Below are 57,671 nucleotides of genomic sequence, written 5' to 3' on the forward strand. Positions count from 1 at the left end.
CGCGCAGCCGCAGGTACAACACCGGGATCGGGGTCAGGATCAGGCCGGAGGCGAGCAGGGCCGTGCGCAACGACGTACGGCCGACGGCGCCGAGCGGCGGACCGCCGACGACCTGGCCGATCGCGTTGGCCTGCGACACCATCGAGATGACGGTCGCCCGGGAGCGGGAGTCGACGTGCCGGTTCAGCCAGGCGGCTTCGATCGGCGCGGCGAGCGTGCCGGCGATCGTGCGCAACCACATCGCGGCCAGCGCCAGCCAAAGGTGATCGAGCAGGGCGAAGGCGACCACGCCGGCGACCTGGAGGAGGGCGAGCAGTCCGAGGACGCCGTTCGGATGCGTGGCACTCAACCGTTGTGGCGACAGCTTGTTCAAGGTCACCGAGGTGATCAGCGACAGCAACGTGCCGACCAGGGCGAGCACCGTGAACCAGAACGCCGGGTCCGACGTGCCGAAGACCGTCGGAAAGCTGAATTCCAGGATCTTCACCGACCACAACCGGTCGAACGCTTCGCTGGACAGTCCGGAGATCAGACTGATCAGCACCAGCGTGCGTACGACGGGACGCCGCCGCGCGACCCCGAGTCCGTGCTTGAGCGTCTCGGCCAACTGCCGGAACGTCTCGCGCTCGGCCTTCGGAGTCCGATGGAAGTTGTCCTCGCGCATGAACACCGCCAGCGCCAGTCCGAGCAGGATCATCCCGGCGCCGGACAGCGTCATCGGCAACGGCAGGCTGATCAGGCCGAGCGCGCCCGCGCTGACCGTGCCGGCGATGGTCGCGACCAGGCCGACCTGCTGGGCGCGGACGAACACGTGGGCGGTCCGGTCGGCGCCGATCTCGTCGGTGATCCAGGCCTGGTCGGCTCCGGAGGTGAAGGTGTAGCCGACGCCCCACAGGACCTGGGCGGCCAGGATCGCGAGGAACGACGGCACCAGCCCCTGCAGCAGGAAACCGGACCCGATCAGGACGAACCCGATGATGATCGACAGTCGGCGGCTGTACAGGTCGGCGACGATGCCGGTCGGCACCTCGAACAGGAAGCAGGCGAGCTCGAGAGTGGTCCCGACCAGAACCATCTGGAGCGGGTCCAGGCCGGCGTCGCGGACGTAGTACACCATGCTCAGCGTGAACGTCAGCGCGCCGAGGAACGCCCAGGCGCCGTTGTAGGCGTAGTACGTCCGGACCGGGTCGGCCGATCGGTAGGCAGGAAGAAGCATCGCGGATGGCTCCCGAAAGCGTGTGCGGGCATGACCAAGCGTGACCTGGGGAGGTCAAACGCGTGACGTGACGCACGACGGCGGCCGACCCGGTGGGCAGGTGGCGGAGGTGCGCTTTCAGGAGCGACGTTGCATGCCGCCAGGGTAGGGCAAGATCCGGCGAGTCCGCCGGTGAATTTTCCGGCCACTGCTGGTGATCGGAGGTACCATCGAAGTGCCTGGCCCGGCCGTTCCCCCGTGATGGTCGGGTCAGGTTTTTTCCTGCGCCGATGTAGAGAATCGCGTGGTGGCTCCGTCGCTGGTGTAGACCCCGACGAGAGGAATCCACCATGTTGCTCCAGGACAAGACGGCGATCGTGTACGGCGGCGGCGGCGCGATGGGCGGCGCGATCGCCCGGGCGTTCGCGGCCGAGGGGGCGAAGGTGCACCTGGCCGGCCGGACCCTGGCCAAGCTGGAGAAGGTCGCCGCCGAGATCGACGCTGCCTCGGTCGCCGTCGTCGACGCGTACGGCGCGGACGCGGTCAACGCGCACGTCGCGTCGATCGAGGGCCGGATCGACGTCGTCTTCAATGCCGTCAGCGTCCGGGTGAAGCAGAACGTGCCGCTCGTCGACCTGGCGGTGGACGACTTCGTCCGGCCGGTCGAGGACGCGGCGCGGACCAACTTCATCACCGCGACCGCGGTGGCCCGCCGGATGATCGCGCAGCGCGGCGGCGTCATCATGATGCTGTCGTCATCGGCCGCCCGCGAGTCCGGCGCCGACTTCGAGATGGGCGGCTTCAGCCTGGCCTGCGCGTCGATCGAGTGCCTCACCCGGGCACTCGCCGGCGAGGTCGGCCGGTACGGCGTCCGCGTCGTCGCCCTCCGCCCGAACTTCACCCCGGACACGCACCCCGAGTGGAACATCCCCGAGGACGGCCTCGACCACCTGATCAAGGGCACCGCACTCCGCCGCCTGCCCCGGATGACGGAAGTCGGCGCGACAGCCGCCTTCGCCGCCTCCGACCACGCCGGCCCGATCACCGGCGCCGTCCTCAACCTGTCCTGCGGCGCCGTCGTGGACTAGCCCACTTCCGGGTCGCCGGCCGGGTCTTGACAGCACCGGCCGGCGGCGGGTTGACTGCGACATAGTTCACAGAGGAAATAAAATAGGAATCGGTCCGGAGTCGGTGGCTCAGAGCGACTCCGGGCTGGACTGTGGTGTGCCCGGATCCGGTGGCGTGGCCATCGGATCAGCTGGCGTTCTCTGGGTATTGGTTGCTGGGGGCAACTCGGGAAATCCCTTGTGAACAAGGTGTTCCCGGCGTTCGGTCAACATCTGATCTCGGGCCGGTCGAGGCTCTTCCGCTCCACGAGGTTCTGTGTCATCCTCCCGGAAGTAGGACCCGGGATCCTATCGGATATCGGGTTGGAAAGGATGGGGAGTGAGCACAACACTGAAGCCGGCGGCGCCGCCCAGCCCGGCCCGCCCCGAGGCGGTGAAACCCGCCCGGTTACCACGCGCGAGCCGCCGCACCCAGGCCCGGCGCAGCCTGCGCCGGCACTGGCAGCTGTACCTGCTGGTGATCGTCCCGCTCGCGTACTTCGTCATCTTCAAGTACATCCCGATCGCGAACGCGGTGATCGCGTTCAAGAACTACAGCCCGGTCAAGGGGCCGTGGGGCAGCGAGTGGGTCGGGTTCCGCAACTTCGAGCTGTTCTTCGCCAACCCGGTGTTCTGGACGCTGGTGAAGAACACCTTCATCCTGGCCGCCTACACGGTGCTGGCCAGCTTCCCGATCCCGATCGTCCTGGCCATCGCGCTGAACGAGATCCGCAACGGCCGGTTCAAGAAGACCGTCCAGCTGGTCACCTACGCGCCGTACTTCATCTCCACTGTGGTGGTCGTCTCGATGACGATCCTGGTGCTGTCGCCGCGGCTCGGTTTCGTCAACGACGCGATCGGGTTGTTCGGTGTGCCGGCGGTCGACTTCCTCGGCAACCCGGACTACTTCCGGCACATCTACGTCTGGTCCGACGTCTGGCAGACCACCGGGTACTCGGCCGTCATCTACCTGGCCGCGCTGGCCGGGATCGACCCGGCGCTGCACGAGTCGGCCAAGATCGACGGCGCCAGCCGGCTGCAGCGGATCTGGCACGTGGACCTGCCCGGCATCATGCCCACCGCGGTGATCATCCTGGTGCTCGGCGTCGGCAACATCATGTCGATCGGGTTCGAGAAGGCGTTCCTGCTGCAGAACCCGCTGAACCTGGCCCAGTCCGAGATCATCGCCACCTACGTCTACAAGACCGGCCTGCTGAACGCCGACTTCAGCATGGCGACGGCGATCGGGCTGTTCAACTCGGTGATCAACCTGTTCCTGCTGCTCGGCGTGAACTTCGCCGCCAAGCGCATCACCGGAAACGGACTCTGGTCATGACCATTTCGCTGCCGGGATTCCGCCGTACGACGGAACGCCCCGAGTCCACCGTGATCGCGGAGACCAAGACCGACAAGATCTTCCTGCTCGGCGTCAAGGTGATGCTGTGGATCGCGCTGGTCCTGGTGCTGGTGCCGATCGTCTACATCGTCGCGAACTCGTTCAGCAGCGCGTCCGCGGTGAGTGCCGGCCGGGTGCTGCTGTGGCCGGTCGAGCCGAGTCTGCAGGCCTACAAGGTGGCGTTCGGCGACCCGCAGATCATGCGGGGCTACCTGAACTCGTTCATCTACGCGGCCGGCGGCACGCTGATCAGCGTCACCCTGACGATCGCGATCGCCTACCCGTTGTCGCGCCGTACCTTCTTCGGCCGCAACGTGATCATGAGCCTGCTGATCTTCACCATGCTGTTCTCCGGCGGCCTGATCCCGACCTACCTGGTGGTGCAGGACCTGGGCATGCTGAACACCCGGTGGGCGATGGTGATCCCGAGCGCGATCGGGGTCTGGCAGGTGATCATCGCGCGCACGTTCTTCCGGTCGACCATCCCGGACGAGCTGTACGAGGCGGCCACCATCGACGGCGCCAGCGACCTGCGGTTCCTGTGGTCGATCGTGCTGCCGCTGTCGAAGCCGGTGATCGCGGTGATCGCGCTGATGTACGCGATCTTCCAGTGGAACAGCTACTTCGACGCCCTGGTCTACCTGAAGGACCCCAGCCTGTACCCGCTGCAGATCGTGCTGCGGAACGTGCTGATCCTGAACACCGTCACCGGTGGCTCGACCACCCAGAACCTGGCCCAGCAGCTCGAACAGCAACAGCTGGCCAATGTCCTCAAGTACGCGCTCATCGTCATCTCGAGCCTGCCCGTACTGATCATCTACCCGTTCGTCGCCCGCCACTTCACCAAGGGCGTGATGGTCGGCGCGGTCAAGGGTTAATCCGAGAAAGGGAACGAAGAAATGCGCTCAACCATGAGCAAAATGGCCGCTCTGGCAGTGGCCGGCACGCTCGCCCTCGCGGCGTGCAGCTCGGACAAGTCGGCGCAGGGGGCGGCGAACGAGACCACGGCCGACGGCAAGGTCATCATCGACACCTTCACCCCGGCCGACCAGAACTCGAACCTGGACACCAACCAGGTCACCAAGATCATGAGCGACAAGTTCAAGATCCAGTTCCGCTGGCAGAACACCACCTACGACGCCGGTCCGGCCAAGGAGAAGCGGCAGATCGCGCTCGCCTCCGGCGACTACCCGGACCTGTTCTTCCTGATCCCGTGGGTCGACGCGTTCACCCAGGCCGAGGTGCTGAAGCTCGGCCAGCAGGGCGTCGCCGTACCGCTGGAGGAGCTGATCAAGGAGCACGCGCCGAACATCCAGAAGGCGCTCGACTCCAACAAGACCTACAAGGAGATGTCGACCGCGCCGGACGGGCACATCTACGCGCTGCCGCAATGGGCCGACTGCTACCACTGCACGTACCCGGACAAGCTGTGGATCAACAGCGCCTGGCTGAAGAAGCTCGGCCTGCAGATGCCGAAGACGACCGAGGACCTGCGTAAGGTGCTCACCGCCTTCAAGACCCAGGACCCGAACGGCAACGGCAAGGCCGACGAGATCCCGATGACCACCGACGTCCAGGACAGCAGCCTGATCGCGTACCTGATGAACGCGTTCGCCTACGACCCGGTCGGCGCCAACAACGGCGTCCGGTCGCTGCTCACGCTCGACGGTGACAAGGTCGTGACGCCGGTGACGTCGGCGGCCTGGAAGGAGGGGCTGAAGTACATCAACTCCCTCTACAAGGAAGGCCTGATCGACCAGGCCGCGTTCACCCAGAACGCGCAGGCGCTGCAGGCCCAGGGCAACAACCCGAAGGCGGTCGTGCTCGGCTCGGTGCCGGTGCTCTGGCCGGGCATCTTCGTCCAGCTCGACTCCAAGGACGGCCGCGACAAGCAGTACGACGCGGTGCCGCCGCTGACCGGTCCCGAGGGCAAGAGCTACACCGGCCTGAACTACCCGACGTCCACCGGCTACACCTTCATGCTGACCAACAAGGCCAGCAAGGAGGCGCAGGTCGCGGCGATCAAGATGCTGGACTGGATCTACACCGACGAGGGTCAGATGATCACCAATATGGGCCCGGAGGGTGTCGGCTGGACCAAGCCCGGCCCCGGTGACATCGCGCTCGACGAGAAGGTCAAGCCGATGTACAAGCCGAAGCAGAACGCGCCGAAGAACATCAACTGGGGCGCGCTCGGGCAGTACAACAACACGCTGGCCTACCGCAACGCCCAGGTCGTGCCGGCCGACATCTACACCGGCGCCGGCCTCGAGCGACGGCTGTTCCAGGCGACCAAGCTGTACGAGGGCAAGGAGGACAAGGCGCAGTGGTTCCCGCAGACGTCGGTCTGGCCGGACCCGAGCCTGAGCGGTGAGCTCGCCACCCTGCAGACGAACCTGAACAGCTACGTGAACCAGAACCAGCTGGCCTTCATCACCGGCTCGAAGAACATCGACACCGAGTGGGACGCCTACGTGAAGGGCCTGGACAGCACCGGGATGCCCAGGTACCTGGAGATCAACCAGCAGGCCTACGACAAGTACAAGTCCGGGAGCAAGTAACCCCCATGTCCCACGACCTGTGGTTCACCAGTGCCGCGCCCGACTGGTTCGAGGCGTTGCCGCTCGGCAACGGGCACCTCGGCGCCAAGGTGTTCGGCCGGATCGGGGCGGAGCGGATCGCGCTCAACCTCGACGACGTCTGGTCGGGCGACGGCCCGCGCACGCTGACCGTGACGGACGGTCCGCAGGCGCTGGCCGACGTACGGCGGCTGTTGCTGGCGGACGGTGATCGGCTGGCGGCGACCGAACGGACCCGGGCCCTGCAGGGGCCGCTGGTCGAGTCGTACCAGCCGCTCGCCGACCTGCTGATCCGTGAACGACAGGACAGGGAACCACAGGACTACCGGCGGAGCCTGGACCTCCGTACGGGGACCGCCGCCGTCGACTACACGGTCGACGGCGTGCGGTTCCGCCGGGAGACCTACGTCTCCACACCGGATCAGGCAATGGTGTGGACGATCACTGCCGACCGGCCGGGGTCGATCGACCTCGACCTGGAGCTGACCAGCCAGCACCCGATCCGGGCGCAGGTTGCCGACGGCATCTATGGAGTGGTCGGGCACGCGCCGTCGGACCTCACGATCGAGTACCGGCAGAGCCCGGAACCGATCCGGTACGAAGAGGGACGCGGCATCGGCTTCGGTGTCGCGCTGCGGGTCCACAACACCGGCGGCACCGTCGCGGTGGGCGAGGAAGGCGTGCGCGTCCGCGGCGCCGACAGCTTGACGGTGTTGTTGTCGGCGGCAAGCACGTTCGCCGGCTGGAAGGTGCCGCCCGGACGGGATCCGCTGGTGGCGTTGCGCGAGGCAACCGAGGTGCTCGGCAACGTCAGCCTGGAGAGGGTGCGGGAGCGGCACCTCGACGATCACGTTGCGCTCTACGAGCGAGCTGAGCTCCAGCTCGGCGAGTCGAGCGATCTACCCACCGATCAGCGGATCCGGGCGGTCGCGGCCGGAGGGAACGATCCGGATCTGGTCGCGCTCACGGTCAACTTCGGCCGCTACCTGCTGATGGCGTCCTCCCGCCCCGGGACGCAGGCGGCCAATCTGCAAGGCATCTGGAACCAGGACCGCCGGCCGATGTGGGCCAGCGACTGGACCAACAACATCAACACCCAGATGAACTACTGGCTCGCCGATCTCACCGGCCTGGACGAGTGCTTCGACCCACTCACCGACCTGATCGAAGGCCTCGCCGAGTCGGGCGCGGAGACCGCCCGGATCCTGTACGACGCACCCGGCTGGGTGTCGCACCACAACGCCGACATCTGGCGTGCGACCTGGCCGGTCGGCGAAGGCGGCGACGACCCGGTGTGGGCGATGTGCGCGACCTGTGGTGTCTGGCTGACCGCGCACCTGATGGAGCACTACCGTTTCCAGCTGGATCTGGACTTCCTGCGTGACCGCGCCTACCCGCTGATCGCCGGTGCGGCCGAGTTCGTGCTGGCGATGCTGGTCGAGGACCCGGACGGACGACTGCAGTTCATCCCGTCGACCGCGCCGGAACACCACTTCGTCCTGCCCACCGGCGAGAAGGCGTCGGTCGATCTCACCTCGACGTACGACATCTGGCTCATCCGCGAACTGTTCGCCAACCTGCTGGAAGCCGAAGCGGCGCTGGGGCTGGGCAGCGACCTCGCAGCACGCGCACGCCAAGCCCGCGAACGCCTTCCGGAGATCGGTACGACGTCCGACGGCCGGCTGCTCGAATGGCCGACGGACTGGCAACCGTCGGAGACCGACCACCGCCACCAGTCGCACCTGTACGGCCTGCACCCGGGCGCCGAGATCGACCCGTCGCGCACGCCGGAGTGGGCCGCGGCGGCACGTGCTTCGCTGGAGCTGCGGACCAAGGGCGCGACGAACGGCGGCTGGACGGCCGCCTGGCTCGTGGCGCTCTGGGCGCGGCTGCTCGAGCCGGAGAAGGCGTCCGCGGTGATCCAGGACTACCTGAGCCGGCTGGTCTCGGACAACCTGCTGCACCGCGACGGCGACATCTTCCAGATCGACGCGAACTTCGGCATGACCGGCTGCATCCCTGAGCTCCTGATCCAGAGCCACACCGACACCATCCGGCTGCTGCCGGCGCTTCCGGCCAACTGGCCGGACGGCTCGTTCCGTGGTCTCCGGGCTCGTGGTGGGCTGGCGTTCGACGTCAGCTGGCGGGGCGGAGTACTGGCCGCTGCGTCGGTGGTTGCTTCGCAGTCCGGTACGTACCGGATCGCGCTGCCGTCCGGGGAGCGGACAGTCTCGCTGGAGGCCGGTCAGAAGGTGGACCTCGTTAGGGCTGCCTAACCAAAGTTGTTGTATCCTCGCGTCCGTGAAAATGCGCATCGTAATAGCCGTTACGACCGCCCTGCTGGTGCTGGCCGGGTGTGGTGGCAACGAAACCGGATCCGCCGACACCGGCGTCGGCGACACCGAGGTGGCGACCGGCGGACGGTTGTTCAAGACCGCGGACCAGGAGACCGCCAAGCTGGGGTCGGACGCGCAGCCGGGCGCCTTCCCGCGGACCGTGAAGCACGCGCTCGGCGAGACCAAGCTCGAGAAGAAGCCCGAGCGGATCGTCGTGCTGGACAGCGGTGAGCTCGACGACGTGCTCGCGCTCGGCATCACACCGGTCGGGATGGCCACGACCGCGGGCCAGGCCGGCGTTCCGTCGTACCTGGCGGACAAGGCGCAGGGGATCAAGACCGTCGGCGGGATCAGCGAGCTGAACCTGGAGGCGATCGCGGCGCTGAAGCCGGACCTGATCCTGGGCAGCAAGCTGCGGGCCAACGACCTGTACGACAAGCTCAGCGCGATCGCGCCGACGGTGTTCAGCATCCGGCCCGGGTTCCCGTGGAAGGAGAACTTCCTGCTGGTCGCGGACTCGGTCGGCGAGGAGGACAAGGCCACCGGGATCCTGAACGACTACCAGAAGCGCGCCGACGAGGTGAAGTCGAAGGTGCAGGGGACGCCGACGATCTCGCTGGTCCGGTTCCGGCCGGCCGAGATCCGGCTGTACGGCAACCTGTCGTTCATCGGCGTGATCCTGAAGGACATCGGGCTGCCGCGCCCGAAGATCCAGGACGTCCAGGACCTCGCGGTCGAGGTGTCGCAGGAGAACATCGGGCAGGCGACCGGAGACTGGATCTTCTACTCCAGCTACGGCAAGCCGGAGACCACGGCCGAGAACGTCGTTGTCAACGGCAACCTCTGGAAGGCGCTGCCGGCGGTGAAGGCCGGCCAGGTCGCCCGCGTCGACGACGAGGTCTGGTTCCTGGGCCTCGGCCCTCTCGGCGCCATGGACGTCCTGACAGACCTGGAGAAGCTCCTCGGCCCCAAGGGATAAGGGAGGAAACCCGCCCCTCCGCTTCGCTCCGGGGCGGGGAGGTGTGAGAGCCCCACCCCCGCGTGGGGTGGGAGCCCGCCCCCGGGTGGGTGGGCCGGCGGTGGGGCCGGGTGGGGGCTTGCGGTTAGTTCGGGACTCGGCCTCGGTTGGTTACCTGGACGTGGGGGGCGTAGCGGGCTACGGCCGTCACGAGGTCGTCGTACGGGAGTTCGCGGCCGAGGATTTCGACGGTGCCGGGCCAGGGGCGGGACGGGCCCCAGGACTTGGAGTTGTGGGGGAGGGCGTCGGCGTCGTGGAGCACGACGACCAGGTACGGCGACCACGACTCGCCGCCGTCGGGGTTCACGTCGTGCCGCTCGATCCGGCAGACGCCGCGGACGTCCGCCCACGGAATAGTCCGCGGCTGCTCACCACCGAGGTAGATCCCGGCCTCGTCGATCGTCAGCAGCACGTCCTCGTCGTCGGCCTCGCGGGACTCCTCGAACGCCGTCACGGCGCCGACCAGCAGCAGCACCGGCAGCCCGACCGCGAAGATCAGCGGCATCCCGCCCCAGGACAGCCAGACGGACTCCAGCGGCTCGCGGATCGACCCGCCCTTGACCAGCTGGACCACCACCGTCAGCGCGGTGAGCAGCACCATCAGCCCGAACAGCAGCGTGCCGAGGTACAAAGCGGTCTTCGTCGTGCCGAGGCCGCGGCGCTTCACGACGAACGGCTGCGTGGTCTGCTCGGGCGGCATACCGGCATTGTCGGGCGCATCCGCCGTACGCACCAGCACCCCTCACACAACCCTAATCATTTCGGTCCGTACCACTCGTCCGTAGGGATGAAAAGCGCTCCCGGACCGGGTGCGGACTTTGGTACGGCGCAGGTGTCCGCAAGAATCGCTGCATGCCGGACCGCCAGACCGCCGTCGCCTCCCGGAAGCCGCCGACGCGCAACACAGCCCGCCGGCGCCGGAAGGGCAGTATCTGGCGCCGCGGCTGGCTGATCGCGTTCCTTGCGGTGCTGTCCGCCCTGCCGCTGTTGTTCCACCGCTGGGTGCCGAACTCGATCGGCAACCTCGGCAGTCTGCTCGACACCTTCCTGCCCTGGGTCGGCCTCGCCGTGCCGATCCTCGCCGTCGCCGCGCTGGTACGCCGTTCCGCCACGGCCGGAGTCGCGTTGCTGCTGCCCACCGTCGTCTGGGGCCTGATGTTCGGGAACCTGCTGATCCCGGGCAAGGGTGGCGGGGCGTCCGACCTGCGAGTGCTGTCGCACAACGTCGACGCGGCCAACCCGGATCCGCAGCGGACCGCGCAGGACCTGCTGGAGGCCGACGCCGACGTGATGGCGCTGGAGGAGATCACCGCGGCGGACATGAAGATCTACAAGGCGGCGTTCGCGAAGGAGTACCCGTACGAGGTCTCCCGGGACACCGTCGCGCTCTGGTCGAAGTTCCCGGTCGACGAGAGCAAGTCGGTCGACGTCGGGTTCAAGTGGACCCGGGCGCTGCGGGCCGAGGTCAGCACGCCGGAGGGCAAGGTCGCGGTGTACGTGGCGCACCTCGCGTCGGTCCGGGTCGGCGCCAGCGGCTTCACCTCGGACCAGCGCAACGACACGATCAAGGCGCTCGGCCGGCAGATCGCCGACGAGAAACTGGCCGGCGTGGTCGTGATGGGCGACTTCAACGGTACGGCGACCGACCGCAGCCTGGCCCCGTTGACCGCCGGACTGCGGTCGGCGCAGGGCGCGGCCGGCTACGGGTTCGGGTTCACCTGGCCGGCGAAGTTCCCGATGGCGCGGATCGACCACATCATGGTGCGCGGCGTCACCCCGACGAAGGCCTGGGTGATGAGCAACACCGGCAGCGACCACCGCCCGGTCGTCGCCGAGCTCCGGGTCTAGTTCTCCACGATCCCTTTGCGGTACGCGTAGCGGACGGCCTCGGCGCGGTGCCGGGCACCGATCTTGGCGAAGGTGTTGTTGATGTGCGTCTTCACGGTCGCCTCGCTGATGTAGAGCCGCCCGGCGATCTCCGGGTTGCTCAGTCCCTGCGCGATCAACCGCAGTACCTCCGTCTCCCGTGCGGTGAGGCCGTCGGTCTCCTTGGCCCGGCCGGGGCTCAGCCCCGCGACGAGCCGGCGGGACACCTCGGGGTCGAACGTGGACTGACCGGCCGCGGTCGACCGGAGCGCCGCCCCGATCTCGGCCCGGCTCGCGTCCTTGGTGAGGTACCCGCGGGCGCCGGCGCGCAACGCGGTCGCGATCGAGTCGTCGTCGGCGTACGTCGTCAGCACCAGGACGGCGACGTCCGGGAAGCCGGTCGTGATCCGGGCCGTCGCCTGGACCCCGTCGAGGACCGGCATCTTCAGGTCCATCAGCACCACATCCACGTTGCCCTGCGCAACGAGGTCGACCGCCTCGACGCCGTTCGCGGCCGCGCCGGTGACCTCGATCCCGTCCAGCAGTCCTAGCAGTGCGACCAGTCCCTCCCGGACCACCTGCTGGTCGTCGGCCACGACCACCCGGATCACGTCACTCATGAGGCACCTCCGCGACCACCAGCCAGTCGTCCCCATCGGGGCCCGCCGTCAGCGTCCCACCGATCAGGGCCAGCCGTTCCCGCATCCCGGCCAGCCCGAACCCTTCACCGGCCGTCACACCCTTGTTCCGCACCGCCAGCCGGACGCCGTCCGCATACCTGAGCTCGACGTCGACACGATGGCCAGGTGCGTGCTTCGCCGCATTCGTCAGCGCCTCCCGGGCAGCGTTCAGCAGCGCGACCGTGACACCGGACTCAGTCTGTGCCGCTCCTTCCACGGACAGCCGGACCGCGACCCGGTGATCCGCCTCGTGCTGCTCGGCCAGCGCCGCAAGCGCCTGCGGCAGCTCGGGTACGTCGTCCGCCCGCAACGCAGCCACCGCGTTCCGCGCCTCACTCAACCCTTGTACGGCGAGCCGTCGCGAGCGCCGGATGTGGTCGAGGGCAGCGGCCCTGTCGTCACGTTCGTCCAGCAACGCCTCGGCCAGTTCGAGCTGCACGCTGAGCGCGCCGAGCGAGTGCGCGAGCACGTCATGGAGATCCCGTGCGATCCGCCCGCGCTCCTCGAGGGCTGCCGCTCGGGACTGCTGGCTCTGCGCGCGGCGCGTCTGTTCCAGCAGTTCCTCCGTCTGTCGGACCTGGACCTCGTACTGCCGCCGGTTCAGGCCGAACGCGGCCAGCACCGCGGTCCACAGCAGTTGGCTGAAGTACCAACTGTCCGGCTGATCGAACCACGCGGCCGACAAGGCGAATGCGACCACGACGCCGGTGCCGACACCGACGATCGGCCGATTGCTGTTCCGGCAGCCGGCCGAGTCGCCGCGCCGGCGGAAGTCCATCACGGCGATGTCTGCCACGGCGACCAGGACCAGCACGAGGGCGTTCGAGCCCTCCATCCCGGCGATCAGGGCGTTGCCGACGGCAACGGACGCGAGGAGCCCGTACGCCAGGCCCGGACGCACCGTCATCAGGACGGTGCCGGCCAGGAAGACCGCGAGGCCGCCGCCCAGCACGAACCAGGCCCAGGGCTCGACCGGCCGGGAGGTCGACAGTACGGCGACCGCGACCACCGTGGTCAGGCCCCGGCCCAGCCAGCCGCTCTCCCCGTGCAGGGCGAGGCGCCCCAGCTTCCGTGCCGTCACATCGGCACCCTACGCAGCCGGGCACTGGGCCGGACCGGCCACGGGGTGGAGATCCGGGTGGAGATTTTGATTGAAAACACAACCGACCGGTGATGTGGCTGTGGGTACCGCCGGAGTAACGTTCCTGAGCGGTAACACCACGCTGCGTCACGATCGACGATTCGGAGGGCCGATGCTTGCGCAACAATCCATCCTGAGGCTGGACGCCACGGCGATCGACTACATCATCATCGCCTTGTACTTCGCCTTCGTGCTCGGCATCGGGTACCTGGCCAAACGCGCGGTCTCCAACAGTCTCGACTTCTTCCTGTCCGGGCGGTCGCTGCCCGCCTGGGTCACCGGCCTGGCGTTCATCTCGGCGAACCTGGGCGCGATCGAGATCATGGGCATGTCCGCGAACGGCGCCGAGTACGGCATGCCGACCGTGCACTACTTCTGGATCGGCGCCGTCCCGGCGATGCTGTTCCTCGGCGTCGTGATGATGCCGTTCTACTACGGCTCCAAGGTGCGCAGCGTGCCGGAGTTCATGCTGCGCCGGTTCGGCCAGCCCGCGCACCTGGTGAACGCGATCAGCTTCGCCGTCGCCCAGGTGCTGATCGCCGGGGTGAACCTGTTCCTGCTGGCCACCATCGTCAACGTGCTCCTCGGCTGGCCGATCTGGGTCTCGGTCATCGTCGCCGCGGTGATCGTGCTCAGCTACATCACCCTCGGCGGCCTGTCCGCGGCGATCTACAACGAGGTGCTGCAGTTCTTCGTGATCGTGGCCGCGCTGCTGCCGCTGACCATCGTCGGTCTGCACAAGGTCGGCGGCTGGCAGGGCCTGACCGAGAAGGTCACCGCCTCGCCCGGCGGCGCCGAGCAGATGAGCGCCTGGCCCGGCAACGCGCTGAGCGGCTTCACCAGCGACTTCCTGTCCGTGATCGGGATCGTCTTCGGTCTGGGCTTCGTGCTGTCCTTCGGCTACTGGACGACGAACTTCGTCGAGGTGCAGCGGGCGATGGCCTCGAAGAACATGTCTGCGGCCCGGCGGACCCCGATCATCGGCTCGTTCCCGAAGATGTTCGTCCCGTTCATCGTGATCATCCCGGGCATGATCGCGGCCGTGATCGTGCCCGAACTGGCCCAGTTCAAGGCCGACGGCAGCGGCGAGGTGGACTACAACGACGCCCTGCTGCTGCTGATGCGCGACCTGCTCCCGAACGGCATGCTCGGCCTGGCGATCACCGGTCTGCTGGCCTCGTTCATGGCCGGTATGGCGGCCAACCTCAGCTCGTTCAACACGGTCGTGTCGTACGACCTGATCGAGCGGTACGTGATCAAGGACCGGCCGGACGACTTCTACCTGCGCACCGGCCGCTGGGTCACCGTCGCGGGCACGATCATCGCGATCGGCACCGCCGCGATCGCCTCCGGCTACAGCAACCTGATGGACTACCTGCAGCAGCTGTTCTCGTTCTTCAACGCGCCGCTGTTCGCCACCTTCATCCTCGGTATGTTCTGGAAGCGGATGACCGCGACGGCCGGCTGGGTCGGCCTGGTCAGCGGTACGGCGACCGCCGTGCTGGTGTTCATCCTGTCCGAGAACGGCGTCATCGACCTGCCGGGTCAGGGCGCCAGCTTCGTCGGCGCCGGCGCGGCCTTCGTGGTCGACATCCTGGTGAGCGTGCTGGTCAGCCTGGCGACGGCGCCGAAACGCGACGAGGAGCTGGTCGGCCTGGTCTACTCGCTGACGCCGAAGGAGCAGCGGACCGAGGTGACCGTCCGCGGCGACCACGGCTGGTACCGCAGGCCGGTGCTGCTGGCCGGCATCTCGCTGGCGATGACCATCGCCCTGAACATCATCTTCGGCTGACCAAGGAGCATCTGAGATGGCTGCGCAGACCAAGAAGTCCGGGGCGTTCGACATCCGGGTGGTGATCGCGGCGCTGATCGCGATCTACGGCCTGGTGCTGACGATCCTCGGTGTCATCGCCGACCCGGCCGAGGTGGCCAAGGCGGCCGGGATCAACATCAACCTGTGGGGCGGGCTCGCGATGCTCGTGGTGGCCGCTCTCTTCGTGCTCTGGGCCCGGCTGCGGCCGATCGTCGTACCGGTCGGCGACGATACGGAGGAGTAACCGCAGGGCCGGCGGCTCGTTGTGAGACCAGTAACCGACTGGTCCCACCGGAGGACGCATGATCCGTGCTCAAGTCCTGTCCAGACGAGCCTTCCTGGCTCGCATCGGGGTGCTCGGCGCGGCGCTCGGCGGTGGTGGGCTGGTGGCCCGCAGCCTGCTGTCGCCCGCCGGCGCCGCGACCAACCCGGTCCTGCCGACGACGGTGGACCTGATCCGGCCGGTGCTCGCCGAGCTCGCCCGGGACACCCTCAACGGGCTGACCGTGTTCGCGATGCCGGGCCGCGATCCGTACTCCCGCACCCAGGGCACACCGAGTGGCACGCCGGGCGCGATCGAGGCCGGCGCGACCGACTTCATCATCGACTCGCTGGACAACTTCGTGCCGTTCCCGGACGCGATCGCCCAGCCGGTCGGGGCCGCCCTGGTGACCGGCCTCGCCGACTCCGGGATCGCGCTGCCGGGCCTCGAGGTGCTCCCGGTCGAGCTCCGCCGGCTGGATCGCGCGCTGGCGGCGTACCTGCAGAGCGACGAGACGATGCCGCTGTCGTTCCCGATCGCCGGGCTGCTGAACCTGATGGCGACCCAGGTGAACCCGCTGGCGGTGAATGGCCCGCACCTGTCGCCGTTCGCGCGGCTCTCGTACGCCGAGAAGGCGCAGGCGTTCGAGCTGATCGAGCGGACCGACGCCGACCTGGTGGCGCTGCTCGACGTGCAGTTCCCCGAGCCGTTGAAGGGCTCGGTTTCCGGGCTGCTCAAGTTCGTGGGCGGCGCGCTGATCGAGTTCGCGACCTTCGGCGCGTACGGCGAGTCCGCTGTCTACGACAGGGTGAGCAAGACGCTGCGGGCCCGGCCGGTCGGCTGGAACCACACCGGCTACCAGCCGGACGGCCCGGTCGAGGGCTGGGACGACTTCATCGGGTACTACCAGGGCCGGCAGAAGGTGAGCGACTGATGCGCGACGTGATCGTGATCGGGGCCGGCGGCGGTGGCCCGGTCGTGGCCAAGGAACTGGCCGCCCAGGGTCTCGACGTACTCCTGCTCGAGGCCGGGCCGCGGCACGCGAAACCGCGGGACGAGTGGACGACGTTCGAGGACGACGCCAACAACCCGCTCACCGGGTACCTGCGCTGGGGTCCGTCGGACCGGTCGAAGCCGGCCTGGTTCCGCGAGTGGCCGCAGAACTCCTTCGTCTGGCAGCTGTCCGGAGTCGGCGGCACCACGCAGCACTTCTACGGCAACTACCCGCGCGCCTACCCAGGTGTCTTCGAGGGGTACGACGGAGCCGACAAGTCCGGGTACGACGTGAATCACCGCTTCCCGTTCACGTACGGCGAGCTGGTGCCCTACTTCGAGTGGGTCGAAGCCACCATGCCGGTCATGACGGCCGCGATGGGACACAAGGAACAGACGTTCTTCCGCGGCGCCGAGACCCTCGGGCTGCCGGTGCAGACCACGAAGACCACGCACCGGCCGTCGTACCGGCCGCAGGAGAACGCGATCCTGCAACCGGGCGGGACGGCCGGGAAGACGTCGTCCGCGGACCTGCTGGTCTATCCGAAGGCGACCGGGTGCACCTTCTGCGGCTACTGCTTCCAGGGCTGCTTGCGGCCGAACGGTGCCCCGCGCAACCAGTTCGCCAAGCGGTCGACGGACAACAGCTACGTGCCGATGGCGCTCACCGCGGACGTGTGGTCGCGCGGCGGTCGTCCGGTCGAGCTGATCGCGGACGCCTTCGTCACCCGGGTCCACGCCGAGAAGCGGCACGGCGTACTGACCGCGACCGGGGTGACGTGGCGGTCCGGGGGAGCGGAGCACCGCGAGGACGCCCGGGTCGTGGTGATGTCCGGCGGGTGCACCGAGAACCCGCGGCTGTGGTTCAACAGCGGGCTGCCGAACCCGAACGGCTGGGTCGGCCGCGGCTACACCGACCACTTCTTCGACTGGGTGTTCGGGGTCTTCGACGACTACACCGGCAACCCGAAAGGCGTCGGCTCGAGTGCCCGGCTCGACTATCCGCCGTACGGCGGCCTGGAGAACGTCGGCCTGCCACCCGCGCTGATGGCCTTCTCCGCAACGCTGTCGGACAGCGGGATCCGCGGTCAGTACAAGAACGGGCGCGGACGTGGCGGACCGTGGGACGGGCCGGCCGGCCGGGTGATGGGGCCGGAGCTCAAGGAGGTCCTGTCGCACGGGCTGGACCGGCTGCTCAGCGTGCTGGTGATCACCGACGACGACGTCGAGGCGCAGAACCGGGTCACCCTCTCGGCACTGCCCGCGGACGAGAACGGGCCGATCCCGAAGGTCACCTTCAAGCAGCGGCAGCGGACCGCGCGGACGCTGCGGAACCGTGAGTTCATGGCCCGCAAGGCGGCTGAACTGCTGCGTGGGGCCGGCGCTCGCAAGGTCTACCGGATCGACTGGGCGCCGCTGATCCTGCACGTCCAGTCGTCGATGCGGATGGGGTCGTCGGAGCGGAACTCGGTGCTCGACCCGCGCGGTGAGACCCGGGCGGTGAAGCGGCTGTTCGTGGCCGACAACTCCGCCCTGTCGAACGGGCTCGGCGGGCCGAACCCGACGCTGACCTCGCAGGCGCTGGCGACGCGCACTGCCGAGAAGATCTTCAAGACCTACTTCGACGGCGATCCGTGGGTGCGCTCGAGCTCCCCTGTGGTGTCCACGGATCCACGGATCAGCGTCCGGCTGGGGCAACTCGGGCTCTGACTGCGGACCGCCAGGCCATCACAACGACGCCACCGGCGCCGGCGCACGCTCACTCGGCGCGCCGACGGGGAATTGTGATGGCCTGGCGGTCCGTGTCCGTTTGACGAACATCGGCGTCCGGCCGGGTCCTCCCTCCTCGCGTGCGACGTTCGTAGGCTCGAAGTACCCGATCAGGAGGACTTCGAGATGACGATGACATCGAGCGGCGCGGACCTCTCGACGCTGGCCCAGCAGTACGCCGAGGACGGGTTCGTGCTCGTGAAAGGCCTGCTCAGCAAGGAAGAAGCGGCCTACTACCGGCAGCGCAGCCACGACCTGCTGGCCCAGCTGAACCGCAAGGACGACCCGACCTGGAAGTCGGCGATGGGCCTGTCCGACGGTGCGACCCGGTTGCAGCACCTGCACGACGCGCAGTTCTACGACGCGGCCTTCTCCCGGCTGCTGGTGGACCCGCGGTTCACCGACGTGGCCGCTGCGGTGATGGGTGTCGAGGGTGTGCAACTGCACCACACGAAGCTGTTCGTGAAGCCGCCGGAGAACGGGTCGCCGTTTCCGCTGCACCAGGACTACCCGTTCTTCCCGCACAAGTACCACCGGGTCGGCGCGGCCATCTTCCACTTCGACGACGCGCCGGTCGAGAAGGGCTGTGTGCGGGTCATTCCCGGCAGCCACAAGGCCGGGCCGCGCGAGCACGACCCGGAGGGCTCGTTCCACCTGACCGACGTGCCGTTCGAGTCGGCGACACCGCAGCCGGCCGAGGCGGGCGACGTACTGTTCTTCACCTACCTGACCGTGCACGGGTCCGGGGTGAACGTGAGCGACGAGGCGCGGACCACCTGGCTGGTCCAGTACCGCGACCCGGGAGACCCGCCGACGGTCAAGACCCACGACCACTCGCTCGGTCAGGGCATGATGCTGCGAGGAGTCGACCCGACCGGCAGGAGCGCTTCTTGACCCTGGAGTCCGTTGCTGCAGCGGACCGTTTCGTCGACCTCGCGGGACTCCTGGAGTCCTGCGAGGTCGACGGCTTCCGCGCGGACTTCCTGAGCTGGGGGCACTACCGCCCGGAGTACTGGCGCAACTACTGGCACACCCACTCCTTCCACGAAGTCTGCCTTGCCTACACCGGCACCGGCCGCTTCAACTCCGGCCCTTCGCAGTACGAGGTACACCCGGGCTCCGTCTTCCTCGCTCGCCCAGGCGACGTCCACGAGATTGAGTCCAGCCACACTGACCCCTTGGGCATAGCCTTCTGGGGCTTCACCTTCCGCCCCGCCACCACCGTCCCCCGCCAGGCTGCCGATGCCCGTCCGGCTGGTTCCCGCCAACCGGGGGCTGTGTCTCCGACGGGTGCTGGACCGGCGCCCGACCCGGCGGGATCCGGCTGGTGGGCCGGCCTCACCCGGCCGGATGGGCCGGTGATGTCCGATCGGGTTGGCTCGTTGCCGGCTCTCATCATTGCGTTGACGGCTGAAGCGGCTGCTCCCGTGTCCGGCTACAGCAGCGCGTTGGCAGCGCTGGGGTCGACGCTGGTCATGGAGACCGCCAGAGCATTCGCCCTGGACGACGACCTCGCGGTGGAACCGGTACGGCGCGACCGCGGACCACTCGTGGTCGAAGCCATGCAACGCCACCTCCGCGACAACATCTCCCGCCCGATCACCGTCCGAGATGTAGCCGCCGTGGCCCACCTCTCCGAACGGCACGCCGAACGCCTCTTCCACCAGCAGACCGGTGCTTCGATCATGTCCACCCTGCGCCGCCTACGCCTCGAACTTGCCGCCCAACTCCTGCTCGACCCCTCGCTCACCGTCACCGACGTAGCCCGAGCCTGCGGCTACTCCGACGTACGCCCCTTCTCCACCGCCTTCCGCCGCCGCTACGGCCGCACCCCGGGCAACCACCGCCGCACCGGCGGCACCGAGTTCATGTGACCGCTTCTCGAACTGACTGGCGCTACCCCGAGTAATCAAACGACTCTCTGGACACGGCAGACGGTGACTGCTCAAATGCATCCAGGTATTCCGCCGTACTCCTGGAGGAGATATATGAGGGGTCGCCTCAGCCGTATCGCCGGCGTCATCGCGCTGGCGCTCGGCCTCGCAGCCACATCCCTGGTTCCCGCGTCCGCCATCACCGGAGGCGAGCCGGACGGGAACGGCCATCCGAACGTCGGCCTGATCCTGTTCTACATGCCTGACGGGCGCTTCCGCTGTACGGCGACCCTGGTGTCGCCGACGGTGCTGGTGACCGCGGCACACTGCACGAAGGGCACGCTGGGCAAGACGCTCGTCACGTTCGACTCGGTGATCGCCGAGCAGCCGCCGTCGCCGTTCCCGGTCGCGGCGGACCCGTCGAAGGGCTACACCCAGGCCGAGCTGGAGAAGGCCGGCTACAAGTCCGGTACGGCGGCCACGCACCCGCAGTACTCCGACTTCACCGATCTGAACAACTGGAACGACGTCGGGGTGATCGTGCTCGACCGGCCGGTGACGAACATCGCGCCGGCCAAGATCGCGCCGGCCAACTACCTGAACGCCTACCAGCAGCCGAAGCTGAACAGCACCATCTTCCTGTCGGTCGGCTACGGCACCGAGGTCCGCAAGGCCGAGTCCGGCCCGCAGAAGCCGACGCCGATGTCGTACCCGATGCTGCGCCGCTGGGCCGAGGAGCCCGGCCAGAAACTCACCCCGCAGATCCTGCAGGTGAACGGCAACGAGAACGACAACCGCGGCACCGGCGGCACCTGCTTCGGTGACTCCGGCGGCCCGACCTACCACGGTGGCTACGTGGTGACCGTGACCAGTTACGGCTACACGCAGAACTGCCGCTACCTCGACGGTCTGCAGCGGATCGACATCAAGGTCGTCCAGGACTGGCTGAAGACGTTCGGCGTACCGATCGGCTGACGCCCGCTGCTACTGGTGCCGCGACCCGTGTCCATGGGGTCGCGGCACCAGTGCTGTCCGGCCGCTACCGACGTCGCCACACGCCGGCAACGGCCACCAGCCCTGCCAGTGACGGCAGGAAGCCGATCACGCCGTGCAGTGGCGGCACGATCGTCGTGTACGCCTCCCCGCCGACGGACAGCCCGATCAGCTGGACCGTCGCCCCGACGACGAACAGCGTGGTGCAGATCGCCCGCAACCGACGCGAGCCCCGAGCCACAGCCACGATCGACCACACCCAGCCGACAAGCCCGAGCAGGCCGACGGCGACCAGGTAGATCGTGATCGCGTTCCGGTCCTCGGCCACCGCATCAGCCGACCAGTCCGGGTACGCGGCCCGCACGTGATCCCCGATGGTGTCGACCGTCATGAGGTCGACGACCGGGGCGAGGGTGGCGACCACAGTCAGCAGCAGCCCGCCGTACAGCGCCCGCCGGACGTAGGACGCCGTCTGCGGCGGCGCGGTGATGGTGCTCATCCGAACTTCCTCCCCAAGGCATTCTTACAACGTAAGATTGACTCTATACTTACGCTGTAAGAATCTTCAAGCGAGGAGCATCGAGTGAGCGGTCGCCGTACCCCTGGTCAGCGCGTCGGCCTCACTCGCGAGGCAGTGCTGCGGGCCGCACTGACACTCGCCGACCGCGAAGGGCTGAAGGCGCTCTCGATGCGCCGGCTCGGAGCAGAGCTGGACGTGGAGGCGATGACGCTCTACCACCACGTGCCGAGCAAGGACGCGCTGCTGGACGGTCTGGTCGAGTTGCTGGTCGCTCCGATCGCCCCACCGGCGTTCGAGGCGGCGTCATGGCGGGACGCCCTGCGTGCATACGCGCGCGAGCTCCGCACCACCCTGCTCGCGCACCCGAACGTCATCCCCCTGGTCGCGTCCCGGCCTGCTGTCACCGCACAGAACCTGCAGGTGATGGAGGCCGCCCTGGAGAGCATGCGAGCCGCCGGACTGCAGCCGTCCGACGCTCTGGACGTGCTGTACGCGGTGACCGGCTTCGTCCTCGGTCACGTCGTCACGTCACCCGAGGGCGACCCCGTGGACCAGTTGGACGCGCTAGACCCGGCTCAGTACCCACTGCTGGCGGAGGCGGTCAGCAAGACTGCGCCTAGAGGCACCGAAGCGCGCTTCGAGTTCGCCCTCGATGCCTTGCTGAACGGACTCGAACCGAACGCGCTAGACTGAGCACATGCGAGTGAGCCTGCTCCTTAGTTAGCCGTACTGGCATCGAGGCGCCGAGCGCCGGTCAGTGCGGCGACCCCTCCTGTGCGAGGGGCTTTTTCATTTCTAGGTATGCCTTCTGGCAGATTTAGGCTCAACCAACACACGAAACATGGAGTAGGACCGTGAGCGAGCAGGTGGAGGACGCCCCGATCGACCGGGGTGGGTACGACTTCAACGTCCTGCAGGCCAAGTGGCGGCCGGTGTGGGAGAAGCTGGACCCGTTCAAGACGCGCGACGACGGCTCGGCGGAGCGCCGGTACGCGCTCACGATGTTCTCCTACCCCTCCGGCGACCTGCACATGGGCCACGCCGAGGTGTTCGCGCTGCACGACGTGCTGGCGCGCTACTGGTTCCAGCAGGGGTACGACGTCCTGAACCCGATCGGCTGGGACTCGTTCGGGCTGCCGGCCGAGAACGCGGCGATCAAGCGCAACGAGCACCCGGCGACGTACACCTACGGCAACATCGAGACCCAGGCGGAGTCGATCCGGCGCTACGGCCTGAGCTTCGACTGGTCGCGCCGGCTGCACACGTCCGACCCGGAGTACTACCGGTGGACGCAGTGGCTGTTCCTGCGCTTCTACGAGCGCGGTCTGGCCTACCGCAAGGCGTCGTTCGTGAACTGGTGCCCGAACGACCAGACCGTGCTGGCCAACGAGCAGGTGGTGCAGGGTCGGTGCGAGCGGTGCGGGCACGAGGTCACCAAGCGCGAGCTGACCCAGTGGTACTTCAAGATCACCGACTACGCGCAGCGGCTGCTGGACGACATGGAGCTGCTGCAGTGGCCGGAAGAGATCCTGCTGATGCAGCGCAACTGGATTGGCCGGTCCGAGGGCGCGTTCGCGGACTTCCAGGTCGAGGGCCGCGACGAGCCGATCCGGGTGTTCACCACCCGTCCGGACACGCTGTTCGGCGCCACCTTCATGGTGGTCGCGCCGGACGCGAAGCTGGCCGCCGAACTGGTCACCCCCGAGCAGCAGGAGGCCTTCGACACCTACCTGGCGAAGGTCAAGGGTGAGACGGAGATCGAGCGGCTGAGCACCGAGCGGGAGAAGACCGGTGTCTTCCTGGGCTCGTACGCGATCAACCCGGTGACCGGTGAGCGGATCCCGATCTGGGCCGCCGACTACGTGCTGGCCGACTACGGCACCGGCGCGATCATGGCCGTGCCCGGGCAGGACACGCGGGACTGGGAGTTCGCGGAGAAGTTCGGCCTGCCGATCGTGCGGACCGTGCAGCCGGAGGAAGGCTTCGAGGGCAAGGCCTACACGGGCGAAGGCCCGGCGATCAACAGCGCGAACGACGAGATCAGCCTGAACGGGCTGGGCGTCGTCGAGGCCAAGGCGCGGATCAGCGACTGGCTGCAGAGCAAGGGCCTGGGCGAGAGCACCATCAACTACCGGCTGCGCGACTGGCTGCTGAGCCGGCAGCGGTACTGGGGCTGCCCGATCCCGATCATCCACTGCCCGTCGTGTGGCGAGGTGCCGGTCCCGGACGACCAGCTGCCGATGGAGCTGCCCGACCTGCGCGGCGCCGACCTGGCGCCGAAGGGTGTGTCGCCGCTGGCGGCCGCCCGCGAGTGGGTCGAGGTCGACTGCCCGAAGTGCGGCGGCAAGGCCGAGCGGGACACCGACACCATGGACACCTTCGTGGACTCGTCCTGGTACTTCCTGCGCTACCTGTCGCCGGACTACACCGAGGGCCCTTTCGACCCGGCCGCGGCCGAGCGCTGGATGCCGGTGTTCCAGTACGTCGGCGGCAAGGAGCACGCCGTACTGCATCTCCTGTACGCGCGGTTCTTCGTCAAGGCGCTGCACGACATGGGTCTGCTGACCGCGGTAGAGCCGTTCACCCGGCTGCTGAACCAGGGCCAGGTGATCAACCAGGGCAAGTCGATGAGCAAGTCGCTGGGCAACGGCGTCAACCTGGGCGACCAGATCGACCTGTACGGCGTCGACGCGGTCCGGCTGACCATGGTGTTCGCCGGTCCGCCGTCGGACGACATCGACTGGGCCGACATGTCGCCGGGTGGCGCGCTGAAGTTCCTGCAGCGGGCCTGGCGGCTGGCGGGATCGGTCGAGGCGCCGCTGGGCTCCGACCCGGCGGCCGGTGACGTCGAGCTGCGCAAGATCACCCACCGGACGGTGGCGGACGCGGCCGAGCTGGTCGACTCGTTCCGGTTCAACGTGATGGTGGCCCGGATCATGGAGCTGGTGAACGCGACCCGGAAGGCGATCGACGCCGGCACGGGTGCGGCCGACCCGGCTGTCCGCGAGGCGGTCGAGACGGTGGCGGTGCTGCTGAGCCTGGTCGCGCCGTACACGGCCGAGGACATGTGGGAGACGCTGGGCCACGAGCCGACCGTCGCCAAGGCCGGCTGGCCGAAGGTCGACCCGGCCCTGCTGGTCCAGGACACGGTCACCTGCGTGGTCCAGATCGCCGGCAAGGTGAAGGACCGGCTGGAGGTGTCCCCGGACATCGCCGAGGCCGACCTGGAGCAGCTGGTGCTGGCCTCCGAGGCGGTCCAGAAGGCGCTGGACGGCCGCGGTGTCCGCAAGGTCATCGTCCGGGCGCCGAAGCTGGTCAACATCGTTCCTGCTTAGACACCGCTAGGCTGCTCAGATGCGTTCTGAGCTGATCGATGTCGCGACCGGCGGCAGCGAGGTCGTCTTCGACCTGACGAGCAAGTGCGAGCAGTTCGTCGACCGAGAGGCCCACCAGGCCCAGGGCGACGGACTGCTGCACGTGTTCGTGCCGCACGCGACCGCCGGGATCGCGATCCTCGAGACCGGTGCCGGCAGTGACACCGACCTGCTGGCGGTCCTCGAGGACGTGCTGCCGCGGGACTTCGGCTGGCGGCACCGGCACGGTACGCCGGGGCACGGTCGCGACCACGTGCTGCCGGCGCTGATCCCGCCGTACGCCACGATCCCGGTGCTCGACGGCCGGATGATGCTCGGGACCTGGCAGTCGATCTGCCTGGTCGACACCAACGTGGACAATCCGCGCCGGCAGGTCCGGCTTTCCTGGCTGCCCGGTTAATGGACCACCCGGTAACAAGGGGCTGAGGAATTCTTGTGACTTATCGTGATGTTGCGGGTTGCGTTACGCATGCGAAACACGATTCCTGTTGAATTGCGGTCATGGCAGCGCTTGACACTCTTCGGGCCCAGTGGGCGGGGCTAGGCACCGAACTCCTGATCCGCGCCACGCGCGGTATCTGCGACGGGAGCCTGCTGAATGCCGAGACCGGTCGCGCCGACACCAGCGCGCGGCTCGAGGACTGGGCCGGAGTGCTTTCTCTCTACACCGGTGAAAATGACTCCGCCTCGGTTCGCGCGACTGCTTGAAACACTTATTTCTGCGCCCGCAGTGATTTCACCCTGAATCATCTCGTTGCTTTTGACAACGGATTCGTGTGATCCAGGCCGCGTTCCGCGCGCCGGTCAGGTCCGCCAAGTTCAGTCCCGTCACGCTATGTTGTGTCAGGAACGTGGGGCCTCAAGAGGGGTGACGGGCTGTGGCGGACGCGGATGGCCGGGCTGACGGCGGGCGGAGTTTCGCCGGTCTGCTGCTCGACTTGAGGGTCCACGCCGCGCTGTCCCAGGAGGAGCTGGCCGAGCGGGCGGGGCTGAGTGTGCGCTCCATCCGCGAGATGGAGGCCGGCCGCGTCGCGCGCCCCCGGAAGGACTCGGTCCGCCTGCTCGCGACCGCCCTCGGGCTGGAGGGCGAGCACGCCGACAACTTCCTGGTCGCGGCCGGGCACGGTAGTCCCCGGCCGGTGATCTCGGTGGCCGCCCCTGCCCCGACCGGACTGCGCTGGCGTGGCACCAGACCGATCCCCGACGGCCTGGTCGGCCGCGAGCAGGAGCTCGTGGAGCTGGAGGGCCTGCTGCGGCAGAACCGGCTCGTCACGCTCGTCGGCCCCGGTGGCGTCGGCAAGACGGAGCTCGCGCTCGCTGCGGCCGACCGATTCTCCGGCGCCGACACGACCGTCGTGGTCGTCGACCTCACGACGGTCCAGCGCGATGCCGCCGTACCGTCGGCCATCCTGGACGCCTTCGGCACCGCACCGGGTACGTCGGACCTGGACGACGTGCTGTCCGGACGCAAGCCGGGCGACCTGGTCATCGTCGAGGACAACGCCGAGCACGTGCTCGACGGGGTGGCGACGGTCGCGAACCGGATGGTGCGCAGCTTCCCGGGGGTCGGCGTACTGGTGACGTCGCGGATCCCGCTCGGGCTGCCGGACGAGGTGGTCCGGCGGGTCGCCGTACTCGACGTGCCGGCCAACGACCAGGACTTCGCCGAGATCAAGGCCAGCCCGGCGGTGGAGATGTTCTGCCGGCGCGTGGCCCGGGTCCGGCCGGGCTTCAGCCTGACCGAGGAGAACGCGCCGACCGTGGCTCGGCTGTGCCGTCGACTGGATGGTCTGCCGCTCGCTCTGGAGCTGGCGGCCGCGCGGGCGGGCTCGCTGTCGGTGGAGACGATCCTGGCGGCGCTGGACGACCGGTTCCGGCTGCTGTCAGGGCCGAGGCGGTTCGGTGCGCCGCACCAGCGCACGCTGGCCGACACGATCGCCTGGAGCGTCGACGCGCTCTCCGACGCCGCTCGGCAGCTGCTGTACCGGGCGTCCGTGCTCGGGTCGCCGTTCACGCTGGACGCAGTGGCGGGCGTGTGCACGGGCGATCCGATCGACGCGTTCGACGTACCGATGCTGCTGGCCGAGCTGGTGGAGAAGTCGCTGCTGCAGCCGGTCCACGAGTTCGAGCAGCTGTACGGCGCCCGCTACAAACTGCTGGAGACGATCCGGGAGCACGCCTACGCCGGTCTGTCGTCGCAGGCGGACGACCTGACCGAGTTCCGGGACCGGGCGGTCGCGTGGTGTTCGACGTACGTGCAAGGGCTCGAGGGCGCCTGGTCGTCGCCGGACCGGGATCGGCGCTACCGGGCGGCGCACGCGAACTCTGCGCTGTTCGAGGTCGCGCTGGAGCGTGCGGCCGAGCTGGGGCAGTGGGACGTCGCCGCGCGGATCGTGCTCGGGTTCCGGATCGCGTGGCAGTACCAGGCGAGCGTGGCCGAGAGTGGCATCCGCTGGGCGACGCTGTGCGCGGAGAACGTCACGGACACCGAGGTCAGTGGCAGGCTGCTGACGATCGCCGGGCGGCTGTCCAATCTGACCGGTGACGTGCGCGGAGCTCGTCGGTACTACGGTCAGGCGCGGCAGCTCATTCCAGGCGAGACAGAGATGGGTCTGCTCGCCCGCAGCGGCTGGGTATCGTCCGGCTCGTACCTGCTCGACACACAGAGCCTGGCCGAGATCCCTGGGCTGGTCGAGGATGCCCGCAAGCACGGCGACGTGCAGCGGTCCGCGACAGTCCAGGGCACCTGCGCCCTCGCCCTGATGCGTTGGGGCCGCCTGACCGAGGCCAAGGAGCTGCTGCTCTCCTGGGAGGCCGAGCTGGTCAACCCGGGCGTCTACCCGGACGAGATCGCCTACATGGCGCTCAGCCGGCTGGAGGTCGAGCTGGGCAACCTGACCGAGGCTCGGCGGCGGGCGTTGCTCGCCCGCGAGGTCCAGGCGTCCGACGACCCGGAGCGCACCAAGGTGGCCGGCTGCCTGGCCATGGTCGAGTACCACGAGGGCCGGTACGACGAGGCGCGGGCGCTGCTCGACGACGCCGCCGCCGACATCCGCGGGCACCGGGGGTACTTCGACTACGTGGTGATGCTCTACCGGTCCCGGCTGGCTCGTGAGGCCGGTGACGCGGAACAGGCGAGGGTCTGCATCCGGGACGCGGTCAATCGGCTCCTGGCCGAAGGGCGGGTCGTGTACCTGCTCGACGTACTCCCAGAGGCCGTGGCCGTGCTGCACGCGCTGGGGAAGTCGGCTGCCGGTGACGTCCTGTGTGGTCAGCTGCTGGCCTGGCAGCGGACGATGGATCCGCCGATGGCGCCGACGGCGTGGGCGGTCCTGCAGGAGTCGTGCGACAGCGCATCGGTCGCCGACGGGTGGCCTGAGCCCGACCCGGCGGCCGCCTTGCAGCGGCTGGCGAACGACGTACTCACCGCGCTTTCGTGACGCGGATCCGCTGAAGCTGCCGGGTAACTGCCGGTCCTTCTGCCTCGTCCTGACATGCCCGCCGGCCGAAGAATTACAGCCGTAGGACAGGTTCGACGAAGCAGAGACCGAAGCCGGGCAGGCAGGGAATGGGCGGTGAACCGTGATGAGGCCATGGTGCTGCGCTGGACTGCCGAACAGCTTGGGGGAGGCGACGCGGAGGGCATCCGGCGGCCGGACGGTGGGGGCGCCGATCGGCTGTCGAGAGCTCCGGAGTGCTGCGACGTGCGGATCTGTCCTGCCTGAACCGGGTGCCGTGCACCGTCAGGGCACCACACCCGGGGCGGGGTCCCAGCACTGGACCAGGCACACGACACAGGGGACGAGTGTCGGTCTGGCTGACACCGGGAAGCCGGCGGGTTTGGTCACCCGCCGGCGGGGTCAGCCGCTGGGGCCTCCCGGGACCTCGACGAGCTCGCGGTCAGACCGGTCCTTCGGGGAACCGGTACGGGGAGTAGCTCGACGAGGACTGAACTCGGCTGACAACGAGGGGGAGTCAGCAATGCACCAAACGCCGGCCACAGGGGAGCCGGCGTGCAGAGGTTAAGCGCCGGGTCTCGGGGGAACTGGCGTGCAGGGGTAAGCGCCGGGTCTCGGGGGAACTGGCGTGCAGGGGTAAGCGCCGGCCGTCGGGGGGCCGGTGTGCGGCGTCGGGCACAGGGGAGCCGGCGTCAGTGGGGTGAGCATCGGCTAGTCGGCGCTGGGATCCAGCGCCGGCTCGCCGGTGTGAGTGCGGCGGCGATGAGGCGGTGCGGGGGAGCACCGGCGAGGCGGCGCTAGTGAGGTGAGCGCCGGCTGACCGGTGCGAGACAGCAGGGCCGACGGGACGGCGCGCGGGGTGAGCGCCGGCGGCACCCGCACGGCCGCGAACGCGGCGGCGGGACATATGTGTCGGCTTCGGGGAGCCGGCGTAGTGAGGCAACGAGCTGACTCATCGGGGAGGTCAGCACAGCGAGGTGAGGGCCCCGGAGGGGTAGGCCTTCACCTCGCTAGCCCGTTGCCGGCTACTTCTTCTTTTTCTTCGCGCTCTTCTCCTCGGCCTCCGCGAGCAGCGCCGCGCGGTCGCCGTACCCGACCATCCACGACGGCTGGAGCCGGCAGTACACGATGTCCGGCCCCCAGCTCGACGGCGAGCTCCCGTAGTACTTGGTCAGGTATGCCTCGATCTCGGCGAAGTCCGGGTGCGCTGGGGTCAGGAACTCCACGTCCCCGTGACTGAACACGCCGATCCGCTCGCCGTCGACGTACGAGATGCTCGCCGCCGGCCTGGCCCGCAACTGCCGCGCCTTCGCCGCCGAGCCGGCCGTGCTGAACACCCAGCGAGCGTGCAGGAAGTGCCCGTCGACCGCACTGATCCGCGGCTCGCCCCGCGCGGTGACGGTGGCGACGTTGAGCGTGCACATGCCGGTCAGAACCCGCACCAGCGCCTCGGCATCCAGCCGGCGGGGGCCCGTGATGATGCTGCGCAGATGCTCCGTCGACCGCTGGTACGCCGCGTCGAGGAGCTCCTGCAGTTCAGTGATCTCCGCTGCTGTCTCCTTCATCTTCCGGAGTCTGACACCGCGCGCAGACAAAAACTGTCCGGTAACCTCGCTTCATGTCAGCCCGCGTGCACGTCGTCACCGACTCCACGGCCGGTCTGTCCACGCACGAGGTGCTCCGCCTGCCGCTGACGGTCGTACCGGTGCAGGTCGTCATCGGCGGTACGTCGTACGACGACGGCGCCACGTCCGCCGACGCGGTCGCGGAGGCGCTCAAGACGTTCACGCCGGTGTCGACCAGCCGCCCGGCGCCGCAGACGTTCGCCGACACGTACGCCGCCTGTGCCGCGGCCGGAGCCGAGTCGGTCGTGTCGATCCACCTGTCCGGCGACATGTCAGGCACCGTCGAGGCCGCCATGATCGGGGCGAAGGAGTCGCCGATCCCGGTCCGGGTAATCGACTCCCGGTCCATCGCGATGGGCCTCGGCTTCCCGGTCCTGGCCGCCGCAGCGGCTGCCGCCACCGGGGCGGACCGGGCCGCCGTCGAGGCCGCCGCCCGGGTCCGGATGTCCTCGATCTCGGCGTACTTCTACGTCGACACCCTCGAGTACCTCCGCCGCGGCGGCCGCATCGGCGCCGCCCAAGCCCTCCTCGGTACGGCGCTCGCCGTCAAACCACTGCTCACGATCAGCAGCGGCCGGATCGTCCCGCTCGAAAAGGTCCGCACCTCGAGCCGCGCCATCGCCCGGCTGGCCGACATCGCCGTCCAACGGGCCGGCGACGGCCCCGTCCAGGTCGCCGTCCACCACCTGGCCAACCTCGAGAAGGCCCACACCCTCGCCGACGGCCTGGCCGACCGCCTGCCCAACGCCGACGAGATCGTCCTCCGAGAGGTCGGCGCCGTCATCGGCGCCCACGTGGGCCCCGGCCTCCTCGCGGTCGTCATCGCCCCGCACTGAGCCTTTTCCACAGGTTTGAAGTCGGCGTTCCAGGGCGGCTCCAGACTCGTACTTTCTCTGGCGTGAAGGTCTTCCGCCGTGCCGCCGGCCCCGACCCGGGTGCGCGCGAGCGTGCGCTGGCACGTCTTGCCGCCAGCGCACCTCGGCACGGCGCAACCGACAGAGAACTGGAGGAGCGTGATGAGGAGGTGCGAGGTGGATGGATCCCCGAAGCCGTCCGGCCCGAGCGACTACGTGATGCCCGGTGGACCTTGTCCCCACGGCACGTCGTGGTCCTGGCCGCCGTACTGTCCATCGGCCTGGCCTGGGCCGCGTGGACAGTGTTCCGAGCCCGCCCCGAGACCCTCCCCGACGCCCGCTCACCGACCACCCTCACGTCTGGCGTTCCGGTCAACCAGCCCTGTCCCGGCGGCCAGCCCTGTCCATCTGCTACTCAACCCTCAACCGGCGCCCAACCCTCATCCGGCGCCCAGCCATCACCTGGCGCCCAGGCATCGCCGGGCGTCCCTGGGCAGGCCGCCGGCACTGTCGTCGTCCACATCGCTGGCAAGGTCCGCCGTCCCGGCCTGGTGCGCGCGCCCACCGGCTCCCGCGTCGCCGACGTGCTCACCCTCGCCGGCGGCCCACTCCCAGGCGTCGACCTCACCACCCTCAACCTCGCCCGCCAGGTCACCGACGGCGAACAGATCGTCGTCGGCCAGCCAGGTGGATCCGTTCCCTCGTCCGCGCCTCCCGGGACCACCCCCAACCCGGCCGCCCCGGCCGGCACACCCGTCAACCTCAACACCGCCACCCTCGACCAACTCGACACCCTCCCCGGCGTCGGCCCCGTCCTGGCCCAGCGCATCCTCGACTACCGCACCCAGAACGGTCCGTTCACCACCATCGACCAACTCCAGGAGGTCCCCGGCGTAGGCCCCAAGAAGTTCGACTCCTTAAAGCCCCATGTCCGCATCTGACCCGACCACCGAGCGGCCCGACGGGCAGTCCGCCGAGCGAGCCGACGGGGAGACCGCCGACGGGGCTGACGGGCTGCCTGCGGACCGGGTCGACGAGCCGCCTGCCGAGCGGACCGACGAGCAGGTCGACGACGAGCGTCGGGAGCGACTCGACGTGCGACTGCTGGCTCCGGCTGCGGCGGGCTGGCTGGCAGCGGTTCTGCTGATCGCTCACCGACCGCTCGTCGGCCTGCTCACCTCAGCCGTCGCCCTCGCCCTCGCCGCCGCGACAGCTCTCCTTGTACGCCGTGCCACCCGATCGACGCCCGGTTGGGCAGCAGTCGGCGTGCTCGTCGTGGTCGCCGGGATGGGCGTGGCCGCGGCCTTGCAGGTCGAGGGTTTACGCGCCGGCCCGGTGACCGGATTGGCGGCCGACAGCGCGACCGTCGGCGTGACGCTGAAGATCGACGGCGATCCGTCAGTACGACGAAGTCCGGGCAGCCGGCGTCCGCCGTACGTAGTGGTGAAGGCAACGATCGAGGAGGTGCGTGCAAGAGGGACCGTGACCCGGGTGAGTACGCCAGTGCTCGTGATCGGCTCGGAGCAGTGGCGACAGGTTCGGTACGGCCAACGAGTCGACACGAGCGGCCGGCTCGAGGCGGTTGAGCAGGGATCCGACGTCGCCGCGATGCTCTCGGTTCGCCTGGCTCCGCGGTTCGTGGACCAGCCGCCGTGGTGGCTGCGTGCTGCCGAGCAGGTCCGCGCCGGCCTCCGCGAGTCCGTCGCCAACCAGCCGGAGGACGTACGCGGTCTCGTGCCCGCCCTCGTCATGGGCGACGAGTCCGGCCTACGCGCCGAGCTGACCGAGGACTTTCAGACCACAGGACTGACGCATCTGTCCGCGGTGTCCGGGACCAACCTGACCCTGTTGCTGGCGTTCGTGCTTCCGATGGCCCGGCTGGTCGGCGTGCGCGCCCGTGGTCTGACAGCGATCGGGCTGATGACGGTTGTCGTGTTCGTGATCCTCGCCCGACCGCAGCCCAGCGTCCTCCGTGCGGCCGCGATGGGGTTGATCGCCCTGGCAGCGATGACGAGCGGCGGGTCGCGTCGCCGGGCCGTGCGGAGTCTGGCGGTCGCCGTGATCGCGTTGCTGCTTCTGGACACGTCGCTCGCCAGGTCGGCCGGGTTCGCGCTGTCCGTGCTCGCCACGGCGGGAATCGTGCTGCTCGGACCGGGGTGGCGGGACGCGCTCGCCAAGTGGATGCCGACCTGGCTTGCGGACGCGATCTCGTGCCCGCTGGCTGCGCAGCTCGGCTGTACGCCGGTCGTCGCCTGGTTGTCCGGCGAGGTCTCGTTGGTTGCCGTAGGCGCCAATCTGCTGGCCGGTCCAGCGGTGGGTCCGGCGACGATCCTCGGGTTCACCGCGGCCGGCGTCGCGCTGGTGAGCACCGAGGCGGCACAGTTGGTCGGCTGGGCTGCGGGTTGGCCGGCCCGCTGGATCATCCTCATCGCCCGCGAGGGCGCCGACCTTCCCGGCGCCGCCAACGCGTGGCCCGCGACTGCGGTCGGCGTCGCCGTACTGACCTTGCTCTGCGTTGCACTCGTGTTCGGCCTGCACCGCATCCTGGCCCGCCCGATCGCGATGGTGACCGCGGTCGTCTTGCTGGCGGTCGTCGTACTGCGTCCCGTCGGTTCGCTCGGCTGGCCGCCCGACGACTGGCTGTTCGTCATGTGCGACGTGGGGCAAGGAGATGGTCTGGTACTGCGAGCCGGCGACGAGGCAGCCGTTGTCGTCGACACCGGTCCTGACCCGGCCGCGATGGATCGGTGTTTGCGCGACCTCGGCGTCGAGTACGTGCCGGTCCTGGTGCTGAGCCATTTCCATGCCGATCACGCCGGCGGGTTGGCCGGCGTACTGAAGGATCGAAAGGTCGACGAGATCGAGGTGACGCCGTACTTCTCGCCACCCGCCGAGTACAAGCGAGTCGTCGACCTCGCGGCACACCACGGCATCGTCCTGCGCACCGTCACCTACCAGGAGAAGCGCGAGGTCGGCTCACTCAGCTGGACCACGCTGTGGCCCGCCCGCGTCCCCGCGCTACCGCCGCCCGGCACGTCCTCAGCGACCTCCACCGACGAAGGATCGCCCGAGAACAACGCCAGTATCACCATGATGGTCGAGCTGTCCGGCCTCCGCATCCTGCTCACCGGCGACCTCGAACCCGAGTCCCAGCGCGCCATCCTCGCCACCGGCGCCGACGTCCGCGCCGACGTCCTCAAAGTCCCCCACCACGGCTCCGCCCAACAAGACCCAGCCTTCATCGCCGCGACCAACGCCCGCCTGGCGCTGATCTCCGCCGGCCAAGACAACGACTACGGCCACCCCGCTCCCAGAACCCTCAGCCTCCTGTCCCACCAATCCACCAAAACGGCCACCACCCTCACCCAAGGCCCCCTGACCATCACCAACCCTGACAACCACCTAACCCTCACCTCCGGTCACCAACCCCGGTCAGGCTGACGAGGCAGTAAAGGTGACGGAGGTGGTGGGGATGGTGGTTTGGGCTTGGTTGCCTAGTGCCCAGGCGGCGACTCGGGAGACTGTGCGGGCCGGGACGGGGTCGCTGACGCCGGGTGCTGCGGGGATGTCGTAGGTGGCGTGCGCGTCGTACGGGAGAACTACGCGGTAGCCGCGGGCGAGGGCTGTGCGGGCGGTTGCTTGTACGCACATCTCTGACATCAAGCCGCAGATCGCGACCGAGCGGACTCCGGCAGCAACAAGAACCTCGCCGAGCGGCGTGCCGTCGAAGCCGTCGTCGCGGGGCTTCCGGATCACTCGCTCGCGTGGCCCGTCCTTGACCGCCAGGTACAGCTCCCAGCCAGGCGTGTCCGGCTCATCGTCCGCGCCTGGAGCCCCGTCGTTCTGCAGATGTACGACGACGGCGCCCGCCTCCCGTGCGCGCTCCAGCAGCTCACCCACCCGCTCGAGCAATCCCTCCGCATCAGGGACGGCGTCCGTCCCGGAGACAAACGCGGTCTGCACATCCACCACAACAAGCGCATCCACAGGCGCCACTAGGTCAGTCACACCCCCCATCCTCACCACTCAACGCCACCCCTTCCAACGAGTTTCCGCCAGCCCAGGCCGCGCGGGGCGTGGTGGGAAGGAGGGGCGGGGGTGTCGCGGGTGGGAGGAGGGCGCAGGGTGGGGGTGTGTGGCGGGTGGATGGTTATCGGGCGTGGTTGCGGGAGGTGGGGCGGGTGGCGGCGAGGAGGGCTACGGCGGCCACTACGCCGAAGGGGATGGCTTCCCATTCGTGGACTACGCCGACCTTGAAGGCGGTGAAGTAGAGCATCCAGATTGCGTAGACGATGACTCCGATGCGGCCGAGGTAGTGCCCGCGGGCGAAGGCTACGGCGGCGACCAGGCCGCAGAGCGAGATGAACTCGTACGTGACGACGAAGGTCGCGCCGGCGAGATCCCAGCCTTCTAGGCCGGTGAAGTAGATCGCGCCATACGCCCCGAACGCAGCAGTCAGCCCAGTCAGCACCGCCGCAACCAACACACTCACCGGCAAGCGCCCCGCCCGCACCGCCTCTGCACTGCCGGCGGTGGTGTGGGTCGCACCGCGAGCCCCGGCGGGGCGCGCCTGCGCGTCGTTGGCGGGAGCACCGGTGGTGGCCGGCTGCATGCTCCCGGCATGTCTGGGGGCGGTGGTCCTGGTAGGGGTGGCGGGTTGGTGCCTCAGGTTCTCGGTTGGTGTTGGCATGGCTTGGCCTTGGGGGTTGGGGGATGGGGGTTGGTTGTTCTGGGTTGTTGTCATGGGTTCACGGTGCGGGTTGGGGTGTCCCGGGGGACACGGGTGTGGGTCTTGAGTTGGGTCGGGACTTGGTGTCCCGTGACGGGGGGACATTGGGCCGGGATGATGCGGGTATGGGGGTTGTTCTTGGTGGGTTGGCGGTGGTGGCCGGGATCGTGGCTGCGGGGTTGCATGCGGTCAATGCGGCGGCGGGGCGGAGTAGTGAGCCGTCGTTCTGGTTGATGGGGGTTGCGGCTGCGGTGGCCTATGGGGCGGCCGGGTTGCTGGTGCGGCTCAGCGGTGCAACAAGGGTGCGGCTGCTGCTTGTGCTGATCGGCGTCACCCAGGGGATCGCCGTACTCAGTCAGGAGGTTGCGCTGCTCGTGCCGGGCTCCGGAGTCGGGCACTGGCTGATGTGGTTGGGCTCATGGATGTGGGCACCGGGGTACGCCGCCATCGCCGTACTGCTGCCGCTGTTGCTGCCGGACGGTCGGCTGCCGACGAACCAGTGGCGGCCCGTGCTGTGGCTGACGTGGGCTGCGGTCGTGGCGACCGGGGTTGTCTGGGCGCTGACGCCGTACGAGTCGCAGGACTTCCCGGAAGCGTTGCAGGGGTTGACGAACCCTACAGGTGTGGCAGCAGTCGCGGAGCCAGCTGTGTGGAGCGTGGTCGGCGTGTTGCTGGTCGCGGGCGTCGTCGCGGCGTTCGCGTCCTTGCTGGTGCGGTGGCGGCGGGCCGCCGACGTGGAGCGGCAGCAGCTGAAGTGGGTGCTGCTCGGCTACGCGTGCACGGTGGTGCTGTTCGTCCTCGCCAGGTTGGTGCCGGTCGAGGTCACCGGTCTTGTCGCTGGCCTCGCGATGCTGCCACTGCCATTGGCCATCGGCATCGCGGTCATGCGGTACGGGCTGTGGGACGTCGAGGTCGTCATCTCCCGGGCGCTGGTGTACGGCGGCCTGTCCGCACTGGTCGCCGGTCTGTACGTCGCGGCGGTCTGGCTACTCGGCAACCGCCTAGGCGGCACGACGGGAGCGCCCATCCTCGCCACCACAGTCGTTGCCCTGGCCGCACTACCACTCCGCTCCTGGCTGCAACGACACGTCAACCGCCTCGTCCACGGCGACGTCGACGAGCCGTACGCCGTACTGGACCGCCTGGGCGATCGCCTGGCGGCAGCAACCACTCCCGACGACCTGTCCGAACGCATCCTGCCCTCAGTACTCGATCAGGTCGCCCGCTCCCTCCACGCGAGGCAAGCCACCATCACCCTCCGGGACGGCCTGGTCGCCACGTCTGCCGGCTCCACAGTGGAGGGGTACAGACTGTCCGTGAGGTTGGAGTTCGGCGGGGAGGGGCTTGGGGAGCTGACTGTTTCGCGGGGGAGCGAGTTCGACGGGTTCGAGCAGCGGGCGCTGGGCCGACTGGCGGGGCAGGCGGCGGTCGCGGCTCACACGGTGTTGCTGGCGAGAGAGAGCCGGCGGGCCCGGGAGGCGATCGTCGTTGCGCGGGAGGAGGAGCGGCGGCGGCTTCGGCGGGACCTGCATGACGGCGTGGGGCCTTCGCTCGCGGCGCTGGCGTTGCATGTCGAGACAGCGCGGGACATCGCGGGCGATGACCCGGAGGCGGCTCGGGAGTTGCTCGATCGGCTGGTTCCGCGGCTCAACGCGGCGGTAGCCGACGTACGGGCGCTCGTGCACGAGCTGAGGCCGCCCATGCTGGACGAGTTGGGGCTGGCGGACGCCGTACGCGAGCTGGGCGATCGGCTGTCGACCGGTACGACGAGGGTGCAGGTGGAGGTGGACGACATCGCCGCACTGCCCGCCGCGATCGAGGTTGCGGCCTATCACATCGCGGGAGAGGCAACGGGAAACGCGGTTCGGCACGCGGGTGCTGGGACCGTGGCTGTGCGGGTCCAGGAAGCCGATGGGTGTCTGCGCATCGACGTCGTCGACGACGGCAGCGGGCTGCCCGAGCAGGTGAAGCCTGGCGTCGGTACGTCATCGATGCGTGAGCGGGCCGAGGAGCTCGGCGGGCAGCTGACCATCGACTCCGGCCCGGCCGGTACCAGGGTGACCGCGTTGTTGCCGAGGGGAGCGTCATGACGGTCCGTGTGCTGGTTGTCGACGATCATCCGCTGTACCGGGAAGGCCTGGTCACCGCGATCTCGACGATGACCGGCAAGGAGGTCGTGGGCGAGGCAGGCGATGGGGCGGAGGCGGTTCGGCTTGCGGCCGAGCTCGTTCCCGATGTGGTCGTGATGGACCTGCACATGCCGGTGATGAACGGGGTCGAGGCGACTCGGCACGTGACCGGTGAGAATCCGGCGATCGCCGTACTGGTGCTGACGATGCTGGAGAACGACGAGTCGGTGTTCGCGGCGGTGCGGGCCGGGGCGCGGGGGTATCTGCTCAAGGGAGCTGATCGGGCGGAGATCGGGCGGGCGCTCGACGGAGTCGCGCATGGCGAGGTGGTGTTCTCGTCCGCGATCGCGAGCCGGGTCTTGTCGTACTTCGCGGCAGGCCGGGCGGGGGCGGAGGTGTCGCCGTTCCCGGAGCTGACCGAGCGGGAGCGAGAGGTGCTCGATCTGGTGGCTCGCGGGCTGACGAACGCTGCGATTGCCAGGCAGTTGGTGGTGAGCGACAAGACGGTCCGCAACCACGTGTCGAACGTCTTCGCGAAGCTCCACGTCGCGGGTCGGGCCGAAGCCGTAGCCCGTGCGCGGGACGCCGGCCTCGGCCGGTGACACGGGTGGAGGTACGGCGAGGGGGTGTCGGTGGGGTGTGGGAGGGTTGGGGCGTGGCTGCTCGTAGGGGTTCTGCGCCGAAGCTGGGCGATGTGCTGCTGGTGACCGGGGCCGAGGCGTTCTTGGCGGATAGGGCGGTGCGGTCGGCGATCGGGGCGGTGTCGAAGGGCAGCGCCGAGGTCGAGGTGACCGAGGTGGATGCGTCGACGCTGGACGTCGGGGTGTTCGCGGAGCTGACCGGGCCGTCGTTGTTCGCGACCGAGCGGGTGCTCGTGCTGCGGATGCTGGAGAACCTGCCGTCCGAGATGGCGCCGCACCTGATCGAGTACGCCGGCTCCCCGGCGGACGACGTACTGGTCGTGCTGGTGCACTCCGGCGGGCAGAAGGGCAAGGCCGTCCTCGACAAGTTGCGCAAGGCATCGGTCAACGAGGTGGTCGCGACCGCGCCGAAGGCGTGGGAGCTGCCGCAGTTCGTGGCCGGGGAGATCCGGTTGCACGGCGGGACCGTGGACGAGCGGGCGGCGTCGGCGCTGGTCGACGCGGTCGGGCACGACCTGCGGGCGCTGGCCGGGGCATGTTCGCAGCTGGTGTCGGACTCGGGCGGCCAGGCGGTCACGGCGGAGCTGATCGGTCAGTACTTCGGGGGTCGCGCTGAGGTGACGAGTTTCGCGGTCGCGGACGCGGCGATCGCGGGGCGGACGGAGCCGGCGCTGGAGCAGTTGCGGTGGGCGCTGGACTGCGGGGTCGCGCCGGTGCTCGTCACGAGTGCGATGGCGGGCGGGTTGCGCGGGCTGGCGAAGTACGCGAGCGCGCCCAGCGGTCTGCGGGAGGCGGATCTGGCGCGCGAGGTCGGCGTACCGCCGTGGAAGCTCAAGCAGCTGAAGCAGCAGTCCCGAGGGTGGACACCCGGTGGGCTGGCGACCGCGATCAAGGCCGTGGCGCAGGCCGACGCGGACGTGAAGGGCGCCTCGGGCGACGCCGGGTATGCCCTCGAGCGGATGGTCATCACCGTCAGCCGCTCCCACGGCCGCCGCTAGCCGGACGGCGAACCCGACGCAGGAAACCCCAGCTGGAATCAGCTGGGGTTCGGGTACGCAAAAACGATCGGCCTGCCCAGTGGGTGGCCGATCGTTTGGCGTTGCCTAGAGGGAGGCGGCCTTCTTGAAGATGGACGACTTCCGGTTGGCGGCCTGGTTGGCGTGGATCACGCCCTTGCTGGCAGCCTTGTCGAGCAGGCGGCCCGCCACCTTGGCGTGCTCCTGCGCCTTCGCGGCGTCGCCGGCGTCGGCGGCCTCGCGGAAGCGGCGAACAGCCGTCTTGAGGGTCGACTTCACCGACTTGTTGCGAAGTCGCGCAGCCTCGTTCTGGCGGTTGCGCTTGATCTGGGACTTGATGTTCGCCACGGAGCAGAGCCTCGATCAGGTGTGTGCGGTCAGTACAGGAAAGTGTCGCGCGCACAAGTGAGCATCACCCGTGGGGGCGCGAAGGGCCAGATTACCAACAACCCTCAGTCATCACCAAACCGGCGCCACCCACCCAACCACAGACCGCACCATCCGGTTAACGGACGGTTCCCGCGACCTCGGGGCCTGCCAGGACGATACTGGCGCCGTGGGGGCGGCGGTACAGCACGATCCTGGGCTCGCCGGCCGGGCGGAGGAGCAGGAGCTCCTCGCAAAGGCTCTACAGGGGGCGGCGAGCGGGACCCCGTGCGCGCTGGTGGTCGAAGGCGAGGCGGGCGTCGGCAAGACGAGCCTGGTCCGCGACGCCTGCGGTCGGCGGGAGCATGCACAGGTTCTGTGGGGCACCTGTGTGAACTTCGGGGCATCCTCCGTCCCGTTCGCGCCGGTCATCGGCGCGCTTCGGACCCACGTCGCGGACGACATCGCTCAACTCGCCCAGGCCCTCGGGGGTGCACACCCGACGGAGCCGGGCCAGCTGCTGCCCCGGATCGACGACGCCTTCAACCGCCTCGCGCAGCGGGCGCCGACGATCCTGGTGATCGACGACCTCCAGTGGGCCGACCGTACGTCGCTCGACGTCCTCGCCTACCTGATCGCCGGCTTCCGCAACCAGCGCCTGGCGTTGCTGATGACCTGCCGGGACGAGCACCGCGGCGAAGGCCATCCGCTCCACGGCTGGTTCGCGGACATGCGCCGGATGCCGTCGTTCGGCGAGGTGCACCTGGACCGGCTGACGGTCGCCGGCACCGAGGAGCAACTGGAGACGATCCTGGGCCGCGCAGTCGACGCCGGGTTCGCGGCCGAGGTGTACGGGCGGTCGGGCGGCAACCCGTATCTCACCGAGCTCCTGGTCCGCAGTCACGACAAGGCGCCGACCGCACTCCGTGACGCGCTGCTCGCGACCTGGCACGGATTGTCGCCAGGCGCCCGGCAGACCACGCGCGTCCTCGCGGTCGGCGGCCGGCCGATCGAGCTCGAGGTACTCGCGGCTGTCGCGAGCGACCGCGGCGTCGATCCGGAGCAGGTGCCCGGCTACTTGACTGAGGCAGCGGACGAGGGCGTCGTACGCAACGACGGAAAAGGCCGCGCGTGGTTCCGGCATCCGCTGCTCGCGGAGGTCCTGTATGACGCCCTGCCACACGGCGACGCGGTCCGGATCCACGCGTCGTTCGTCCGGGTGCTCGAGTCCCGGAGCGACGAGGCCGCAGCCGACCTCGCGGTCCACAACCACCGAGCCGGGAGGGTGAACGAGGCATTCCGCTGGTCGCTCATCGCAGCAGACCACGCAGCCGAGCTCCACGCCTCGACAGTCGAGTCACTGCACCTGGAGCGAGCCTGCTCCCTCTGGGCCCAGCTCTCACCAGCCATCCGCGGCTCACGCCACGACCACATCGACCTGCTGCGCCGAACGTGGGACGTGTGTGAGACGGCCGGTCGCTACACCGTCAGCCTCGAGTACGCACGCCAAGCGATGGAGCTCGTCGACCGAGACTCCGAGCCGCTGCTCGCGAGCAACTTGCTGCTCGCGTCGCAAGACTACGTGCATCCACAGTCCGCCGGTAGGAAAGCCGTCAACGATCAGCTGCTCGAGGCGTTGCGGTTGACCGATGGACATCCGGACTCTGCGGAGCGCGCGTTTGCCCTGGAGGCGATGGCTTTCGCCGAGGCCTGGGACGCAGTGAGAGACCCGGCGGCCGGTCGCAGCGGACTGGCACACGTCGAGGAAGCGATTCGCGTGGCGCATCGGTCGGGGAACGAGGTCGCGCTCGCCGCGGCCCTCGCCACCCGGGCCTTGCTCTACCTGCACACCGGTGCGGGCGATCCGCTCCCGGCAGCAGAGGAGGCAGAACGAGCCGGACGAAGGTCCGGGGACCCGCACCGGATGGGCGTCGCGGTGACCTGGCGGGTGAACGCTCTGGGGAAGGAGGGCCGTTTCACCGAGGCGGCAGAGGTGGCCCTGCGGGCCGCGGAGGAACTCCACGCGCTGGGCGCGTCCTGGGAACACTTCGTCGGCCAGCAGGCCGCCGACTGGTTGTTCGTCGTCGGGCGCTGGCGCGAATGCCGCGAGGTGCTCCGGCGGGGCCTGGCAGCCAGGTGTGACGGCATCATCGGCGCGGCGGTCAGACTGTGTTCGGCGCAGCTCGCCCTGCACAGCGGGCGGCTGACGGAGGCCAGGCTTCACCTCGACCGCGCGCTGGAGATGGTCTCGGAGGACTACGCGGGACTGCGATCGTCGTTCAGCTTCGTGAAGGCGGAGCTTCTGATCGCCGAAGGCGAGGCAGAGCGGGCGTTCGACTGGCTGGTCAACCGGGAAGCGGCGGTTGTGGGCGCCGATGACCAGGACGAGATCCTCGGCATCGCCAACGCCGCGGCGGCGGCTGCGTGTGCAGCGCGGGACGCCGGTGATCTCGCCGGTGCGGATCGCGTGGTCGCCGTACTGGACGGACTCGTGAAGCAGTTGCCGGGTGCCCCGTTCAGCACGGCACGCGTCGACCCCCTCAGCAGGGCAAGGCACCTGGCGGTGTTCGAGGCTCAGGTCGCGCGGGCGCACGACGACGAAGGCCAGGGGGCGTTGTGGCGGGTGGCGGCGGACAGGTGTCAGGAAAGCGGCATGCCCTGGTATGAGGCGAGATCCCGCCTGCGCGCGGCGGAGGCGATGGTCGTGGACGGATCGTCGCGCTCCGTCGCGCGGGACGAGCTACAGGCGGCGCATCGGATTGCGGGGGAGCTGGGGGCCGTTCCGCTGCTGCGTGAGGTCGAGGTTCTGGCGAGGGCGGCGCGGATCGATCTGCGGCAGCCTGTTGTCGAGGTTGCGGCTGAACGGTCCGATGCGCTCTCAGCCTTGACTGCTCGGGAGCGGGAGGTGCTGGCGCAGCTGGTGGCCGGGCGGTCCAACGGGGAGATTGCCAAGGCGTTGTTCATCAGTGGGAAGACCGTGAGCGTGCACGTGTCCAACATTCTGCGGAAGACAGGTACGGCGACGCGCACCGAAGCAGCCGTCCTGGCTGAGCGATTGGCCGCTCGCGACAGAACCTAGGCTTCGGCGGCTGATTTCAGGCGGAGGAGGGTGGTGTGGATGCCGGCCAGGTTGCGGCGGGTGCGGTCGCCGAAGAAGGGGCGGAAGAGGGCTCGGAAGGCGGCCGGGCGGTGGTCGGTCCAGGACTCCGTGACCTCGCAACCGCCGCCCGAGGAGGGCGCGAAGTCGTAGGTCCAGAGCGAGATCGGGATCGGGCCGAAGTGGATCGTGAAGCTGAAGCGCTCGCCGGGTACGGCGTCCACCACCCGCCCGAACGTGAACCAGCGGACCGCGCCGACCCGGTTGTGCCCGACGAACCGCGCTCCCGCTGCGGGGCCCGGCGTACGCCTGGACCAGGTCACCCGGGTGCACTCCGGGCTCCACTCGCCCATCCGCGGCAGGTCGCTGACCAGGCCGTACACCGACAGGGCCGGGGCGGACACCGTGATGGACTCACTCAGATCCGGCATCAGGTCCTCTCGGCTGTGAGCTGACACGTGGTGTGCTGAGCGTGACATCGGTCGCCCCCACCGGCATACTCGGGCCCGCGTGACGCTGATCACCGCAAGGGGGGATGCGCGTCACGGGTCCAGTTGCGAGACCAAGCTCCACCATCGCGCCGTCCAAGCCTGGAGGAACTCAGTGCCCCGCCGTACCCCGATCATCGTCGCCACCGCGCTCGTCGCGTCGCTGGCCGGCCTCCCGCTCGCGGCGCGCGCCGCCGACGCGCTGGTGGCCGACGAACCGCAGCGCACTCCGCTGGTCAAGGAATCCTCGACCGGCGCTTACATCGTCCAACTCGACGACGCCCCGGTGGCCGAGTACGGCGGCGGCATCGCCGGCCTGCCGTCCACCCGCGTCGCGCCCGGGGGGAAGCTGCTCAAGACCGCAGCGCCGGTGCTCGAGTACGTGCAGCACCTCACCCGCGAGCGGGAGGAAGTCCTCGCCAAGGTCCCCGGCGCGCAGAAGCTGTACGACTACAGCTACACGTACGCCGGTTTCGCCGCCCAGATGTCGTACGACGAAGCCGTCAAGCTGGCCAAGTCGTCCGGCGTGAAGAGCGTCGAGCCGAGCGAACTGCAGCGCCAGGACACCGTCGACACCCCGCGGTTCCTCGGCCTGTCCGGCAAGGGCGGCGCCTGGCAGCAGGCGGGTGGTGTCGACAAGGCCGGTGACGGCGTCATCATCGGCGTCATCGACACCGGTTTCGTCCCGGAGCGGGCCAGCTTCGCCCCGATCAAGACCACCAAGCGGTCCGACGCGATCGTCGCGGCGAAGTGGAAGGGCACCTGCCAGGCCGGTGAGGAGGCGCCCGTCACCTGCAACAACAAGGTCATCGGCGCCCGGTACTTCGACAAGGGCATCGGCACCCGCCCGATCCCGGAGGAGTTCAAGTCGCCGCGTGACTACGGCGGCCACGGCACTCACACGGCCAGCACGGCGGGCGGCAACTACGGCGTCGACATGAGCGTCATGGGCCGCGACTACGGCAAGGGCTCCGGCATCGCCCCGCACGCCCGGCTGGCGATCTACAAGGTCCTGTGGGCCGTCGACCAGACCGGCGGCGGCAGCGGCGCCGACGCGGACATCGTGGCCGGTATCGACGCCGCGGTCGCCGACGGCGTGGACGTGATCAACTACTCGATCTCCGGCAGCGGCTCGACGTACGTGAACTCCGTCGGCCTCGCGTTCCTGCGGGCGGCGCGGGCGGGCGTGTTCGTCGCCACCAGCGCCGGCAACACCGGCCCCGGGGTCAGCACGGTCGGCAAGACCTACCCGTGGGTGACGACGGTTGCCAACGGCACCCACGATCGCGACGTCCAGACCACGGTGACGCTGGGCGACGGCAAGTCCTACACCGGCGCCGGTATCGGCAGCGGGGTGCCGTCGAGCCCGGTCGTCCTCGCCAAGGACGCCGGCCTCGCCGGTGCGAACCCGGCGAACCTGCTGCTCTGCATGGCGGGCACGCTCGACCCGGCCAAGGTCCAGGGCAAGATCGTGGTGTGCGACCGCGGCGGCAACGCCCGCGTCGACAAGAGCCTCCAGGTCAAGAACGCCGGCGGTGTCGGCATGATCCTGCTGAACATCACCCCGGGCACGCTCGACTCCGACCTGCACTCGGTGCCGACCGTCCACCTCGACGACAAGGCCGCGCCCGAGGTCAAGGCGTACGTCGGCGGCACCGCGAACCCGACCGCCACGATCAGCGCGGGTACGCCGGTCCGCGTCACCGCGCCGAAGGTCGCCAGCTCGTCCAGCCGCGGCCCGTCCCTGGCCGGGAACGGCGACCTGCTCAAGCCCGACGTGATGGCGCCGGGCACGAACGTGCTGGCCGCGGCCTCCGCCTTCAGCGCGGCGGGTGGCGAATACGCGTTCATGAGCGGCACCTCGATGTCCTCGCCGCACATCGCCGGTGCGGCGGCGGTGCTCAAGAGCAAGTACCCGAACTGGTCGCCGATGGCGATCAAGTCCGCGCTGCTCACCACGACGACCGACAAGGACACCAGCGGCCAGCCGATCCAGAACGACTCCGGCTCGCCCGCCACGCCGTTCGGGTACGGCGCCGGTCTCGTCCAGCCGAAGACCGCGATGGACCCCGGTCTGGTCTACGACTCGACGTACGAGGACTGGACCAAGTTCGTCTGCGGCTCCGGTCAGGTGCCGGCCACCCACGAGCTGTGCGCGAACGGCAAGATCGACCCGAGTGACCTGAACTACCCGACCATCTCGATCGGGGACCTGGCCGGCAAGCAGACCGTCACCCGGACCGTGCGCAACGTCGGCACGCTGCCGGAGATCTACTTCCCGAAGGTCGAGGGCCTGAAGGGCTTCAAGGTGACGGTCTCGCCGCGGATGCTGATCACGCTGCCCGGCCGGGCAGCGACGTACAAGGTCACCATCGAGAACGCGGGCGCCCCGCTGGAGCAGTACTCGTTCGGCAAGCTGACCTGGAAGTCGAGCGAGCACTCGGTGAGCAGCACGGTCGCGATCAAGCCGCTGACCGTCAAGGCGCCGGTGCAGGTCATCGGGACCGGGACGGCGGGATCCGTCCAGGTGCCGATCACCGCCGGGTACACCGGCACGCTCAACACCAGCGCGGTCGGGCTGACGGCGGCCACCGTGGCCGAGACCACGATCAAGAGCCCGGGCGGTACGTCGTTCCCGACGACCAACCCGGCGGTCAACGACCACGTCGCCAAGATCACCGTGAACGTGCCGGTCGGCGCGAAGCACGCCCGGTTCTCGACGTTCGACGCCGACTACCCGGCGGGCACCGACGTCGACCTGTACGTCTACAAGACCGGCACGACGACCCTGCTCGGCAACAGCGGCGGCGGGTCGTCCGAGGAGGAGGTCAACCTCGCGGCGCCGGCCGGCGGGTCGTACGACGTGTACGTCGACCTCTTCGCGGGAGCCGGCAACCAGCAGGTGAAGCTCAACCACTGGTCGCTGCAGAACGTCGAGGGCAACCTCACGGTCACTCCGGCCAGCCAGCAGGTCCAGACGGCGGCTCAGACGAGTGTCACCGCGTCCTGGACCGGCCTGACCGCAGGCACCCGGTACCTGGGTCGCCTGCAGTACACCGACGGCGCAGACGGCTCCGGCTCGACGCTCATTCGGGTAGACAGCTAGCAAGACACGCATCGAGGGCGGTCCCCAGGCCAGGGGACCGCCCTCGTCGTGCTCAACCCATGCGTTCCCGCACCCAGTCGAGGTGAACGATCGCGTGCCGGCGCTGCCACTGGCGGATGGTCGGCAGCCCTGGCGGGGCAGGCTGGGCCGCGGCCCACCACAGGCCGCCTGCGATGGCGGCCAGGAAGCCGGTGATCGCCTCGTCGTCGGGGAGCGCCGGCAGCGTCACCGACTCGCGCATGTCCGCGTGCAGGATCACGGTGTCCGCCCAGCGGGGCGCCCGGGCCGCGTGCGCCCAGTCGATGAACACCACCCGGTCGTCCGTGAGGATGACGTTGTCGGCCCGCAGGTCCCAGTGCGCCAGCGCCTTGCCCTCCGCGAGCGCCCGCAGACCGGTCCGGGCCAGCTCCGCCAGCTCCTCCTCGCGCCCAGCAGCCCACTCGGGTACGGCGAGACCGTCAGCGATCACGTTGTCCCACCGGCTGAGGAACTCGGCGCTGCGTACGGCGGCCACCGGCGCGTCCGGCCACGGCGACGGGTCCAGGGCGTCGGTGAGCTCGTCCAGCGCTCCCAGGACCCGGTCGGCGTCGGCCTGCTCCCACGGGTGGGCGGGGAGGCGGCCGTGGATGTCCTCGAGCAGGATCCCGACCCAGTCGCCGTCGTCGTACACGTCGTACAGCTCGGGTGTGGCCGGCAACGGGCCGACGCCCTGGATCGCGGCGATCTCGTTGCGGAACAGCTCGGGCGTCTTGGGGTTGAGCGCCGGACCGACGGCCTTGACGAAGGCGCGGCGGCCGGAGGCGGTCACCAGGCGGGCGGCGGCGCCGGGGGAGAAGCCGCCCTGCTGGGTCGCGGCGGTGACGACCACCGAGCCCAGCGCGCGCTCCACCCACGCCCGCACGGGGGCGGGCACCTCCTCGAAGGGCAACCGGACCCCAGCAGCGTGCGCCATGCGTCACAACGGTAGGTCCCGCGCACCGTTACCGCCCGTGATTTTCAAATCCGCTGGCCTCGCATGGGATGATTCAGTGGTTGACCAAGCAGTACCCGAGACGAACTGGATCCCCTCCGTGCCCGTTGGCCCCAAGAATGTGCCGCAGCCGGGTCGTACCGACCCGTCGCTGATCCGGAACTTCTGCATCATCGCCCACATCGACCACGGCAAGTCGACGCTGGCCGACCGGATGCTGCAGATCACCGGGGTGGTCGACGACCGCTCGATGCGGGCGCAGTACCTGGACCGGATGGACATCGAGCGGGAACGCGGCATCACGATCAAGTCGCAGGCGGTCCGGCTGCCGTTCACGCCCGGCCCGGACACCCCCGGCGGCCTGCTGGCGCCGGACGGCACGACGTACATCCTGAACATGATCGACACCCCCGGCCACGTCGACTTCACCTACGAGGTGTCGCGGTCGCTGGAGGCGTGCGAGGGCGCGGTGCTGCTGGTCGACGCGGCGCAGGGCATCGAGGCGCAGACGCTGGCCAACCTCTACCTGGCGCTGAACGCGGACCTGCACATCATTCCGGTGCTGAACAAGATCGACCTGCCCAGCGCCCAGCCGGAGAAGTACGCCGCCGAGCTCGCCCACATCATCGGCTGCGACCCGTCCGACGTGCTGAAGGTGTCGGCGAAGACCGGCGCCGGCGTGGAGGACCTGCTGAGCGAGATCGTCGCCCAGGTCGAGCCGCCGAAGGGTGTCAAGGACGCCCCGCCGCGGGCGCTGATCTTCGACTCGGTCTACGACACCTACCGCGGCGTGGTCACCTACGTCCGGGTGGTCGACGGCGAGCTGAACCACCGGGACCGGATCAAGATGATGTCGACCGGCGCGGTGCACGAGATGCTCGAGGTCGGCGTGATCTCGCCCGAGCCGATGAAGTCGCCGAGTATCGGGGTCGGCGAGGTCGGCTACCTGATCACCGGCGTGAAGGACGTCCGCCAGTCCCGGGTCGGTGACACCGTCACCGCGGCCGTGCACGGCGCGACCGAACCGCTCGGCGGCTACAAGCATCCGCAGCCGATGGTGTACTCCGGGCTGTTCCCGATCGACGGCGACGACTACCCGACGCTGCGGGACGCGCTGGAGCGGCTGCAGCTGAACGACGCGGCGCTGCAGTACGAGCCGGAGACCTCGGGCGCGCTCGGGTTCGGGTTCCGCTGCGGCTTCCTCGGCCTGCTGCACATGGAGATCGTCCGGGAGCGGCTCGAGCGCGAGTTCGACCTGGACCTGATCTCGACCGCGCCGAACGTGGTCTACCGGGTCGAGATGGAGGACGGCAAGGAGCACGTCGTCACCAACCCGAGCGAGTTCCCCGAGGGCAAGATCGCCGAGATCTACGAGCCGGTGGTGAAGGCGACGATCCTCAGCCCGAAGGACTACATCGGCGTGATCATGGAGCTGTGCCAGACCAAGCGGGGCAGCCTGGGTGGCATGGAGTACCTGTCCGAGGACCGGGTCGAGCTGCGCTACACGCTGCCGCTGGCCGAGATCGTGTTCGACTTCTTCGACCAGCTGAAGTCCAAGACCAAGGGCTACGCGTCGCTGGACTACGAGCCGACCGGTGAGCAGGCCGCGGCGCTGGTCAAGGTGGACATCCTGCTGCAGGGCGAGCAGGTCGACGCGTTCTCGGCGATCGTGCACCGCGACAACGCCTACGCGTACGGCGTCGCGCTGGCCGGCAAGCTGAAGGAGCTGATCCCGAGGCAGCAGTTCGAGGTGCCGATCCAGGCCGCGATCGGATCCCGCATCATCGCCCGCGAGTCGATTCGCGCCATCCGCAAGGACGTGCTGGCCAAGTGCTACGGCGGTGACATCACCCGGAAGCGCAAGCTGCTGGAGAAGCAGAAGGAAGGCAAGAAGCGGATGAAGATGGTCGGCCGGGTCGAGGTCCCGCAGGAGGCCTTCATCGCCGCGCTGCGCACTTCGGACGCTCCGGAGAAGGCCAAGAAGTAGTGACCCGGGTGAGGGCCGAGAAGTAGTGGAGATCCCCGCCGATTTCCTGGTGGTCGCGTCGCGCGGGCAGGACTGGGCGGACTGGCTGGACCGGTTGCCGCGCCTGACCCGGGAGCTGCTCGGCGAGTGGAGCCTCCGCGTCGACGGTACGACGTCGTACGGCAACTGCGCCCTCGTCGTACCGGTGCTGACGGCCGACGACCAGCCGGCGGTGCTGAAGGTGCAGTTCCCGCACTGGGAGGCCGAGACCGAGCACCTCGCGCTCCGCGACTGGGGTGGGAACGGCGCGGTGCAGCTGCTGCGTGCGGACCCGCGCCGATTCGCCCTGCTGCTGGAGCGGTTGGAGCCGCGCGACCTGACCACGGTCGACGCGCTCGAGGCCTGTGAGATCGTTGGCGCTGCCTACCAGCGGCTGCACATTCCCGCCGGCCCGCAGTACCGGACCCTGTCCGGCGAGCTGAAACGATGGATCGAGCGCTTCCGGCAGCTGCCCGCCTCGGCGCCGGTGCCGCACCGGTACGTCGAGCAGGCCATCTCGCTCGCCGAGGACTTCAGCACCGACCCGGCGTGTGACGGCAAGCTGATCCACACCGACCTGCACTACTTCAACGTGCTCGCCGCTGCTCGCGAACCCTGGCTGGTGATCGACCCGAAGCCGCTGTCCGGCGACCCGCACTACGAGGTCGCGCCGCTGATCTGGAACCGCTGGGACGAGGTCGTTGCCGCCGGCGACCTTCGGTTCGCGGTCCGGCAGCGCTTCTACGCCGCGATCGACGCCGCCGGCCTCGACGAGGACCGGGCCCGCGACTGGGTGATCGTCCGGCAGATGCTCAACGTGCTGTGGACCCTGGAGGACTCCGGCGCCGACGAGTCGCTGCCCCAGGACTGGCTGACCCGCAACATCGCGATCGTGAAGGCCATCCAGGACTGAAAACTCAGTAGAGCCGGAAGCCGCCACGGCGGATGATGGTCGGCATGCGGCTGCTGACGGTCAACGTGGTGGAGAAGCTGATCCCGGGTCCCAAGGACACGGGGCTCACAGCGATCGACAAGCGACCGCAGGCCGGCCGAGTACGGGTTTCCGAGCTCGGCCTCGCGGGCGACAAGGTCTGCGACACCAAGAACCACGGCGGCCCGGACCAGGCGCTCTACGCGTACGCCGAGGAGGACGCGGCGTGGTGGGCGGCCGAGCTGGGGCGGGAGATCCCGACCGGGTTGTTCGGCGAGAACCTCCGCACGGAAGGCCTCGACATCACCGGTGCGCTGCTCGGTGAGGTGTGGCGGATCGGTCCGGAGGTCGAGGTGATGGTGCGGGCGCCGCGGATCCCGTGCATCACGTTCCAGGACCGGATGCGGGAACCGCGCTGGGTGAAGCGGTTCCACCAGGCGGGGCGTCCCGGCGCCTACCTGAAGGTGCTGCGCACCGGAGCCGTCGGCGCGGGCGATCCGATCGAGGTGGTGAGCCGACCGGCGCACGAGGTCACCATCGGCCACATGTTCGGCGCCCAGGATCCCGCGAAGATGCAGCGAATGCTGGACTCCGGTGTCGACCTGATGGATGAGCTCCGCGAGATCGCCCAGCGCGTCGTGGCGCGGGCATGACGGGCCTGCTCCCAGCACCCGGACCACTTCGGCCGCTCGCTCTCGCCACCCTGCTCAGCCGGGTGGGCAGCGGGCTGCTGATGACGGTCAGCGTGCTGTACTTCACCCGGATCGTCGGGCTGTCGATCGCTCAGGTCGGGCTCGGGCTGACCATCGCGGGGCTGTTCGGCCTGCTGTCCGCGGTGCCGATGGGACATCTGGCCGACCGCCGCGGTCCGCGCACGCTGTTCGTCGTACTCAGCCTGGTGCTCTGTGGGCTGAGCCTGCTTTACCTGCTCGTGCACACGTTCTGGCAGTTCCTCATCGTCGCGATCGTGCTCACCGTGGTCGACCGCGGCGCCGGGGCTGTCCGGGCTGCGCTGATCGCTGCCATCACGCAGGGCGCGGGCCGGGTCGCGGCTCGTGCCTACCTGCGGGCGGTCACCAACATCGGCATCATGGCCGGCGCCGGGATCGGCGCTTTCGCACTGCATTTCGACACGGGTACGGCGTACCGCGCGATGTTCGTCCTGGACGCCGTGCTGAGTGTCGTCGCGGCGTTCGTCGTGCTGGCGATCCCACGGGTCGCGCCGCAGCCCAAGAGCGACGACGGGCCGGTGTGGGTCGCGCTGCGCGATCGTGGGTACCTCGCGGTCGCCGCGCTCAACGCCGCGATGTCGATCCAGTTCGCCGTACTGGAGGTCGCGATTCCGCTCTGGGTGGTCGACCACACCGACGCGCCGCGCTGGACGGTCGCGCTGCTGCTGATCATCAACACCGTGGTCGTCGCGCTCTTCCAGGTGCGTTCGTCGCGCGGCATCGCCGACCCGGCGACCGCCGCCCGGGCGACCAGGACCGCCGGATTGTTGCTGATGGCATCGATGGTGCTGTTCGCCGGCGCGTCGTGGGGCAGTGCCGCCGTCGCAGTCGGGTTGCTGGCGGTCGGTGCGCTCGTGCAGGTGCTGGGGGAGTTGCTGCAGTCGTCCGGCTCGTTCCTGCTCGGTTTCGACCTGGCCGCGGACCACGCCCAGGGCCAGTACCAGGGCCTGTGGAACACCAGCATGTCGATCAGCACGATGGTCGCTCCGACCGTCCTTGCCCTGCTCCCGCTCGGCCTCGGCGTCCCGGGCTGGATCATCCTCGGCGTCTGGTTCGCGTTGATCGGGGTGCTGTTCGTGCCCGTCGTCCGGTGGGCTGCGGCGCGGCGGGTGCAGGGTAGTCAAGTCATCGTGAGCGGTGCATAATCGGGGGCTCATTGCTTGGGGGGCATTGAGCAAGGGGGAACTACATGCGTCGCGCTGTCGTGACCGGGGGAGCTGGGTTCATCGGTAGTCATCTGTGCGAACGACTACTTGCCGAAGACTACGAAGTGCTCTGCCTGGACAACTTTCTGACCGGGCGCCCGGACAACGTCGCCCACCTGATCGACCATCCCGGCTTCCGGCTCATCCGCTGTGACGTCACCGACTACGTGCACGTGGCCGGCCCGGTGGACGCCGTACTGCACTTCGCGTCGCCGGCCTCGCCGATCGACTATCTCAGGTTGCCGATCCAGACCCTCGAGGTCGGCTCGGCCGGCACCCACCACGCGCTCGGGCTCGCCCGCGCGAAGGGCGCCCGGTTCGTGCTGGCCTCGACGTCGGAGGTGTACGGCGACCCGCTCGTCCACCCGCAGCAGGAGAACTACTGGGGCAACGTCAACCCGATCGGCCCCCGGGCGGTATACGACGAGGCGAAACGGTTCGCGGAGGCGATCACCACGGCCTACCGGACCGCGCACGGCGTGGACACGGGGATCGTGCGGATCTTCAACACCTACGGGCCGCGGCTGCGGGCGAACGACGGCCGGGCGGTGCCGACGTTCATCCGGCAGGCGCTCGAGGAGGTGCCGATCGTGGTCGCCGGTGACGGCAGCCAGACCCGGTCGATCTGCTACGTGGACGACACCGTCGAGGGCATCATCCGGATGGTGCACGCCGACCATCCGGGGCCGATGAACCTGGGTAATCCGCACGAGTTGCCGGTGCTGGAGCTGGCGCGGTGGATCAAGGAGCTGGTGGGCTCACCGTCCGAGATCGCGTTCGGTCCGTTGCCGAAGGACGACCCACGCGTGCGGCAGCCGGACATCAGCCAGGCCCGGGACGTGCTGGCCTGGGAGCCGAAGATCGACGCCGAGGAAGGGCTTCAGCGCACCATCGACTGGTTTCGGGCTCAGGCCCGCTCGCAGGAGGTTCAGGTCGGCTCGCGGTAGCCGAGAGCGGCGGAGATCTTGCGGGCGGCCTCGATCGCGGCGGGAGCCATCAGCGCGACCTGGGCGATCGACTGCTCCAGCGACAGCGTGGAGATGCTGACCGCGGCGATCGCGGCGCCGGTGTGGTCGTGGATGACGGCGGCGACGCAGCGGATTCCCGGCTCGTTCTCCTCGTCGTCCAGCGCGTAGCCGCGGGCCCGGACCTGGGCGAGGTCTGCCTTCAACGAGGCTGCGGTCGTGTGCGTCAGCGGGGTCCGGGCCGGGAGGCCGGTCCGGGTGATGTGCGCGTCGAGCGCCTCGTCGTCCTTCTCCGCGAGCAGCGCCTTGCCGATGCCGGTGCAGTGCAGCCAGAACGCCTTGCCCACGCGGGACGGCATCCGGTACGGCTTCGGTCCGTCGAGCCGGGCGACGTAGATCGCCTCGTCGCCGTTGAGCAGGCCGACGTGCACAGTGCACCGGGTCTGCGCGACCAGGTCGGCGAGCACCGGGCGGGCTACCGTGGCGAGGTCGACGTTGGTGAGGGCGTGACCGGCCAGCCGCAGCGCCTTCGGGCCCGGGTGGTACGACCCGTCCTCGGCCTGCGCGACGAACTCGTGCTCCACCAGCGACGCCATGATCCGGTGCACGGTCGACTTCGCCAGACCGGTCGCGTTGACCACGTCGGTGAACCGCGAGTGCTCCAGGACGGCGTCCAGCACCATCAGCGTCTTGTCGATGGCCGAGGGCGAGCTCATGTCGGTCATCCTGCCACTCCTATCTGGCCAGCCAGCCACCGTCGACCGCGAGCACGTGACCGTTCACGTACCCGGCCGCCGCCGAGGCCAGGAAGACCGCGGCGCCGACCACGTCCTCCGGCCGGCCCCAGCGGCCGGCCGGGATGCGTTCCCGGATGGCCGCTTCGCGACCGGGGTCCGCGCGCAGGTCGGTGGTGTTGTCGGTGCTGATGTATCCGGGCGCGATCGCGTTCACCCGGACCCCGGCCGGACCCCACTCGTTGGCCAGCGCCTTGGTCAGTCCCGCGACCGCGTGCTTGCTCGCAGTGTAGGCGGGAACGGTGAACCCGCCCTGGAAGCTCAGCAGCGAGGCGATCGTGACAACGGTTCCGGAACCGCGCTCGGCCATCGCGGCGCCGATCGGCCGGGTGACCGCCCAGGTGGAGTTGAGGTTCACGTCGATCACGTGCCGCCAGTCCGCGGTCGCCGTGTCGGCCGCCGGGGCGCGCCGGATCGTGCCGGCGTTGTTGACCAGGATGTCGATCCGCCGGGTCCGGGCCAGCTCGGTCGCGACCGCCTCGACCGCGGCCGGGTCGGCGAAGTCCGCGGTCACCACAGTCGCCTCCCCGCCGCCGTTCGCCTTGATGGCCTCCAGCGTGTCCTCGACCGCCGCGTCTCGCGCCATCAGGATCAGCTCGGCGCCGGCGGCGGCGTACCCGGCGGCGATGGCCGCGCCGATACCCCGCCGGGCGCCGGTGACGAGCGCCGTACGCCCGCGCAGGCTGAACGGGTCAGCCGTCACCGCAGGTCCCGTACGTCGACGCCGTCCATGTCCCCGAACGCCTGGTTCTCGCCGGCCATCGCCCAGACGAAGCTGTACGACGACGTGCCGGCGCCGCTGTGGATCGACCAGCTGGGGGAGATGACGGCCTGGCGGTCGGCGACCAGCAGGTGCCTGGTCTCGTCGGGCTCGCCGAGCAGGTGAACGATCCGCTCGGTCTCAGGGAGGCCGAAGTACAGGTAGCACTCGGTACGCCGGTCGTGCGTGTGCGCGGGCATGGTGTTCCAGGTGCTGCCCGCGTGCAGCGTGGTCACACCGAGCACGATCTGGCAGCTGCGTACGCCGTCCGCGTGGATGTATTGGTCGATCGTGCGGCGGTTCGCGGTCTGCTGGTCGCCGAGCTCGAGCCGGTTGCCCTCACCCGGGTTGACGAGCGTGGTGGGGAAGGCGGTGTGGGCGGCGGCGGAGAAGAGGTAGAACGCCGCCTCGGGTCCGTCGAAGACCACCTCGCGGACGCCGCGGCCGACGTACAGGCAGGCTCCGGTGCTCAACTCGTACTTCGTCCCGTCGGTGGTGACCGTGCCGGGGCCGCCGACGTTGACGATGCCGGCCTCACGCCGTTCGAGGAAGTACTCGCTGCGCAGCTCCGGCCAGGTGGGCAGGCTGAGCGGCCCGCTCGTGGGGCGCGCGCCGGCGAGCACGATCCGGTCGTGGTGGGTGAGCACCGCGGTGACCGCGTCCGGGACGAAGAGGTCGTCGACCAGGTAGTGCCGGCGCAGCGCGGCCGTGTCGAACCCGGGGACCTGGTCGGGATGGGTGGCGTGCCTGATCTGCAAGAGGGCATTCACAGAACTAGGTTCTACTCCACGGAACATCGTGTCAAACCTTCGGGGTGGAACATCCGCCGGGATTGTTCCGGGTTCCGCCACTTGACACCGAGTTCTGGTGAATGGAACCTTCCATTCAGCGCCCACCGCCCCTGGGAGGTTTCACGATGACCGCATTGGACTGGACGGTCCTGGTCGGCTACTTCGTCCTGATGGTGCTGATCGGCATCTGGTCGCGGACGAAGATCAAGACAGTGGTCGACTACTTCACCACCGGTGGCCGGATCCCCTGGTGGTTGTCCGGCATCTCGCACCACATGTCCGGCTACAGCGCCGTCATGTTCGTCGCCTTCGCCGCGGTCGCCTACACCTACGGCATCACCGTCTACGTCTGGTGGGCGGTGTCGATCGGTGTCGGCGTCGGTATCGGCGCGTTCGTGTTCGCGGCCCGCTGGAACCGGCTGCGCGCCAGACACGGCGTCGTCTCACCGCTCGAGTACCTGGCCCGTCGCTACAACCTGCCGACACAGCAGGCGCTGGCGTACTCCGGGGCCGCGCTGAAGGTCGTCGACATCGCGTCGAAGTGGGTCGCGATCGCCGTACTGCTCAACGGCTTCACCGGAGTGCCGATCCGGTGGGGAATCCTGATCACCGGCGTGGTCACGATGGCCTACGCGACGCTCGGTGGACTGTGGGCCGACGTACTGACCGACTTCGGGCAGTTCGTGATCCAGTTCGCGGCCGGGATCGCCATGTTCATCGGGGTGCTCGCGCACCTGGACGGCGTGCCGACGCTGTGGACGATGTGGGACCAGTTGCCCGAAGGCCACGGCGATCCGTTGAACGGGCCTTATACAACGATCTTCTTGGTGGCGTTCCTGTTCATCAAGACCTTCGAGTACAACGGCGGGATGTGGAACCTGGCGCAGCGCTACATGGCCGCGCCGTCGGGTTCCGCGGCCAAGCGGTCCGCGCTGCTGTCGTCGTTCCTCTGGCTGGTCTGGCCGCTGGTCCTGTTCATCCCGATGTGCGCCACGCCACTGCTGGTCAGCCCGGGCAAGCCCGAGCAGTCGTACGTCGAGCTCGCCCAGCTGCTGCTGCCGACCGGGCTGATCGGGCTGGTGCTGGCCGGGTTCTTCTCGCACACGATGGCGATGGTGGCCTCCGACGCGAACGTCATCTCGTCCGTCATCACCCGTGACCTGGCGCCGGTGCTGGTGCCGAAGATCCGCCGGCTGAGCGATGCCGCCGTCCTGAAGTTCGCCCGGATCACCACCTTCACGTTCGTCACGATCAGCATGCTGATCGCGATCCTGACCAACGGGCAGGGCGTCGTCCTGAAGATTGTCGTGGACCTGGTGGCCGCGACCATGGGCCCGATCTCGATCCCGCTGATGCTCGGCCTGCTGCCGTGGTTCAAGCGCAGCGGGGCGCGGGCCGCGATCGCCTCCTGGGCGATCGGCCTGGTGGTCTGGGCGATCGTCAAGTGGGGGATCGAGTCCACCGACACCACCCTGGTCGTCGCGTTGCCGCTGGCAACTTCCCTGGTCGTGTACGTCGGCCTCGGCCTGCTGCTGCCGGAACGCCGCCCGGAGGTCGACGAGCTGGTCGACTCGCTGAACAGCGACCCGGACGAGACCGACGAGATCGCCGCGAGACGGGCCGCACTGGCCGGCTGATTCCTGGAACACTGTCCCGTGACACAGAACTACCGACTTGGAGAGATCTGAATGCCGAACATCACCGTCGAGCTCCTGTCCGGCCGCACGCTCGACCAGCGCCGCGAGTTCGTCGCCGCCGTCACCGAGTCCGCCATCTCCATCCTGAACGCCAAGCGCGAGTCCGTCCGCATCGTCTTCACCGAAATCGAGACCACCGACGTGGCCAACGGCGGCGTCCTGGTCGCCGACGCCTGACCACACCTGCACCGGGCCCGGCCTCCCTCCCGCCCCAGGGAGGCCGGGCCGCCGCATGGTGGAACTCGGGTGATTGGTGGGGGTTTCGCTATTAGGGTGCAGGCATGCGAGTTGGTGTGTTTGGGGCTACGGGTCAGGTCGGCAGTGTGATGCGGGAGCTGCTCGTCGAGCGGAAGTTCCCGGTGGATGAGGTGCGGTACTTCGCGTCGGCGCGGTCGGC

At 69.1% G+C, this 57,671-nt stretch carries 49 protein-coding genes (1 of these 49 running past the window's edge); 35 read left to right on the top strand and 14 right to left on the bottom strand.

The window, feature by feature from the left end; genetic code table 11:
• On the bottom strand, positions 1-1,216 hold a 1,216-nt coding region (locus ACWCOV_RS30935; protein ID WP_449832861.1), incomplete at its 3' end, for an MFS transporter.
• Between the two features lie 329 nt (positions 1,217-1,545).
• On the opposite strand from ACWCOV_RS30935, the gene ACWCOV_RS30940 reads away from it, so the two are divergent.
• The 6 genes from ACWCOV_RS30940 (at position 1,546) to ACWCOV_RS30965 (ending at position 9,591) form a co-directional block, all read left to right on the top strand.
• Positions 1,546-2,283, top strand: a complete 738-nt coding sequence (locus ACWCOV_RS30940; RefSeq protein WP_449832862.1) for an SDR family NAD(P)-dependent oxidoreductase — start codon at positions 1,546-1,548, stop codon at positions 2,281-2,283.
• Between the two features lie 358 nt (positions 2,284-2,641).
• On the top strand, positions 2,642-3,637 hold the full coding sequence (locus ACWCOV_RS30945) for an ABC transporter permease (protein WP_449832863.1): 996 nt from the start codon (positions 2,642-2,644) through the stop codon (positions 3,635-3,637).
• Positions 3,634-4,575: a carbohydrate ABC transporter permease gene (locus tag ACWCOV_RS30950; protein ID WP_449832864.1), complete on the top strand. Its 942-nt coding sequence runs from the start codon at positions 3,634-3,636 to the stop codon at positions 4,573-4,575. Before ACWCOV_RS30945 ends, ACWCOV_RS30950 begins: the two co-directional genes overlap by 4 nt.
• 42 nt (positions 4,576-4,617) lie before the next feature.
• Entirely contained in the window at positions 4,618-6,258 is a 1,641-nt protein-coding gene (locus ACWCOV_RS30955) for an ABC transporter substrate-binding protein (RefSeq protein ID WP_449832865.1), read from the top strand.
• 5 nt (positions 6,259-6,263) lie between these two features.
• Positions 6,264-8,552 carry a glycoside hydrolase family 95 protein gene (locus ACWCOV_RS30960; RefSeq protein WP_449832866.1) on the top strand — a complete coding sequence of 763 codons (2,289 nt, stop codon included), beginning with the start codon at positions 6,264-6,266 and terminating at the stop codon, positions 8,550-8,552.
• 31 nt (positions 8,553-8,583) lie between these two features.
• On the top strand, positions 8,584-9,591 hold the full coding sequence (locus ACWCOV_RS30965; protein ID WP_449832917.1) for an ABC transporter substrate-binding protein: 1,008 nt from the start codon (positions 8,584-8,586) through the stop codon (positions 9,589-9,591).
• Positions 9,592-9,715: 124 nt separating this feature from the next.
• Here ACWCOV_RS30965 and ACWCOV_RS30970 read toward each other — a convergent pair whose 3' ends face one another.
• Positions 9,716-10,330 (bottom strand): hypothetical protein, encoded by a 615-nt coding sequence (locus ACWCOV_RS30970; RefSeq protein ID WP_449832867.1) that lies wholly within the window; start codon positions 10,328-10,330, stop codon positions 9,716-9,718.
• A 152-nt stretch (positions 10,331-10,482) separates the two neighbouring features.
• On the opposite strand from ACWCOV_RS30970, the gene ACWCOV_RS30975 reads away from it, so the two are divergent.
• Positions 10,483-11,478, top strand: coding sequence for an endonuclease/exonuclease/phosphatase family protein (locus ACWCOV_RS30975; RefSeq protein ID WP_449832868.1), 996 nt, complete (start codon positions 10,483-10,485; stop codon positions 11,476-11,478).
• Here the strand turns inward: ACWCOV_RS30975 and ACWCOV_RS30980 are convergent.
• Both ACWCOV_RS30980 and ACWCOV_RS30985 read right to left on the bottom strand, forming a co-directional pair.
• Positions 11,475-12,116, bottom strand: a complete 642-nt coding sequence (locus ACWCOV_RS30980; RefSeq protein ID WP_449832869.1) for a response regulator — start codon at positions 12,114-12,116, stop codon at positions 11,475-11,477. The genes ACWCOV_RS30975 and ACWCOV_RS30980 overlap by 4 nt on opposite strands.
• Complete coding sequence (locus ACWCOV_RS30985; RefSeq protein WP_449832870.1) at positions 12,109-13,257, bottom strand: sensor histidine kinase; 1,149 nt, start codon at positions 13,255-13,257, stop codon at positions 12,109-12,111. Before ACWCOV_RS30985 ends, ACWCOV_RS30980 begins: the two co-directional genes overlap by 8 nt.
• Before the next feature lie 172 nt (positions 13,258-13,429).
• Here ACWCOV_RS30985 and ACWCOV_RS30990 point away from each other — a divergent pair, with 172 nt between their 5' ends.
• The 7 genes from ACWCOV_RS30990 to ACWCOV_RS31020 all read left to right on the top strand — a co-directional run bounded on the left by ACWCOV_RS30990 (position 13,430) and on the right by ACWCOV_RS31020 (position 21,004).
• Positions 13,430-15,109 carry a sodium:solute symporter family protein gene (locus ACWCOV_RS30990; protein WP_449832871.1) on the top strand — a complete coding sequence of 560 codons (1,680 nt, stop codon included), beginning with the start codon at positions 13,430-13,432 and terminating at the stop codon, positions 15,107-15,109.
• A 16-nt stretch (positions 15,110-15,125) separates the two neighbouring features.
• Positions 15,126-15,374 (top strand): hypothetical protein, encoded by a 249-nt coding sequence (locus ACWCOV_RS30995; RefSeq protein ID WP_449832872.1) that lies wholly within the window; start codon positions 15,126-15,128, stop codon positions 15,372-15,374.
• 58 nt (positions 15,375-15,432) lie between these two features.
• Positions 15,433-16,326 carry a hypothetical protein gene (locus tag ACWCOV_RS31000; RefSeq protein ID WP_449832873.1) on the top strand — a complete coding sequence of 298 codons (894 nt, stop codon included), beginning with the start codon at positions 15,433-15,435 and terminating at the stop codon, positions 16,324-16,326.
• Positions 16,326-18,095, top strand: a complete 1,770-nt coding sequence (locus ACWCOV_RS31005) for a GMC oxidoreductase (RefSeq protein WP_449832874.1) — start codon at positions 16,326-16,328, stop codon at positions 18,093-18,095. The genes ACWCOV_RS31000 and ACWCOV_RS31005 overlap by 1 nt, the downstream gene beginning before the upstream one ends.
• 186 nt (positions 18,096-18,281) lie before the next feature.
• On the top strand, positions 18,282-19,049 hold the full coding sequence (locus tag ACWCOV_RS31010; RefSeq protein WP_449832875.1) for a phytanoyl-CoA dioxygenase family protein: 768 nt from the start codon (positions 18,282-18,284) through the stop codon (positions 19,047-19,049).
• A complete protein-coding gene (locus tag ACWCOV_RS31015) occupies positions 19,046-20,029 on the top strand; it encodes a helix-turn-helix domain-containing protein (protein WP_449832876.1) in 984 nt (327 codons plus the stop codon). Before ACWCOV_RS31010 ends, ACWCOV_RS31015 begins: the two co-directional genes overlap by 4 nt.
• 114 nt (positions 20,030-20,143) lie before the next feature.
• Positions 20,144-21,004, top strand: a complete 861-nt coding sequence (locus ACWCOV_RS31020) for a trypsin-like serine protease (RefSeq protein ID WP_449832877.1) — start codon at positions 20,144-20,146, stop codon at positions 21,002-21,004.
• Positions 21,005-21,068: 64 nt separating this feature from the next.
• Here ACWCOV_RS31020 and ACWCOV_RS31025 read toward each other — a convergent pair whose 3' ends face one another.
• A complete protein-coding gene (locus ACWCOV_RS31025; protein ID WP_449832878.1) occupies positions 21,069-21,521 on the bottom strand; it encodes a hypothetical protein in 453 nt (150 codons plus the stop codon).
• Positions 21,522-21,605: 84 nt separating this feature from the next.
• Here ACWCOV_RS31025 and ACWCOV_RS31030 point away from each other — a divergent pair, with 84 nt between their 5' ends.
• The 5 genes from ACWCOV_RS31030 to ACWCOV_RS31050 all read left to right on the top strand — a co-directional run bounded on the left by ACWCOV_RS31030 (position 21,606) and on the right by ACWCOV_RS31050 (position 28,356).
• Positions 21,606-22,235: a TetR/AcrR family transcriptional regulator C-terminal domain-containing protein gene (locus tag ACWCOV_RS31030; protein WP_449832879.1), complete on the top strand. Its 630-nt coding sequence runs from the start codon at positions 21,606-21,608 to the stop codon at positions 22,233-22,235.
• Positions 22,236-22,408: 173 nt separating this feature from the next.
• Positions 22,409-24,877 carry a leucine--tRNA ligase gene (gene leuS, locus ACWCOV_RS31035; RefSeq protein ID WP_449832918.1) on the top strand — a complete coding sequence of 823 codons (2,469 nt, stop codon included), beginning with the start codon at positions 22,409-22,411 and terminating at the stop codon, positions 24,875-24,877.
• Between the two features lie 19 nt (positions 24,878-24,896).
• Positions 24,897-25,316: a YjbQ family protein gene (locus ACWCOV_RS31040; RefSeq protein WP_449832880.1), complete on the top strand. Its 420-nt coding sequence runs from the start codon at positions 24,897-24,899 to the stop codon at positions 25,314-25,316.
• Between the two features lie 101 nt (positions 25,317-25,417).
• Positions 25,418-25,624, top strand: a complete 207-nt coding sequence (locus ACWCOV_RS31045; protein ID WP_449832881.1) for a hypothetical protein — start codon at positions 25,418-25,420, stop codon at positions 25,622-25,624.
• A gap of 170 nt (positions 25,625-25,794) precedes the next feature.
• Positions 25,795-28,356, top strand: a complete 2,562-nt coding sequence (locus ACWCOV_RS31050; protein ID WP_449832882.1) for an ATP-binding protein — start codon at positions 25,795-25,797, stop codon at positions 28,354-28,356.
• A gap of 1,043 nt (positions 28,357-29,399) precedes the next feature.
• Here ACWCOV_RS31050 and ACWCOV_RS31055 read toward each other — a convergent pair.
• Entirely contained in the window at positions 29,400-29,939 is a 540-nt protein-coding gene (locus tag ACWCOV_RS31055) for a pyridoxamine 5'-phosphate oxidase family protein (protein WP_449832883.1), read from the bottom strand.
• 53 nt (positions 29,940-29,992) lie between these two features.
• Here ACWCOV_RS31055 and ACWCOV_RS31060 point away from each other — a divergent pair, with 53 nt between their 5' ends.
• The 3 genes from ACWCOV_RS31060 (at position 29,993) to ACWCOV_RS31070 (ending at position 34,294) form a co-directional block, all read left to right on the top strand.
• Positions 29,993-30,835, top strand: coding sequence for a DegV family protein (locus ACWCOV_RS31060; RefSeq protein ID WP_449832884.1), 843 nt, complete (start codon positions 29,993-29,995; stop codon positions 30,833-30,835).
• A gap of 62 nt (positions 30,836-30,897) precedes the next feature.
• A complete protein-coding gene (locus ACWCOV_RS31065) occupies positions 30,898-31,794 on the top strand; it encodes a helix-hairpin-helix domain-containing protein (protein ID WP_449832885.1) in 897 nt (298 codons plus the stop codon).
• Positions 31,781-34,294, top strand: a complete 2,514-nt coding sequence (locus ACWCOV_RS31070; RefSeq protein ID WP_449832886.1) for a ComEC/Rec2 family competence protein — start codon at positions 31,781-31,783, stop codon at positions 34,292-34,294. The genes ACWCOV_RS31065 and ACWCOV_RS31070 overlap by 14 nt, the downstream gene beginning before the upstream one ends.
• On the opposite strand, the gene ACWCOV_RS31075 is transcribed toward ACWCOV_RS31070, so the two are convergent.
• A complete protein-coding gene (locus ACWCOV_RS31075) occupies positions 34,286-34,861 on the bottom strand; it encodes an isochorismatase family protein (RefSeq protein WP_449832887.1) in 576 nt (191 codons plus the stop codon). The genes ACWCOV_RS31070 and ACWCOV_RS31075 overlap by 9 nt on opposite strands.
• Positions 34,862-35,003: 142 nt before the next feature.
• Complete coding sequence (locus ACWCOV_RS31080) at positions 35,004-35,345, bottom strand: hypothetical protein (RefSeq protein ID WP_449832888.1); 342 nt, start codon at positions 35,343-35,345, stop codon at positions 35,004-35,006.
• 362 nt (positions 35,346-35,707) lie between these two features.
• Here ACWCOV_RS31080 and ACWCOV_RS31085 point away from each other — a divergent pair, with 362 nt between their 5' ends.
• Genes ACWCOV_RS31085 through holA form a run of 3 tightly spaced genes read left to right on the top strand, consistent with a single transcriptional unit; the run spans position 35,708 to position 39,350 of the window.
• The gene (locus ACWCOV_RS31085) at positions 35,708-37,672 is read left to right on the top strand and encodes a sensor histidine kinase (protein WP_449832889.1); all 1,965 of its coding nucleotides are present in this window, start codon (positions 35,708-35,710) and stop codon (positions 37,670-37,672) included.
• Positions 37,669-38,313 (top strand): response regulator, encoded by a 645-nt coding sequence (locus ACWCOV_RS31090; protein WP_449832890.1) that lies wholly within the window; start codon positions 37,669-37,671, stop codon positions 38,311-38,313. Before ACWCOV_RS31085 ends, ACWCOV_RS31090 begins: the two co-directional genes overlap by 4 nt.
• 53 nt (positions 38,314-38,366) lie before the next feature.
• Entirely contained in the window at positions 38,367-39,350 is a 984-nt protein-coding gene (holA, locus tag ACWCOV_RS31095; protein WP_449832891.1) for a DNA polymerase III subunit delta, read from the top strand.
• A 105-nt stretch (positions 39,351-39,455) separates the two neighbouring features.
• Here the strand turns inward: holA and rpsT are convergent, their stop codons facing one another.
• The gene (gene rpsT / locus ACWCOV_RS31100) at positions 39,456-39,716 is read right to left on the bottom strand and encodes a 30S ribosomal protein S20 (protein WP_360532297.1); all 261 of its coding nucleotides are present in this window, start codon (positions 39,714-39,716) and stop codon (positions 39,456-39,458) included.
• A 208-nt stretch (positions 39,717-39,924) separates the two neighbouring features.
• Here rpsT and ACWCOV_RS31105 point away from each other — a divergent pair, with 208 nt between their 5' ends.
• Entirely contained in the window at positions 39,925-42,813 is a 2,889-nt protein-coding gene (locus tag ACWCOV_RS31105) for a helix-turn-helix transcriptional regulator (RefSeq protein WP_449832892.1), read from the top strand.
• Here ACWCOV_RS31105 and ACWCOV_RS31110 read toward each other — a convergent pair.
• Positions 42,810-43,262, bottom strand: coding sequence for an SRPBCC family protein (locus ACWCOV_RS31110; protein WP_449832893.1), 453 nt, complete (start codon positions 43,260-43,262; stop codon positions 42,810-42,812). The genes ACWCOV_RS31105 and ACWCOV_RS31110 overlap by 4 nt on opposite strands.
• A 172-nt stretch (positions 43,263-43,434) precedes the next feature.
• Here ACWCOV_RS31110 and ACWCOV_RS31115 point away from each other — a divergent pair, with 172 nt between their 5' ends.
• On the top strand, positions 43,435-46,425 hold the full coding sequence (locus ACWCOV_RS31115; RefSeq protein WP_449832894.1) for a S8 family serine peptidase: 2,991 nt from the start codon (positions 43,435-43,437) through the stop codon (positions 46,423-46,425).
• A 52-nt stretch (positions 46,426-46,477) separates the two neighbouring features.
• On the opposite strand, the gene ACWCOV_RS31120 is transcribed toward ACWCOV_RS31115, so the two are convergent.
• Complete coding sequence (locus tag ACWCOV_RS31120; protein ID WP_449832895.1) at positions 46,478-47,377, bottom strand: hypothetical protein; 900 nt, start codon at positions 47,375-47,377, stop codon at positions 46,478-46,480.
• A 118-nt stretch (positions 47,378-47,495) separates the two neighbouring features.
• Here ACWCOV_RS31120 and lepA point away from each other — a divergent pair, with 118 nt between their 5' ends.
• From lepA to ACWCOV_RS31145, 5 genes are read left to right on the top strand one after another with little or no spacing between them, the layout of a single operon-like run.
• Positions 47,496-49,382, top strand: coding sequence for a translation elongation factor 4 (lepA, locus tag ACWCOV_RS31125; protein WP_449832896.1), 1,887 nt, complete (start codon positions 47,496-47,498; stop codon positions 49,380-49,382).
• Positions 49,383-49,407: 25 nt separating this feature from the next.
• Positions 49,408-50,313, top strand: a complete 906-nt coding sequence (locus ACWCOV_RS31130; RefSeq protein ID WP_449832897.1) for an aminoglycoside phosphotransferase family protein — start codon at positions 49,408-49,410, stop codon at positions 50,311-50,313.
• 44 nt (positions 50,314-50,357) lie between these two features.
• Entirely contained in the window at positions 50,358-50,984 is a 627-nt protein-coding gene (locus ACWCOV_RS31135) for an MOSC domain-containing protein (RefSeq protein ID WP_449832898.1), read from the top strand.
• Positions 50,981-52,207 (top strand): MFS transporter, encoded by a 1,227-nt coding sequence (locus tag ACWCOV_RS31140; protein WP_449832899.1) that lies wholly within the window; start codon positions 50,981-50,983, stop codon positions 52,205-52,207. The genes ACWCOV_RS31135 and ACWCOV_RS31140 overlap by 4 nt, the downstream gene beginning before the upstream one ends.
• Positions 52,208-52,251: 44 nt before the next feature.
• Positions 52,252-53,214: a UDP-glucuronic acid decarboxylase family protein gene (locus ACWCOV_RS31145; protein WP_449832900.1), complete on the top strand. Its 963-nt coding sequence runs from the start codon at positions 52,252-52,254 to the stop codon at positions 53,212-53,214.
• On the opposite strand, the gene ACWCOV_RS31150 is transcribed toward ACWCOV_RS31145, so the two are convergent.
• The 3 genes from ACWCOV_RS31150 to kduI are packed head-to-tail and all read right to left on the bottom strand — an operon-like array spanning position 53,196 to position 55,556.
• Entirely contained in the window at positions 53,196-53,957 is a 762-nt protein-coding gene (locus ACWCOV_RS31150; RefSeq protein ID WP_449832901.1) for an IclR family transcriptional regulator, read from the bottom strand. The genes ACWCOV_RS31145 and ACWCOV_RS31150 overlap by 19 nt on opposite strands.
• A 10-nt stretch (positions 53,958-53,967) precedes the next feature.
• Positions 53,968-54,729 carry an SDR family oxidoreductase gene (locus ACWCOV_RS31155; protein ID WP_449832902.1) on the bottom strand — a complete coding sequence of 254 codons (762 nt, stop codon included), beginning with the start codon at positions 54,727-54,729 and terminating at the stop codon, positions 53,968-53,970.
• Positions 54,726-55,556 (bottom strand): 5-dehydro-4-deoxy-D-glucuronate isomerase, encoded by an 831-nt coding sequence (kduI, locus tag ACWCOV_RS31160; RefSeq protein WP_449832903.1) that lies wholly within the window; start codon positions 55,554-55,556, stop codon positions 54,726-54,728. Before kduI ends, ACWCOV_RS31155 begins: the two co-directional genes overlap by 4 nt.
• A 146-nt stretch (positions 55,557-55,702) precedes the next feature.
• On the opposite strand from kduI, the gene ACWCOV_RS31165 reads away from it, so the two are divergent.
• The 3 genes from ACWCOV_RS31165 to ACWCOV_RS31175 all read left to right on the top strand — a co-directional run.
• Positions 55,703-57,214 carry a sodium:solute symporter family protein gene (locus tag ACWCOV_RS31165; protein WP_449832904.1) on the top strand — a complete coding sequence of 504 codons (1,512 nt, stop codon included), beginning with the start codon at positions 55,703-55,705 and terminating at the stop codon, positions 57,212-57,214.
• A 51-nt stretch (positions 57,215-57,265) separates the two neighbouring features.
• Complete coding sequence (locus ACWCOV_RS31170) at positions 57,266-57,451, top strand: tautomerase family protein (RefSeq protein ID WP_360470570.1); 186 nt, start codon at positions 57,266-57,268, stop codon at positions 57,449-57,451.
• 104 nt (positions 57,452-57,555) lie between these two features.
• Positions 57,556-57,671, top strand: partial view of an aspartate-semialdehyde dehydrogenase gene (locus tag ACWCOV_RS31175; protein ID WP_449832905.1) — the 5' portion only. 910 nt of this gene lie beyond the right edge of the window; 116 of the gene's 1,026 nt are visible here — the first part of the coding sequence; the start codon lies at positions 57,556-57,558; the stop codon falls past the right edge of the window.

It is taken from the genome of Kribbella sp. NPDC002412 (genome assembly GCF_053592935.1).

What these genes read in the sequence shown, in the direction of transcription:
- ACWCOV_RS30990 (WP_449832871.1), top strand. Translation starts at nt 13,430, where the DNA reads ATGCTTGCGCAACAATCCATCCTGAGGCTGGACGCCACGGCGATCGAC.
- ACWCOV_RS30940 (WP_449832862.1), top strand. Translation starts at nt 1,546, where the DNA reads ATGTTGCTCCAGGACAAGACGGCGATCGTGTACGGCGGCGGCGGCGCG.
- ACWCOV_RS31005 (WP_449832874.1), top strand. Translation starts at nt 16,326, where the DNA reads ATGCGCGACGTGATCGTGATCGGGGCCGGCGGCGGTGGCCCGGTCGTG.
- ACWCOV_RS31025 (WP_449832878.1), bottom strand. Translation starts at nt 21,521, where the DNA reads ATGAGCACCATCACCGCGCCGCCGCAGACGGCGTCCTACGTCCGGCGG.
- ACWCOV_RS30955 (WP_449832865.1), top strand. Translation starts at nt 4,618, where the DNA reads ATGGCCGCTCTGGCAGTGGCCGGCACGCTCGCCCTCGCGGCGTGCAGC.
- ACWCOV_RS31165 (WP_449832904.1), top strand. Translation starts at nt 55,703, where the DNA reads ATGACCGCATTGGACTGGACGGTCCTGGTCGGCTACTTCGTCCTGATG.
- ACWCOV_RS30965 (WP_449832917.1), top strand. Translation starts at nt 8,584, where the DNA reads ATGCGCATCGTAATAGCCGTTACGACCGCCCTGCTGGTGCTGGCCGGG.
- ACWCOV_RS30995 (WP_449832872.1), top strand. Translation starts at nt 15,126, where the DNA reads ATGGCTGCGCAGACCAAGAAGTCCGGGGCGTTCGACATCCGGGTGGTG.
- ACWCOV_RS31110 (WP_449832893.1), bottom strand. Translation starts at nt 43,262, where the DNA reads ATGCCGGATCTGAGTGAGTCCATCACGGTGTCCGCCCCGGCCCTGTCG.
- ACWCOV_RS31140 (WP_449832899.1), top strand. Translation starts at nt 50,981, where the DNA reads ATGACGGGCCTGCTCCCAGCACCCGGACCACTTCGGCCGCTCGCTCTC.
- ACWCOV_RS30960 (WP_449832866.1), top strand. Translation starts at nt 6,264, where the DNA reads ATGTCCCACGACCTGTGGTTCACCAGTGCCGCGCCCGACTGGTTCGAG.
- ACWCOV_RS31055 (WP_449832883.1), bottom strand. Translation starts at nt 29,939, where the DNA reads ATGAAGGAGACAGCAGCGGAGATCACTGAACTGCAGGAGCTCCTCGAC.
- ACWCOV_RS30970 (WP_449832867.1), bottom strand. Translation starts at nt 10,330, where the DNA reads ATGCCGCCCGAGCAGACCACGCAGCCGTTCGTCGTGAAGCGCCGCGGC.
- ACWCOV_RS30980 (WP_449832869.1), bottom strand. Translation starts at nt 12,116, where the DNA reads ATGAGTGACGTGATCCGGGTGGTCGTGGCCGACGACCAGCAGGTGGTC.
- ACWCOV_RS31040 (WP_449832880.1), top strand. Translation starts at nt 24,897, where the DNA reads ATGCGTTCTGAGCTGATCGATGTCGCGACCGGCGGCAGCGAGGTCGTC.
- ACWCOV_RS31170 (WP_360470570.1), top strand. Translation starts at nt 57,266, where the DNA reads ATGCCGAACATCACCGTCGAGCTCCTGTCCGGCCGCACGCTCGACCAG.
- ACWCOV_RS31150 (WP_449832901.1), bottom strand. Translation starts at nt 53,957, where the DNA reads ATGACCGACATGAGCTCGCCCTCGGCCATCGACAAGACGCTGATGGTG.
- ACWCOV_RS31045 (WP_449832881.1), top strand. Translation starts at nt 25,418, where the DNA reads ATGGCAGCGCTTGACACTCTTCGGGCCCAGTGGGCGGGGCTAGGCACC.
- ACWCOV_RS31090 (WP_449832890.1), top strand. Translation starts at nt 37,669, where the DNA reads ATGACGGTCCGTGTGCTGGTTGTCGACGATCATCCGCTGTACCGGGAA.
- ACWCOV_RS31070 (WP_449832886.1), top strand. Translation starts at nt 31,781, where the DNA reads ATGTCCGCATCTGACCCGACCACCGAGCGGCCCGACGGGCAGTCCGCC.
- ACWCOV_RS31135 (WP_449832898.1), top strand. Translation starts at nt 50,358, where the DNA reads ATGCGGCTGCTGACGGTCAACGTGGTGGAGAAGCTGATCCCGGGTCCC.
- ACWCOV_RS31085 (WP_449832889.1), top strand. Translation starts at nt 35,708, where the DNA reads ATGGGGGTTGTTCTTGGTGGGTTGGCGGTGGTGGCCGGGATCGTGGCT.
- ACWCOV_RS31010 (WP_449832875.1), top strand. Translation starts at nt 18,282, where the DNA reads ATGACGATGACATCGAGCGGCGCGGACCTCTCGACGCTGGCCCAGCAG.
- ACWCOV_RS31000 (WP_449832873.1), top strand. Translation starts at nt 15,433, where the DNA reads ATGATCCGTGCTCAAGTCCTGTCCAGACGAGCCTTCCTGGCTCGCATC.
- ACWCOV_RS31060 (WP_449832884.1), top strand. Translation starts at nt 29,993, where the DNA reads ATGTCAGCCCGCGTGCACGTCGTCACCGACTCCACGGCCGGTCTGTCC.
- ACWCOV_RS31020 (WP_449832877.1), top strand. Translation starts at nt 20,144, where the DNA reads ATGAGGGGTCGCCTCAGCCGTATCGCCGGCGTCATCGCGCTGGCGCTC.
- ACWCOV_RS31145 (WP_449832900.1), top strand. Translation starts at nt 52,252, where the DNA reads ATGCGTCGCGCTGTCGTGACCGGGGGAGCTGGGTTCATCGGTAGTCAT.
- ACWCOV_RS30975 (WP_449832868.1), top strand. Translation starts at nt 10,483, where the DNA reads ATGCCGGACCGCCAGACCGCCGTCGCCTCCCGGAAGCCGCCGACGCGC.
- ACWCOV_RS30950 (WP_449832864.1), top strand. Translation starts at nt 3,634, where the DNA reads ATGACCATTTCGCTGCCGGGATTCCGCCGTACGACGGAACGCCCCGAG.
- ACWCOV_RS31120 (WP_449832895.1), bottom strand. Translation starts at nt 47,377, where the DNA reads ATGGCGCACGCTGCTGGGGTCCGGTTGCCCTTCGAGGAGGTGCCCGCC.